50 protein-coding genes and 1 tRNA gene (2 of these 51 running past the window's edge) are annotated in these 57,671 nt (G+C 34.2%); 29 read left to right on the forward strand and 22 right to left on the reverse strand.

From position 1 onward, the window contains the following. The 6 genes from accC to pdxA all read right to left on the reverse strand — a co-directional run. Positions 1-793, reverse strand: the 5' portion of a protein-coding gene (gene accC / locus VOI54_RS04160) for an acetyl-CoA carboxylase biotin carboxylase subunit (RefSeq protein WP_326281460.1). It extends 560 nt beyond the left edge of the window; 793 of the gene's 1,353 nt are visible here — the first part of the coding sequence; it begins with the start codon at positions 791-793; its stop codon lies off the left edge, out of view. Between the two features lie 86 nt (positions 794-879). Continuing rightward, positions 880-1,368 (reverse strand): acetyl-CoA carboxylase biotin carboxyl carrier protein, encoded by a 489-nt coding sequence (accB, locus tag VOI54_RS04165; protein ID WP_326281461.1) that lies wholly within the window; start codon positions 1,366-1,368, stop codon positions 880-882. Between the two features lie 22 nt (positions 1,369-1,390). Continuing rightward, the gene (locus VOI54_RS04170; RefSeq protein ID WP_326281462.1) at positions 1,391-2,392 is read right to left on the reverse strand and encodes a beta-ketoacyl-ACP synthase III; all 1,002 of its coding nucleotides are present in this window, start codon (positions 2,390-2,392) and stop codon (positions 1,391-1,393) included. Between the two features lie 182 nt (positions 2,393-2,574). Further along, entirely contained in the window at positions 2,575-2,778 is a 204-nt protein-coding gene (gene rpmF, locus VOI54_RS04175; RefSeq protein ID WP_109352001.1) for a 50S ribosomal protein L32, read from the reverse strand. Between the two features lie 9 nt (positions 2,779-2,787). Continuing rightward, entirely contained in the window at positions 2,788-3,327 is a 540-nt protein-coding gene (locus tag VOI54_RS04180) for a YceD family protein (RefSeq protein ID WP_326281463.1), read from the reverse strand. 125 nt (positions 3,328-3,452) lie between these two features. Further along, positions 3,453-4,505, reverse strand: a complete 1,053-nt coding sequence (gene pdxA, locus VOI54_RS04185; protein ID WP_326281464.1) for a 4-hydroxythreonine-4-phosphate dehydrogenase PdxA — start codon at positions 4,503-4,505, stop codon at positions 3,453-3,455. 65 nt (positions 4,506-4,570) lie between these two features. Here pdxA and VOI54_RS04190 point away from each other — a divergent pair, with 65 nt between their 5' ends. Continuing rightward, complete coding sequence (locus VOI54_RS04190; RefSeq protein ID WP_326281465.1) at positions 4,571-5,167, forward strand: riboflavin synthase; 597 nt, start codon at positions 4,571-4,573, stop codon at positions 5,165-5,167. Here VOI54_RS04190 and VOI54_RS04195 read toward each other — a convergent pair. Then, a complete protein-coding gene (locus VOI54_RS04195) occupies positions 5,164-5,364 on the reverse strand; it encodes an Fjoh_0651 family PID-CTERM protein (protein ID WP_503619834.1) in 201 nt (66 codons plus the stop codon). The genes VOI54_RS04190 and VOI54_RS04195 overlap by 4 nt on opposite strands. A 286-nt stretch (positions 5,365-5,650) precedes the next feature. Between VOI54_RS04195 and VOI54_RS04200 the strand changes: the two genes are divergently transcribed. Then, entirely contained in the window at positions 5,651-5,872 is a 222-nt protein-coding gene (locus VOI54_RS04200; RefSeq protein WP_326281467.1) for a helix-turn-helix domain-containing protein, read from the forward strand. 106 nt (positions 5,873-5,978) lie between these two features. Beyond that, a complete protein-coding gene (locus VOI54_RS04205; RefSeq protein ID WP_326281468.1) occupies positions 5,979-6,350 on the forward strand; it encodes a hypothetical protein in 372 nt (123 codons plus the stop codon). Positions 6,351-6,386: 36 nt separating this feature from the next. On the opposite strand, the gene VOI54_RS04210 is transcribed toward VOI54_RS04205, so the two are convergent. Further along, positions 6,387-6,650 (reverse strand): tyrosine-type recombinase/integrase, encoded by a 264-nt coding sequence (locus VOI54_RS04210; protein ID WP_326281469.1) that lies wholly within the window; start codon positions 6,648-6,650, stop codon positions 6,387-6,389. Between the two features lie 96 nt (positions 6,651-6,746). Here VOI54_RS04210 and VOI54_RS04215 point away from each other — a divergent pair, with 96 nt between their 5' ends. Further along, the gene (locus VOI54_RS04215) at positions 6,747-7,472 is read left to right on the forward strand and encodes a hypothetical protein (protein ID WP_326281470.1); all 726 of its coding nucleotides are present in this window, start codon (positions 6,747-6,749) and stop codon (positions 7,470-7,472) included. Positions 7,473-7,489: 17 nt separating this feature from the next. Here the strand turns inward: VOI54_RS04215 and VOI54_RS04220 are convergent, their stop codons facing one another. The 4 genes from VOI54_RS04220 to mce all read right to left on the reverse strand — a co-directional run bounded on the left by VOI54_RS04220 (position 7,490) and on the right by mce (position 9,393). Then, the gene (locus tag VOI54_RS04220) at positions 7,490-8,023 is read right to left on the reverse strand and encodes a site-specific integrase (RefSeq protein WP_326283134.1); all 534 of its coding nucleotides are present in this window, start codon (positions 8,021-8,023) and stop codon (positions 7,490-7,492) included. After that, a complete protein-coding gene (locus VOI54_RS04225; protein ID WP_326281471.1) occupies positions 7,957-8,679 on the reverse strand; it encodes a phage integrase SAM-like domain and Arm DNA-binding domain-containing protein in 723 nt (240 codons plus the stop codon). Before VOI54_RS04225 ends, VOI54_RS04220 begins: the two co-directional genes overlap by 67 nt. A 186-nt stretch (positions 8,680-8,865) precedes the next feature. Next, positions 8,866-8,939: transfer RNA gene (locus tag VOI54_RS04230), tRNA-Ile, on the reverse strand. Between the two features lie 49 nt (positions 8,940-8,988). After that, positions 8,989-9,393, reverse strand: coding sequence for a methylmalonyl-CoA epimerase (gene mce / locus VOI54_RS04235; protein WP_326281472.1), 405 nt, complete (start codon positions 9,391-9,393; stop codon positions 8,989-8,991). A gap of 128 nt (positions 9,394-9,521) precedes the next feature. On the opposite strand from mce, the gene rbfA reads away from it, so the two are divergent. Together rbfA and VOI54_RS04245 are read left to right on the forward strand one after the other, a co-directional pair. After that, positions 9,522-9,917, forward strand: a complete 396-nt coding sequence (gene rbfA, locus VOI54_RS04240; protein ID WP_326281473.1) for a 30S ribosome-binding factor RbfA — start codon at positions 9,522-9,524, stop codon at positions 9,915-9,917. An 8-nt stretch (positions 9,918-9,925) separates the two neighbouring features. Then, positions 9,926-11,131, forward strand: coding sequence for an ABC transporter permease (locus tag VOI54_RS04245; RefSeq protein WP_326281474.1), 1,206 nt, complete (start codon positions 9,926-9,928; stop codon positions 11,129-11,131). A 197-nt stretch (positions 11,132-11,328) separates the two neighbouring features. On the opposite strand, the gene dusB is transcribed toward VOI54_RS04245, so the two are convergent. Further along, on the reverse strand, positions 11,329-12,324 hold the full coding sequence (gene dusB, locus VOI54_RS04250) for a tRNA dihydrouridine synthase DusB (RefSeq protein WP_326281475.1): 996 nt from the start codon (positions 12,322-12,324) through the stop codon (positions 11,329-11,331). Positions 12,325-12,449: 125 nt separating this feature from the next. On the opposite strand from dusB, the gene lepA reads away from it, so the two are divergent. Further along, complete coding sequence (lepA, locus tag VOI54_RS04255; RefSeq protein ID WP_326281476.1) at positions 12,450-14,246, forward strand: translation elongation factor 4; 1,797 nt, start codon at positions 12,450-12,452, stop codon at positions 14,244-14,246. A 120-nt stretch (positions 14,247-14,366) separates the two neighbouring features. Here lepA and VOI54_RS04260 read toward each other — a convergent pair whose 3' ends face one another. Then, entirely contained in the window at positions 14,367-15,032 is a 666-nt protein-coding gene (locus VOI54_RS04260; RefSeq protein ID WP_326281477.1) for a response regulator, read from the reverse strand. 3 nt (positions 15,033-15,035) lie between these two features. Continuing rightward, positions 15,036-17,087, reverse strand: coding sequence for a tetratricopeptide repeat-containing sensor histidine kinase (locus VOI54_RS04265; protein WP_326281478.1), 2,052 nt, complete (start codon positions 17,085-17,087; stop codon positions 15,036-15,038). Positions 17,088-17,689: 602 nt separating this feature from the next. Between VOI54_RS04265 and glgA the strand changes: the two genes are divergently transcribed. From glgA to VOI54_RS04315, 10 genes are all read left to right on the forward strand, one after another. Further along, the gene (gene glgA / locus VOI54_RS04270) at positions 17,690-18,892 is read left to right on the forward strand and encodes a glycogen synthase (protein WP_326281479.1); all 1,203 of its coding nucleotides are present in this window, start codon (positions 17,690-17,692) and stop codon (positions 18,890-18,892) included. Between the two features lie 26 nt (positions 18,893-18,918). Next, positions 18,919-20,184 carry a glucose-1-phosphate adenylyltransferase gene (locus VOI54_RS04275; RefSeq protein WP_326281480.1) on the forward strand — a complete coding sequence of 422 codons (1,266 nt, stop codon included), beginning with the start codon at positions 18,919-18,921 and terminating at the stop codon, positions 20,182-20,184. Between the two features lie 34 nt (positions 20,185-20,218). After that, positions 20,219-22,156 carry an alpha-1,4-glucan--maltose-1-phosphate maltosyltransferase gene (locus VOI54_RS04280; protein ID WP_326281481.1) on the forward strand — a complete coding sequence of 646 codons (1,938 nt, stop codon included), beginning with the start codon at positions 20,219-20,221 and terminating at the stop codon, positions 22,154-22,156. A gap of 4 nt (positions 22,157-22,160) precedes the next feature. Then, positions 22,161-23,792 (forward strand): trehalose synthase, encoded by a 1,632-nt coding sequence (locus tag VOI54_RS04285; protein WP_326281482.1) that lies wholly within the window; start codon positions 22,161-22,163, stop codon positions 23,790-23,792. Between the two features lie 3 nt (positions 23,793-23,795). Next, positions 23,796-25,703 (forward strand): 1,4-alpha-glucan branching protein GlgB, encoded by a 1,908-nt coding sequence (gene glgB / locus VOI54_RS04290; protein WP_326281483.1) that lies wholly within the window; start codon positions 23,796-23,798, stop codon positions 25,701-25,703. 440 nt (positions 25,704-26,143) lie between these two features. Continuing rightward, a complete protein-coding gene (locus VOI54_RS04295) occupies positions 26,144-28,549 on the forward strand; it encodes a glycoside hydrolase family 31 protein (RefSeq protein ID WP_326281484.1) in 2,406 nt (801 codons plus the stop codon). A 322-nt stretch (positions 28,550-28,871) separates the two neighbouring features. Next, positions 28,872-29,519, forward strand: a complete 648-nt coding sequence (locus tag VOI54_RS04300; protein WP_326281485.1) for a hypothetical protein — start codon at positions 28,872-28,874, stop codon at positions 29,517-29,519. 73 nt (positions 29,520-29,592) lie between these two features. Continuing rightward, complete coding sequence (locus VOI54_RS04305) at positions 29,593-30,045, forward strand: SRPBCC family protein (protein WP_326281486.1); 453 nt, start codon at positions 29,593-29,595, stop codon at positions 30,043-30,045. A 14-nt stretch (positions 30,046-30,059) separates the two neighbouring features. Continuing rightward, on the forward strand, positions 30,060-30,614 hold the full coding sequence (locus tag VOI54_RS04310) for a hypothetical protein (protein WP_326281487.1): 555 nt from the start codon (positions 30,060-30,062) through the stop codon (positions 30,612-30,614). A gap of 69 nt (positions 30,615-30,683) precedes the next feature. Next, positions 30,684-31,040 (forward strand): hypothetical protein, encoded by a 357-nt coding sequence (locus tag VOI54_RS04315; protein WP_326281488.1) that lies wholly within the window; start codon positions 30,684-30,686, stop codon positions 31,038-31,040. A 520-nt stretch (positions 31,041-31,560) separates the two neighbouring features. Here the strand turns inward: VOI54_RS04315 and VOI54_RS04320 are convergent. Further along, entirely contained in the window at positions 31,561-33,384 is a 1,824-nt protein-coding gene (locus tag VOI54_RS04320) for a cation:proton antiporter (RefSeq protein ID WP_326281489.1), read from the reverse strand. A 103-nt stretch (positions 33,385-33,487) separates the two neighbouring features. On the opposite strand from VOI54_RS04320, the gene VOI54_RS04325 reads away from it, so the two are divergent. Both VOI54_RS04325 and VOI54_RS04330 read left to right on the forward strand, forming a co-directional pair. Next, entirely contained in the window at positions 33,488-34,336 is an 849-nt protein-coding gene (locus VOI54_RS04325) for a universal stress protein (RefSeq protein ID WP_326281490.1), read from the forward strand. Then, the gene (locus VOI54_RS04330) at positions 34,333-36,558 is read left to right on the forward strand and encodes a SulP family inorganic anion transporter (RefSeq protein ID WP_326281491.1); all 2,226 of its coding nucleotides are present in this window, start codon (positions 34,333-34,335) and stop codon (positions 36,556-36,558) included. The genes VOI54_RS04325 and VOI54_RS04330 overlap by 4 nt, the downstream gene beginning before the upstream one ends. Positions 36,559-36,601: 43 nt before the next feature. On the opposite strand, the gene VOI54_RS04335 is transcribed toward VOI54_RS04330, so the two are convergent. The 3 genes from VOI54_RS04335 to VOI54_RS04345 form a co-directional block, all read right to left on the reverse strand. Continuing rightward, positions 36,602-37,849: a PepSY-associated TM helix domain-containing protein gene (locus VOI54_RS04335; protein WP_326281492.1), complete on the reverse strand. Its 1,248-nt coding sequence runs from the start codon at positions 37,847-37,849 to the stop codon at positions 36,602-36,604. Positions 37,850-37,904: 55 nt separating this feature from the next. Then, entirely contained in the window at positions 37,905-40,250 is a 2,346-nt protein-coding gene (locus tag VOI54_RS04340) for a TonB-dependent receptor (RefSeq protein WP_326281493.1), read from the reverse strand. A 176-nt stretch (positions 40,251-40,426) separates the two neighbouring features. Then, a complete protein-coding gene (locus tag VOI54_RS04345; RefSeq protein ID WP_326281494.1) occupies positions 40,427-40,831 on the reverse strand; it encodes a hypothetical protein in 405 nt (134 codons plus the stop codon). Between the two features lie 106 nt (positions 40,832-40,937). On the opposite strand from VOI54_RS04345, the gene VOI54_RS04350 reads away from it, so the two are divergent. The 7 genes from VOI54_RS04350 to VOI54_RS04380 all read left to right on the forward strand — a co-directional run bounded on the left by VOI54_RS04350 (position 40,938) and on the right by VOI54_RS04380 (position 49,917). Then, on the forward strand, positions 40,938-41,798 hold the full coding sequence (locus tag VOI54_RS04350; RefSeq protein WP_326281495.1) for an MBL fold metallo-hydrolase: 861 nt from the start codon (positions 40,938-40,940) through the stop codon (positions 41,796-41,798). A 23-nt stretch (positions 41,799-41,821) separates the two neighbouring features. Then, on the forward strand, positions 41,822-43,429 hold the full coding sequence (locus VOI54_RS04355) for a S8 family peptidase (RefSeq protein WP_326281496.1): 1,608 nt from the start codon (positions 41,822-41,824) through the stop codon (positions 43,427-43,429). A 73-nt stretch (positions 43,430-43,502) separates the two neighbouring features. Next, the gene (locus VOI54_RS04360) at positions 43,503-45,362 is read left to right on the forward strand and encodes a M1 family metallopeptidase (protein WP_326281497.1); all 1,860 of its coding nucleotides are present in this window, start codon (positions 43,503-43,505) and stop codon (positions 45,360-45,362) included. A 174-nt stretch (positions 45,363-45,536) separates the two neighbouring features. Next, entirely contained in the window at positions 45,537-45,914 is a 378-nt protein-coding gene (gene rnpA, locus VOI54_RS04365; RefSeq protein WP_326281498.1) for a ribonuclease P protein component, read from the forward strand. A gap of 9 nt (positions 45,915-45,923) precedes the next feature. Continuing rightward, entirely contained in the window at positions 45,924-47,561 is a 1,638-nt protein-coding gene (locus tag VOI54_RS04370; protein WP_326281499.1) for a S41 family peptidase, read from the forward strand. 143 nt (positions 47,562-47,704) lie between these two features. Beyond that, positions 47,705-48,565, forward strand: a complete 861-nt coding sequence (locus VOI54_RS04375; protein WP_326281500.1) for an OmpA family protein — start codon at positions 47,705-47,707, stop codon at positions 48,563-48,565. Between the two features lie 8 nt (positions 48,566-48,573). Further along, positions 48,574-49,917: a T9SS type B sorting domain-containing protein gene (locus VOI54_RS04380; protein WP_326281501.1), complete on the forward strand. Its 1,344-nt coding sequence runs from the start codon at positions 48,574-48,576 to the stop codon at positions 49,915-49,917. A gap of 22 nt (positions 49,918-49,939) precedes the next feature. Here VOI54_RS04380 and VOI54_RS04385 read toward each other — a convergent pair whose 3' ends face one another. From VOI54_RS04385 to rpiB, 3 genes are all read right to left on the reverse strand, one after another. Beyond that, positions 49,940-50,383, reverse strand: coding sequence for a GNAT family N-acetyltransferase (locus VOI54_RS04385; protein ID WP_326281502.1), 444 nt, complete (start codon positions 50,381-50,383; stop codon positions 49,940-49,942). Positions 50,384-50,503: 120 nt separating this feature from the next. After that, on the reverse strand, positions 50,504-51,421 hold the full coding sequence (locus tag VOI54_RS04390; protein WP_326281503.1) for a cation diffusion facilitator family transporter: 918 nt from the start codon (positions 51,419-51,421) through the stop codon (positions 50,504-50,506). Next, the gene (gene rpiB / locus VOI54_RS04395) at positions 51,422-51,856 is read right to left on the reverse strand and encodes a ribose 5-phosphate isomerase B (RefSeq protein WP_326283135.1); all 435 of its coding nucleotides are present in this window, start codon (positions 51,854-51,856) and stop codon (positions 51,422-51,424) included. Between the two features lie 628 nt (positions 51,857-52,484). Here rpiB and rnr point away from each other — a divergent pair. The 3 genes from rnr to VOI54_RS04410 form a co-directional block, all read left to right on the forward strand. Further along, the gene (gene rnr, locus VOI54_RS04400; protein WP_326281504.1) at positions 52,485-54,686 is read left to right on the forward strand and encodes a ribonuclease R; all 2,202 of its coding nucleotides are present in this window, start codon (positions 52,485-52,487) and stop codon (positions 54,684-54,686) included. Positions 54,687-54,746: 60 nt separating this feature from the next. Then, positions 54,747-55,424 carry a head GIN domain-containing protein gene (locus tag VOI54_RS04405; RefSeq protein WP_326281505.1) on the forward strand — a complete coding sequence of 226 codons (678 nt, stop codon included), beginning with the start codon at positions 54,747-54,749 and terminating at the stop codon, positions 55,422-55,424. Between the two features lie 141 nt (positions 55,425-55,565). Continuing rightward, positions 55,566-57,671: the 5' portion of a helix-turn-helix and ligand-binding sensor domain-containing protein gene (locus VOI54_RS04410; RefSeq protein ID WP_326281506.1), read on the forward strand. The gene runs 702 nt beyond the window's last position; only the first 2,106 of its 2,808 coding nucleotides appear in the window; the start codon lies at positions 55,566-55,568; the stop codon falls past the right edge of the window.

Genomic DNA, 57,671 nt, shown 5'->3' on the forward strand with positions numbered 1-57,671 from the left:
ATTCTGCTGCTTTAACAGCTGCCTGGCCCATTTTATCACGCAATTCTTTGGTCATAAATGGCGAAGGCACCTCTTCTGTTAATTTTTGATGGCGACGTTGAACGGAGCAGTCCCGCTCTGATAAATGACAAGCTTTTCCTGTAGAGTCTCCAACAATTTGAATTTCAATATGCCTTGGCTCTTCAATAAGCTTTTCCATGTACATATCGTCATTACCAAATGCGGCTTTAGATTCTGTTCTTGCGGATTCCCAGGCTGCTTGTAAGTCTTCGGGATTCCATACTGCACGCATGCCTTTTCCTCCACCGCCGGCAGACGCTTTTAGCATCACCGGGTATCCGGTTTCTTCGGCAAGCTTTTTACATTCTTCAAAATCTTCTATAACGCCCTCACTTCCTGGAACACAAGGTACTCCTGCTGCAATCATTGTGGCCTTTGCATTGGCCTTATCACCCATTCTGTCAATCATTTCTGGTGAAGCTCCAATGAATTTTATGCCATGCTCTTCACAGATCTTTGAAAATTTAGCATTTTCTGATAAAAATCCGTATCCGGGATGTATGGCATCTGCATTGGTAATCTCTGCGGCAGATATAATATTGGACATTTTTAAGTAAGACTCGCTACTTGAAGGAGGCCCTATACAAACGGCTTCATCTGCAAACTTAACATGCAGGCTCTCTTCATCAACTGTAGAGTAAACCGCAACGGTTTTAATGCCCATTTCTTTACAGGTTCTAATAACACGTAATGCTATTTCACCTCTATTGGCTACTAATATTTTTTTAAACATAACGTTTTGAATTAAAAATTTCAAATTCCAATCGCCAAATTCCAAATATTGGATTTTGAGATTTGTGTATCGGAATTTTTAATAGGTTATGACGGGTCTACTAAAAATAGTGGCTGATCAAATTCTACTGGTGAAGAATCGTCCACTAATATCTTAACTACCTTTCCTGAAACTTCTGATTCAATTTCATTGAAAAGTTTCATTGCTTCAATAATACAAAGCACATCACCTTCTGCTATTGTTTGTCCAACCTCAACAAATAAAGGCTTATCTGGTGCTGGTTTTCTATAGAACGTTCCTATTATTGGTGATTTGATAGTGATATATTTTGAATCTTCAGTAGCTGCTGCTGCCGGTGCTGCTGGTGCTGGTGTTGCCGGAGCACTTGCCTCAACAACAGGTGCTGGTACTATTTGCTGTGGTATCTGAGCTGCCGGAACCTGATGTACAATAGTTGTGTCTGAATCTGATCCGGTTCTAATAGTGATTTTTACATCATCCATTTCTAATTTAACCTCACTTGCACCAGATTTAGCAACAAACTTGATTAAGTTTTGAATCTCTTTTAAATCCATAATTTTACTAATTAGTTAGTGGTTAGTTTTTTGAATTATACGCCCATTTTAAATAAATAGACCCCCAATTGAATCCGCCACCAAATGCGGCAAATATAATATTATCCCCTTTTTTAAGTTGCGCTTCGTAATCGTTTAAAAGTAACGGTAATGTTGCTGAAGTAGTATTTCCATACTTATGAATATTGATCATGACCTTTTCTTCCTCCAGTTCTATACGCTGTGCTGTAGCATCTATAATACGCTTGTTTGCCTGATGGGCAGCAAGCCAATCTATACTGTCTTTTGTAAGGTTATTACGTTCCAGTATTTTTACGGTAGCATCAGCCATATTAAATACAGCATTTTTAAAAACCGTTCTACCTTCCTGAAAAGCATAATGCCCTCCGTTTTCTAATACTTCTGGTGTAATAGGGTGACTTGACCCTCCGTATGTAGCTTGTAAAAATTCACGCCCACTACCATCACTACGTAAGTATTCATCCTGTAACCCTAAATTTTCTTCATTGGGTTCAAATAGAACAGCCCCCGCACCATCTCCAAAAATAATACAGGTAGCTCTGTCTTTATAGTTGATAATAGAAGACATTTTATCTGCTCCAATCAGCATGACATTTTTATACCTTCCGGATTCAATATAACTGGCTGCAACAGACATGCCGTACAAAAAGCTGGAACACGCTGCGTCCATATCAAATGAGAATGCATTTGTTGCTCCAATTTCTGAAGCTGTGAAAGCTGCTGTAGAAGCGGCTTTCATATCCGGGGTGGCAGTTGCAACAATAATAAGTTCAATATCCTTTGGGTCTAGTCCCTTTTTATTGATCAGGTCTTTTGCTGCTTTTATGGCAAGATAGGAAGTCCCTTTGCCTTCATCTTTAAGAATTCGACGTTCTTTGATTCCCGTTCTTGTGGTAATCCACTCATCATTGGTATCAACCATAGTCTCAAGAATTTGATTGGTTAATACATATTCTGGCACATAAGCACCTACAGCTGTAATTGCCGCTGATATTTTACTCATAATTTTATAATTAATTTGACCAAAAAATCATTAAAAACTGGACAAAAACGTTCAAAATTTGGCGAAAACTACTAAATTTTGGCGTAATAATTCACAAATTACATGTTTTTGTTATTGAGAAAAAGTATTTCATAAAAAAAACGCTCATAAATGAGCGTTTTAACTTATGCATGCATAATTATTTATGCAACATTTTCTATCTCTTCAGAATTGTCAATTAACACTTGACCTCTGTAGTATAATTTTCCTTCGTGCCAATGTGCTCTATGGTATAAATGAGCTTCACCTGTAGTTGGGCATGTAGCAATCTGTGGCGCAGTTGCTTTGTAATGTGTTCTTCTCTTATCTCTTCTTGTTTTAGAGATTTTTCTTTTAGGATGTGCCATTTTATATGTTTATTTATCCGTTAATAATCTTTTTAATGTATTCCATCGAGGGTCAATATCCTCGTCTTTATTCTTATCTTTTTCAAGCTTAGGGCTTAATTCTTCTAATTTTTTAAGTATGTCTGAGTCTAATGTTCCATCTTCAACTCCCGGGTGGATTCGCTTTAAAGGAACTGCTAAAATAACCAACTCATAAATATACTGTTGAATATTGATTTCATAAGTTCCATGTGGTATAATTAATATATCAACATGCTCATCATTATATTCTTCTCCAAACTTTACAACCAAATTAAATTCATTTTCTATAGTTTGGTTGTATGGCTCGTTTGTCAAGTCACAATTCACTTTTACCCATCCGGAAATTTTAAAATGCAATTCAAGTAATGTAGTCTTTTTTTCCAGTTCAAGATCTACATGTATGTTTGCATCATTAAAATCCTCATACTCAAAATGTTCAAAGAACGTTGGCTCTACGTTATACTCAAAATGATGGGTTCCTATTTTTAATCCTACAAATGGAATTGTAAACTCCTTCAATGCCTTCATTATCACATCTATTTTGAGCCTGCAAATATATAAATTTTTATTTACTCAACATGACTTATAAACATTTTTTTGTTCATATCTTCAATAACACTGAAAACTAAGACTCTCATCTCATATTCAAGGACTTAACGGCGTTCATTTTTTGAAGCCTTTTTTAAGGGGTTAGCGGTAAGCTGCTCATAGTCAACCCTATTTCTAAAAATTTGCATAGCATTGTAAACGGCTTCTTTAAAAGAGTTCTCATCTGCTATGCCTTTACCTGCAATTTCGTAGGCTGTACCATGGTCTGGAGAGGTCCTTATCCTATTTAACCCTGCTGTAAAATTAACCCCCTGACCAAATGATAAGGTTTTAAAAGGGATCAACCCCTGATCGTGATATGAGGCTATTATAGCATCAAAATTTTTGTAGTTGTCTGATCCAAAAAAGCTATCAGCAGCATAGGGCCCGAAAACCAATGTTCCTGCTTCTCTAATGTTACGAAGTGTAGGTCTTAACACCTCGTCATCTTCTTTACCAATAACGCCGTTATCTCCCGTATGGGGATTAATTCCTAAAACAGCAATTTTTGGTTTTTGTATTCTAAAATCTCTTTTTAGTGACTTATAAACGGTGCTTATTTTTTGCTCTATTAACTCCGGGGTAATATGGGAAGCTATATCTTTAACCGGCACATGGTCTGTAAGCAAGCCCACTCTTAAGGTATTACTTATCATAAACATTAAACTATCGCCTTCCAGTTCCTGAGCTAAATAATCTGTGTGTCCCGGAAATTTAAATTCGTCAGATTGCACATTAAACTTATTTATAGGAGCTGTAATCAAAACGTCAACCTCGTTATTTTTTAAAGCCTTGGTTGCCATTTCAAGGGATTTTATAGCATATGCTCCTATTTTCAGGTTTTCTACACCAAATTCAATTTTTACAGGTTCATTCCAGCAATTAAATACATTCACTTTACCATGAACCAACTGATTCATAGTATTTATATTATGAAAATTGATCTGTGATTTGAAATGGGTTTTAAAGAATGTCATTGTTTTAGTTGAAGCAAAGACTACCGGAGTACAAAAATCTAATATTCTTGAATCTTCAAATGTCTTTAAAACTATTTCTCCTCCAATTCCATTTAAATCACCTATTGAAATTCCTACTACTATATTTTCTGTCTGCTTCATTAAAAATAACAACTTTTGTTCGTAATTTTGATCTTGCAAATTTAACCAAATAAACAGAGATAAGTATGTTTACGGGAATTATTGAAGATATTGGCATTGTTTCAAACTTAATATCAGAACTTGATAACCTTCATATATCAATTAAAAGTGATCTCGCATCTGAATTAAAAATTGATCAGAGTGTTGCTCATAATGGTGTTTGCCTGACTGTTGTCAATATAGACCATAATGAATATACGGTAACTGCCATAAAAGAAACCTTAAACAAAACGAACCTGAATACTTTAAAAATTAATGATAAGGTTAACCTTGAACGCGCCATGAAATTAGGTGATAGGTTAGATGGTCATATTGTTCAGGGCCATGTTGATCAAACTGCTGTATGTACAGATATTAAGGAAGAAAACGGAAGCTGGGTTTTTACATTTAACTATGATGCATCGTTAAATAATATTACCATTGAAAAAGGCTCGATAACCGTAAACGGAACAAGTTTAACTGTTGTTAATTCTAAAAAAGACAGCTTTAATGTTGCTATTATTCCATACACTTACGAGCATACAAATTTCAACACCTTTAAAATAGGTACGGTTGTAAATTTAGAATTTGATGTTCTGGGAAAATATGTTACCAGGCTTACTGCATTAAATAAGCTGGGTTAATCATTCTTTTTTGGAGATACTATGCTTTTAACACCATAAAACAGAGCAGCAATAGCACTAAACAAAACACCTCCGTCAATAGGGAATCCTGGAGGAGGAGTAGTGCTTGGCGGTGGCGGACTAGCTTGCGCCATACATACAAAACTTATTAATACAAATAAGATTGAGGCAAATATTCTTTTACTTTGTATCATCATGGGGTCACAAATGTATAAAAAAAAGTGAGGTCACAAAAATATTCACAAGTTAATCCTAACCAAAAACATCTATAAAGCGTTTTAAATATACGATAAAATACTTGTTTTGCGCTTAGATTTAAGTCAAAAAACTAAAAACTTTTTAGTATTGGCTATTCTGTTTTTCAAATCCATTCGCTTAAATATATTAATGCCTATTTTATCTTAGGAACAATTATAGATTCATTTGTTATGATATATCATAACCCTATAAGTGTGATTTATGTACACCTTGTTGTATCTTATTATGACGGATACAGAAAAGACATACTTATATTCAATTGGCAGAAATATTGCAAAATTGAGAAGGCAAAATAAATTCAGTCAGCTTGATGTTTGTGCTGAAATTAAAATGGAAAAATCTAATTTATCTGCAATTGAAAATGGGCGTCAAAATGCTTCTATTCTTACATTGAAAAGAATTGCAGATGCTATAGGTGTGGAAGTTCAAGTTTTTTTTGATTTATAAATCTCTTTAATTTTGATAAAAAGTTGACTTGTTGACTAATTATTTTTCCTTGCTTCTCCATATATTTAAGACATTATAAATCATCCATTTCATAATATTATAAAATATGAACATAAATACATTAGGCTTAATCTTAGATGTTGTCGGAATTTGGCTATTGGCTCTAGATTTAATTTGGGGCTTACCAGTAGAAAACAAACTGTATTATATTGACAAAAAATTAGCTAATGATGAAAGTCATTATGAATATATGAAGAACCTAATAAGCAACTACCCTACACCTCCCTATACTGACAAAGAAATTAATACCCTTCAGAAGGAAAATGATGATTATTATTTACTATCTAAAAATAAGATGAAGGAAGAAAAAATGATATTAGAAAAGACGCCTTTTAAAATAGCTACATGGGGATTGATAGGGCTTATCCTTGCTTCAATTGGATTTATTCTCCAAATAATTGGATCTTGGACTAGTTAAGGAATTTACATATTGAAATATTTTACAAAACACACATCAACTTCCCTTTAACCTCTCTATTTCCAAACTAACTCTTCTTTGAACAACCTTTCCATAACTATCCTGCGTAATCTTCATACTTGAATGACCTAGTAATCCACTAACTATTTCCAGAGGAACATCATTATAAAGTAAAACTGTACTAGCAAAAGTCCTTCTAACCATATGAGTAGTTAACTTCTTGTCTATACCCACAATAGCACCAATTTTCTTTAATTTGACAACAAAGTTGATGACCTCTTCTATAAAACAACTTAGCAAGTATTATTTTTTAAATTAATTGTCTTCAAACTTCTGAATTATATTACATTTATGCCTTAAATGATAATAAATCTGAATCAACAATTAAATTATAAAATGAAAAAACACCTTTTAATACTACTGTTAAGTTTAAGCTTCTTAGTTTCCAATAGTCAAAGTCAGGATAATGGCAAAAATGAGAGTTACATATTAACAACTAAAGGTAAAAAAATAAATATTATACCTAATGAAGACATTTATTACAATAGATTTTCTATTGATTATGTTAAAAAAGCAGGTTTTTATGGTAAAAAGAAAAAAGTAGATGGTATTGGCTATGTTCGTAAAAATTATAAAACGTTCAGCAGTATAAAAACTAAGAATATAGATAAAATAGTTGATGGAAATAGACTATATCTACCTTTTATAGATGATAAAAAAATTAAAGTGTTCCGCTACATTGCCAAAAACAAAGACTACATACTAGGTTCTTATATCTTAAACTTCTCAACCTCCACACCTTCTTCTATTAGTGCCAGTGGTGAAATATCTACTGCTGTACATAGTTGGCGCTATGTAATTCTAGACCATAGCTATAATTTGATAAAAGAAGGTGAAGTATATGGGGTTAATAATGAAGAAATAGAAAAGAGCTTGGCAGAAATCAAAAAAATATTTGGAGAATGTTTAGGTAGAAATGATAATTTGATGGATTTCATAGCATCAGATGCTATTGAACCAGATGAAAATTTCTCCATTGAAAAACTTCGTGAAAACAAAAAATATAGTAAATATATTTTGCCCAAATTTCTTTATTACCTAAACCAAATTGAATGTAATTAAATTCATAGAAAGGGAAATTAACCACTTACCTTTAACCTGTCTATCTCCAAACTAATTCTTTTCTGCACAACTTTACCATAACTATCCTGAGTTATCTTCATATTGGAATGCCCCAATAACTCACTAACAATTTCCATAGGCACATCATTATAAAGTAAAACTGTAGAAGCAAATGTCCTTCTAGCCATATGTGTTGTAAACTTTTTATCTATACCAACAATAGACCCTATCTCTTTTAAATAAGAGTTGTACTTCTGATTAGTTATTCTAGGAAAAACAAAACCTTCTTGATTAAACCGTTCAAGTATTTCCAATGCCTTTGGCAACAAAGGGATTGACAATGGTTTAGACGTTTTCATTCTGTCCATCTTTATCCATTTATTTCTATCAAAACCAATTACGATGTGCTTTGATTCCAGCCTCATCAATTCATTATAGGGCAAACCCGTGTAACAACAAAAAATGAATAAGTCCTTTACAAACTTTAATCTAGGTTGTGAAAACTCATGTTTTTCAAGCTTACTAAGCTCCTCAGGAGAAAGAAATACAATACTATTTTTAGTCCGTTTTGCTTTATATGCATAAAAGGGTCTTTATCTAAATAACCTTCTGCAACAGCTATCCTAATGGGCTTTCTAAAGCGTTGTATCATCTTATTTATAGTTGCTTGACCTAGACCCTTCTCAGTCTTTAAATAGTACTCAAAATCAGCTAAGAATTGAAGTTTCAACTTATTCAATGGGTAATCATTACGTTTATATTTATGCTTAATAAAACCCTTCATATGCTTATATGAATAATCAAATTTTATCCATGTAGCTCTTTGAATATCAATCCCAATAAGCTTCTCTAAAGATTCTAAATAACTTTTAAAAGATTCAAGAGTTCCTTGTTCTTTTTGAGTTTTTTCTCCTTTATACTGAAGATATATATCTTCTACAGTAAAGCTTTCTTCTTTAACTTGAAGCATTAAAAAAGCCTGACTAAGTTTTGTCTTAATCAGGCTTAATTGTGTATTGATGAGTTCTGTATCAGGTTCAGGTGGTTTTACCAATTGTTGCTTGCTATTCCAATTGCTAGGGTTTATGAACTGTCCCGTTGAGAATTGATGTCTTTGTTTATTATATGTTATCCTACATCTTATAGGACACATACCTTTTTTGTTAAGCTTAGTTTTTCTAACTAAGAACAGTATATTTAGTTTCATATGTTTAATATTTAAAATGGGGTACCTGAAAATTCTTTTGGGGTACCTAGTGGGGTACTTTTTATATAAAATAAGTTGGTAAGTTCACTTTTAGAAGTAAAATGCAACCAATGCATACAATGCAGTAATACTAAAAGATAAGGCACAAAAAAAGCCCAAACTAAATTATAGCTTAGACTTCTAAGGTGGTCCCACCTGGGCTCGAACCAGGGACTTTCTGATTATGAGTCAGATACTCTAACCAACTGAGTTATAGGACCGAAATTGGAGTGCAATATTACTATTTATTTTAATTGTTACCAAGAAAAATTATTCCTTTATCTCCTGGCATAACTCAATTAAAACACCATTTGATGATTTTGGGTGTAAAAAAGCTACAAGCTTATTGTCTGCTCCCTGTTTTGGTGTTTCATTTAATACTTTAAAACCTTCCTTTTTAAGGCGCTGAATTTCAGACCAAATATCATCTACATCAAAAGCCATATGATGAATACCTTCTCCTTTTTTAGCAATAAATTTAGCAATGGGACTATCTTTATGAGTGGCCTCTAACAGCTCAATCTTATTTTCGCCAACTTTAAAAAAAGAGGTCTTTACACCTTCGCTTTCTACAGTTTCCATCTTATAATGTGGTTTATTAAAAAGTTTTGAAAACAATTCATTTGAAGCGTCTAAGCTCTTTACCGCTATTCCAATATGTTCTATTTTATTCATCTAAAAGAATTCTTTTGCCATTTCTAAATACATAAAATAACTTACTAATATTTCAAAATTGTTATCAAGATAAGAAAATAGCCGTCTAAAAGTAATATAATCTTTAAATATCCTTTATTTTTGCACTTATGGAAGAAAGTCAGAGACAAAAAAAAATAGGTTCAGTTTTACAACAGGACTTGGTTGATGTGTTGCAAGGTGCCGCTACACAAGGTGGTATGCGTGGTATTTTAATCTCAGTTACTAAAGTAAAGGTAACTGTAGACCTCTCTGTAGCTAAAGTGTATTTGAGTATTTTTCCTAATAATAAGGGGAAAGCGCTTTTGGAGGGAATCAGATCCAACACGCCTTTAATTAGACATGAACTGGCACAACGCACAAAAAACCAACTAAGACGCATGCCTAATTTGGAATTTTTTATTGACGACTCTTTAGAGTATATTGATCAAATAGAAAAATCACTTAAAGGCAAAGAAAACCCTATAAAGGATCCTGATATTTTAGACAAAAGAAAAAAATCCTAATTTATTAATTGAGCTTCTCCCTATATATAGCAAAACGTTACCTACGCTCCAAGAGCACAAACAACGCTATTAATTTTATAACCTATATAGCCATTACAGGCATTATCCTGGGGGCAGCATCCCTGTTTATTGTCCTTTCCGGTTTTGCAGGTCTTAAAGATTTTACTTTACAGTTTTCAAGTGTTGTTGACCCCGACTTAAAAGCTGAAACCGCCACGGGAAAATCCTTTATTTTAACCGATGATGAAATTAATAAACTTGACGCCCTGGATGATATAGCTTATTATTCTAAAATCATTGAAGAACGGGTTATAATTACTTTGGATGACAAAAACGCCCTGGTAACCATTAAAGGGGTAGATGAACATTTTCAAAAGGTAGTCAATATAGATTCTGTGATAGATCATGGGAGTTGGCTGGATCAAAAATCTAATGAAATAGTAGTGGGGTGGGGTATTGCAAACAGCCTGTCTATTGGTATCTTAGATTTCAGCAAAGCAATAAACGTTTATGTTCCTAAACCGGGTAAAGGCCAGATAACATCGGCTAAAAATGCTTTTAATGCGGCTAAGGCTGTTAACGTAGGGGTGTTCTTTATTAATGAAAGCCTGAACGACCTTTATACTTTTGCGCCTATTGATATGGTAACAACGCTTTTAAACTATAAACCCAATCAAATTTCATCTATAGAATTTAAACTTAAGGACGGTATTGTTGAAACAGAAGCAAGAGCAAAAATTCAGGCCATTTTAGGCAATAAGGTTATCATAAAAAACAGAGCCCAGCTTAATGATGCGCTTTATAAAATGTTGAATACAGAAAATTTGGTGGTGTATTTAATTTTTACATTGGTTTTAATCATTGCTTTTTTTAACATTATTGGTTCTTTAATTATGATGATGCTGGATAAAAAATCAAGCTTGAGCACTTTATTTAACATAGGCGCTACTGTTCAGGACATCAGAAAGATTTTCTTTTTCCAGGGCAGTTTAATGAGCATTATTGGAGGTGTTATTGGTTTGGGCGTTGCATTAATAGTCACTATGTTACAAAAAACATTTAGTTTGGTCATGATTACTCCGTCATTGGCCTATCCTGTAAACATTAAGGTTGAAAACTTTTTTATCGTCTTTTTTACCATTTCCGTTCTGGGTATTATAGCCTCAAAAATAGCTTCGGTACGCATTACAAAATCGTTAGTACAAAATTATTGAGTGTGTTTGCAAACCGCAAAAGTGATAGGAACCCTTCAATTGTGTTTAGGATAAACTCTTCCTTTTTAAAACAAACGACACTAATTTAGTAGAGACTGAAATTCAGCAGATTGCCACGTCGCATACTCCTCGCAATGACATTTAAAAAAAATATAGTTATAGCACGGTGGCTTGCCATTTGCCAAAAATAAAAAAAGCTATTCTGTAAACTGATATCCGGCAAACTTCTCCAATACCTCATCAAAGGTTGCAAAAACATCCTTAGAGTGATCGCTGGTCACCATTTTCATACGGTATTCCTTGAAATGCGGGATTCCTTTAAAGTAATTAGTGTAATGCCTGCGGGTTTCAAAAACTCCAAGCGTTTCTCCCTTCCAGTCTATAGACATTTGCAAATGCCTGCGAGCAGCCTCAACACGTTCTGCCAAAGAAATTGGCAATAAGTGTTCTCCGGTTTCAAAATAGTGTTTTACCTGTTTAAAAAACCAGGGATTCCCAATACTGGCACGTCCAATCATAGCGCCGTCCAATCCATAACTGTCTCGCATTTCTGCAGCTCTTTCAGGAGTGTCCACATCTCCATTACCAAATACAGGAATATGCATTCTTGGGTTGTTTTTTACCTGGGCAATAGGTTTCCAATCGGCATTACCCTTATACATCTGTGCACGGGTGCGTCCGTGAATTGCTATGGCCTTACAGCCTACATCCTGCAAACGTTCTGCAACCTCAACAATTTTAATGGAGTCATGATCCCACCCTAAACGGGTTTTTACGGTAATCGGAATATTAGTGCGCTTAACCATTTCGGCAGTAAGCTTTTCCATAAGGCATATATCCTTTAAAATACCGGCTCCGGCACCTTTACTAACGACCTTTTTTACCGGGCAACCAAAATTAATATCTATAATATCCGGTTTTGATGCCGAAACAATATCTATTGTTTGCAGCATACTGTCCAGGTTAGCACCAAATATTTGAATACCTACAGGTCTTTCTTTTTCATAAATATCCAGTTTCATAACACTTTTTGCCGCATTTCGGATCAAGCCTTCACTAGACACAAACTCAGTATAGACCACATCCGCCCCCTGCTCTTTGCACAATGCTCTAAACGGTGGGTCGCTAACATCTTCCATAGGCGCTAAAAGCAATGGGAAATCTGAAAGTTCTATAGTATCTATTTTGACCAAGGTGATTTATTTTTGCGCAAAATTACTGTTTTTTTAAAGAATCTTACAAGTCCCACCCTTTTGTTCAAAGTTAGCAGGGGAAATTATCTATATTTGCAAATTATATCTATGTAGTAGATTCCCTTATGAAGCACATTAGAAATTTTTGCATTATTGCACATATAGATCACGGTAAAAGCACACTTGCAGACCGTTTATTGGATTATACAGGTTCTGTAACAGCCAGAGAAAAACAGGACCAGTTGCTTGATAATATGGACTTGGAACGTGAACGTGGTATTACAATCAAGTCGCACGCCATTCAAATGGATTATGAATATCAGGGTGAAAACTATGTTTTAAACCTTATTGACACTCCCGGGCATGTTGATTTTTCATATGAAGTCTCCCGTTCTATTGCCGCTTGTGAAGGGGCCTTATTAATTGTTGATGCGGCACAAAGTATCCAGGCGCAGACTATTTCTAATTTATATTTAGCTTTAGAAAACGACCTGGAGATCATTCCCGTTTTAAATAAAGTAGATTTACCAAGTGCCAATCCTGAAGAGGTTACCGATGATATTGTTGATTTATTGGGTTGTGATCCTGAAGAAGTGATACATGCCAGCGGAAAAACAGGTTTTGGTGTAGATAATATTTTGGCCGCTATTATAGATCGTATTCCGGCTCCTCAGGGCGACCCGAATGCACCATTGCAGGCCCTGATATTTGACTCAGTATACAACACTTTTAGAGGTATTGAAACCTACTTTAGAGTATTTAACGGAGAAATAAAAAAGGGACAACATATTAAGTTTGTTGCTACGGGTAAAGATTATTATGCAGACGAGGTTGGTACTTTAAAACTAACCCAGGTAGCTAAGCAAAATGTAAAAACAGGTGATGTAGGTTACCTGATCACCGGTATTAAAACGGCTAAAGAAGTAAAGGTTGGTGATACCATCACTGATTTTGCCAAGCCTACTTCCAATATTGTTGAAGGTTTTGAAGATGTTAAGCCCATGGTTTTTGCGGGTATATATCCTGTAGATACTGAGGATTATGAAGAGCTACGTGCCTCTATGGAAAAGCTGCAACTTAACGATGCGTCTTTGGTATTTCAACCGGAAAGTTCTGCGGCATTGGGCTTTGGTTTCCGCTGTGGGTTCTTAGGGATGCTCCATATGGAAATTATTCAGGAGCGTTTAGAACGCGAGTTTGATATGACTGTGATTACTACAGTTCCCAACGTATCCTATCATGCTTATACCAATAAAAACCCGGATGAGATTATTATTGTGAATAACCCATCCGATCTGCCTGAACCCTCTACCTTAAATCGAGTGGAAGAACCTTATATAAAAGCTACTATCATTACCAAGTCTGATTTTATAGGAAATGTTATGTCGCTTTGTATTGAAAAAAGAGGTATTATAACCAATCAAACCTATTTAACACCGGTACGTGTTGAACTCACTTTTGAAATGCCTTTGGCTGAGATTGTTTTTGATTTTTACGACCGGTTAAAAACGGTTTCTAAAGGGTATGCTTCTTTTGATTATCATCCTATAGGCATGAAGTCGTCTAAATTGGTGCGTTTGGACATTCTTTTAAATGCACAGCCTGTAGATGCACTTTCTGCTTTAATTCATGCTGATAACGCACAGACTATTGGGCGCAAAATGTGTGAAAAACTAAGAGAGCTTATTCCACGTCAGCAGTTTGATATACCTATTCAGGCTGCCATAGGTGCTAAAATTGTTTCTCGTGAAACCATTAAAGCTTTACGTAAAGATGTTACGGCTAAATGTTATGGTGGTGATATTTCACGTAAGCGTAAACTTCTGGAAAAGCAGAAAAAAGGTAAAAAACGTATGCGTCAGGTAGGTAACGTTGAAATTCCGCAACAAGCATTTATGGCCGTATTAAAGCTAAATGATTAAAAAGAGTAGCTTAACTACGATTTCAATGAAAATACATTTTCATTTTTTTGTAAGTTGTGAGAAGTTAAACCAGAAAGAGGTATTAGGTGTCTTGAGACTCAAAAAACATACTATTTTTGATTAAATAAACCCTTTTTCTTCAGCTAATTTAAGCAGTTTTCTATCGCTTTTACCCACAATGTTAAACGTTTGCTTTAAAACACGTTTTCTTTTTTCCAGAGCAGCTAGAGATAACGGTAACACTTCCGGTAACTCGCTCATTCTTGCTCCTCGAGACAGTTCAAACAACATTTTTCTGTCAATGGTATCTATAGAAAACCCATTAGCAACCTGTTTGCGCATCAATTGAACTACAGATTTACTATAATACGGTGTGCCTTTAATTACAGACTCTATAGCCTTTACAAGCTCTCTGGGGTTTAAGTCATTTTTTATTAAAAACCCATCCGGGTTCAGGCTTTTAAAAATGGAATTAACCCTATAATTGTCATTATAGGTTGTGGCTACTATTACTTTGGCATTTGGTAATATGTCTTTTATTTTAATCCCTAAATCCTCCCCGGAAATTAATCTTCCATCCTTAGAAGAAGGCAATTGAATATCCAGAAACACAATATCTATTAGCACCTCTTTTGAGGCCTCTTTAGCTTTTGCATAAGCGGTATCACAATCATTTGCAGTATCAATTTTAAATTTTAAGCCGCGCTTTTTAAAACTTATATGTCTAAGGGCATTTTCATAAGCATTAACGATCAATGGATGATCTTCTACTAGTAATACGTTCATATTCTATACACTTTTTAAGTTAGGGATTTTTATATATAATTCTGTGCCTTTATCAGGGGTTGAAGTAATTTTAAAATGACCTTCCAGCTTTGATACTCTAGATGCTATATTCTTCAAACCAATGCCTTTATAGTTTTTTTGAGCATCAAACCCTATGCCATTGTCCTTTATTTTAATCACTAAAACAGGCTTTTTTAATACCGAAAAAGTAATACTCACATTTTGTGCTTGTGCATGCTTCACTATGTTTTGTACCGCCTCTTGTATTATACGGTAAATTTCAACCCGAACTCCTTCATTTAAGGTCTCAAAATTTACAGTACTATCTTTTTTAATCCGATACTTAAAATTAGCTATAACGCTTTGAGATTCTAGATATTGCTCTATAAGGGCTTCAAAATTGGTTCTTGATAATGCGGTTTCTTTTTTAAGTGCATGAGACACTTCCCTAACTTCTTTTTCTATGGTTTGTAACTCCTCAATATAGACCTTATATTGTTTCATGGTTTGATCATCACCCCGAACCTCCAAAAATCCCATGCCCATTCTGGTACCAAATAACCTGCTCAATACCCCATCATGCAATTCTTCTGCTATTCTATGTCGTTCCTGTAACCGGCCTTCTTCCTGTTTGCTTTGCTGTTGTAACATGAGTTTATAGATCTCCTGATTGGCTTTTTCCTGTTCACTTGCAAATACAAGGGCTTTGTTTTTGGAACGCTGGGTTTTAATATAATATAACAACCCCAGGATCAGCAATAAAATACCGCCAATAGTCGAAATTAAAACGTTCTGGGTACTTAACCGTTGAGTTTCTTTTATATACTGATCCGTCTCAAATTGTATTCTGGCATACTTATTCCTATTGATCCGTTCATTATCAATCAAACTGTCGTTCAGCCTAATGTACTCAAATAAATAGGCCTTGCCTTTATTGCCTTCTTTAAGCTTTGAAAGCATTTTTAATGCTCTTAGGGTTTCCCCGTGCTCTCTGATTTCTTTAGCTTTTTTATATGAACGCTTAGCATAATATAATGCGCGGGCTTTTTGTTGAGTAGCATAATAATACTCCGCCATGTCATTACCAGATGCTGACAATTCATAAGACAAATTGAGGTATTCAAAAGTTTTATTAGCTCTGGTAAACAAAGAATCTATTGCTTTATAATTCTCCTTTTTTGCCAAAAACATGGTATAAGCCAAATTATTCAGTATAGCTCCATAAGAAATGGGGTCTTTCTCCTTTATTGTAGTATCTTCAAGTAACTTATTATATATTTTAAATACCCTATCATAATTTTCAGTTTCCCTGAATAGCTCAGCCAGATTGATCTTAATATATAATTCAACAACATGATTTGATAATTTTGTACTAATGTTCAAAGCTTTTTTATAATACTCAAAAGCATTATCATACTCTTTGAGATCAACCAAATTCAAACTTAAAGAATTATACAAGTAACATAGCATGTCCAAGCTTTCAGGGTCTGTAAATTGATGCAGTAGGTTAATGCCCTGCATAGTAGTAGATTGGCTTCCTATGTAATCCCGTTCGTCATTTTGTAAATACCCTATATTTAACAATATTTGCGCTCTTTCCAATAAAATGGATCGCGAATCACCTATATATTCCAGGATATCCAATGCCTTGTAATAATAGTAATATGAACTATCTTGGTTTATAGATCGGTGGTATGAATTTGCCAAAGATTGATATATAGAAGATTCAGATTTCAGATCTTTTAGTTTACGGGCACGTTTTAAATTTGAATAATTTAATTCCCTTAAGTCTTTATAATATTGCTCATCATACAAATAGCAATCTGAAAGGTTTATTTCAGATCTGAGAATCACAGAATCAATTGCTGTTTTATAGGATAATGCACGGGCCTTCTTGGCATATCTTATTCTGGTTTCTATATCAAAATTGGGGTTTCCAGAAAGCCACCTTAACCCCTGTATACTGTCCAATTGCACTTTAAAATCCCCGGATTGAGCACTTACCTTTAAACCCAAAAACAACAAGATAACAATATAGAAGTGGTTTCTTATCATATGTAGTAATTCTTCTGTAAGAAAGAATACAAATATAGAATTTATTCTATTTCATTAATTCTCAATGACATCTCTTGTCTTAATGGAATTCTGTTTTAATGTCGCATATATTGAAACGCCTAAGAGCCTCCCTTTTTTTGAATGCTATATGTATTGAATGTACAAAAACCCTAACAGCCCCTACCAGCTTTTATTTAAAGATTTTATGAATGATTAAGACTAAAACCCCTTTTTTATGCAATTTTATTATTGATATTTTCATGTTATCTTGTTTCTACTTTATTTTCTTCAAAAAAAGGAATACCCTCAAATTGTTAATAATTATTTTGTATGTTTATAACATAGTATGTTTAACAATTTGTTTAAATACCACAAGTCCTTGTTAATGCTATGTTTAACTAATTTTGTTCCGGATCGTTTTTTGCTCAAGTGTAAAAATTGTTATTAACAATTTTAAAAAATTTAATATGCTTTTTTACTTGATTTTCAGCAAAATACCGAACAAATAATTGTATTAATAATTTTTCAAATTAATCTAAAGAAAAGAGCATCGTAAGTATTTGATTTCTTTTTTTTGCATCAATTTTAGACATTACACCCATATGAAAGCACTTTTTTATACCAGAGAATTTCCACCATATGTTTATGGCGGCGCAGGAGTTCATGTTGAATATTTGGCCGGAGAATTAGCTAAATTAATGGATGTAGATGTAAGATCTTTTGGTGACCAAAACGACACATCTGCCAATCTAACGGTTAAGGGGTTCCCTTTTGAGAATACTATTTTTGATGGTGCCGATGATAAGTTAAAATCAGTATTTAAAACCTTAAGCACTTGCCTTCACATGAATGCTGAACCTATAGATGCTGATGTGGTGCATTGTCATACCTGGTATGCACATTTTGCCGGTATTGTTGCAAAACTGTGCTATGGGGTTCCCTTGGTTATAACAACGCATTCTTTAGAACCCCTAAGGCCCTGGAAAAGAGAACAACTAGGCAGAGGTTATGATGCGTCTTCCTGGGTGGAAAAAACAGCTATTGAAATGGCCGATGCTCTTATTGCAGTTTCAGAAGAAACCAAAGAAGATGTTTTAAAGCATTTTAACGTAAGTGAAGACAAAGTAAAGGTTATTTACAACGGCATTAATCTTCAGCAATATAATGTAACCTCAGAAACCTCAACATTAGATAACTATGGGGTAGATAAAACCAAACCTTATGTGCTTTTTGTTGGAAGGATTACCCGTCAAAAGGGAATCATCCATTTAGTAAATGCCATAAAATATATTGACCCGGATACTCAAATTGTACTCTGTGCCGGCGCTCCAGATACGCCGGAGATAGCCAAAGAAATGGAAGACAGCGTTAATGAGGTTAAAAAGACCCGTAATAATGTAATCTGGATTGATAAGATGGTTACAAAAGAAGAGATCATTCAGCTATATTCACATGCCGATGTATTTTGTTGTCCGTCTATCTACGAACCCTTTGGAATTATTAATATTGAAGCTATGGCTTGTAATACAGCAGTTGTAGCTAGTGCTGTTGGTGGCATAAAAGAAGTTGTTGTTGATGGAGAAACCGGAATTTTAGTACCTCTTGAACAACAACAAGAAGCTCCTTTTGAACCTATAGACCCTGATAAATTTTCCAGGGATTTAGCAGAAGGAGTCAATAAGGTTATCAATGATAAAAATTTAAGAGAAACTATGGCTATTAATGGTAGAAAACGTGTTGAAGACTACTTTGACTGGATAGCCATTGCAAAACAAGTTGAGGATTTGTATAAATCTTTGATATAGAGTTAAACTAATAAAAACCAAAACATATGATTAATAATAAGGTATTAGCCATAATTTTAGGCGGCGGACAGGGATCAAGATTATACCCATTAACCAAAGACAGGTCTAAACCAGCTGTTCCAATTGCGGGGAAATACAGGTTAGTAGACATTCCTATATCTAATTGTATCAATTCAGATATTAAAAGAATGTATGTTTTAACACAGTTTAATTCAGCCTCATTAAATCGTCATATAAAAAACACATACCATTTTAGCTTTTTTAGCAGCGCATTTGTTGATGTATTAGCAGCAGAGCAAACCCCTCAAAACAAAACATGGTTTCAGGGAACTGCTGATGCCGTACGTCAAAGTATGCATCACTTTTTAAGACATGAGTTTGATTATTTCCTGATATTATCAGGAGATCAATTATACCAAATGGATTATGAACAAATGATAAATGCTCATGAAGAAAGCGGTGCTGAAATTTCAATAGCTACCATTCCTGTTACGGCAAAAGAGGCTACTGAGTTTGGTATCCTAAAATCTGATGAAGCTAATATTATAACCTCATTCATTGAAAAACCAGATGAAAGCTTACTCCCTGACTGGTCTTCTGAGGTTAGTGACGACATGAAAGCTCAGGGCAGGAATTACTTAGCTTCCATGGGGATCTATATCTTTAACAGAAGCTTATTAACTGAGCTTATGGAAAACCCGGATACCAATGACTTTGGAAAGGAAATTATTCCAAATGCCATAGAAAGCCATAAAACCTTAAGTTATCAATATGAAGGGTATTGGACAGATATTGGAAACATTGATTCTTTCTTTGAAGCCAATATTGGATTAACCGATGATATTCCTCAATTTGATCTGTACGATAAGAAAAAGCGTATCTATACCAGAGCCCGAATGCTTCCAACAACAAAAGTAGCAGGAACTATGCTTGAAAAAGCAGTTATAGCCGAAGGCTGTATTATTAGTGCTGCTAAAATTGAAAAATCTGTTATTGGAATTCGTTCAAGAATAGGCGATGAAACCACAATAATAAATACCTATATGATGGGTTGTGATTATTACGAAACATTAGCCGAAATAGACAGTAAAAGAATCGATATCCTTTTAGGTATAGGTGAACGTTGTTTCATTAAAAATGCCATTATTGATAAAAATTGTAGAATCGGTGATGATGTACGCATAAACGGAGGTAGCCATTTAGAAAATACAGAAACCGACACGTATTTAGTAAAAGACGGTATTGTAGTTATCAAAAAAGGAGCAGTTATACCAAAAGGAACCGTAATTTAAAAACCATTTTTATTTTCTTTTTATTCCATTAAAAATGCAAGACCAAAAAAGAGTAGTGATAGATTATGTGTCGCCTGTAGTTAATGGTGGCCAATTTCATATTAAGCGTGTTGTTAATGAAATTGTTCATGTAGATGCACATATTATGGCAGACGGTCATGATGTTCTTGGGGCATCCATAGTATACAAACATGAAAAAGATAAAACCTGGCAAGAAACCAGGATGACATTACGCTCCAATGATGAATGGCAGGGAGCTTTCACCGTAGAGAAGCAAGGGTTTTATACATATAAAGTTCAGGCTTGGGTAGATTACGCACTTAATTGGCGCTATGGACTAATCAGAAAAATAAATGATGGGCAGCATGTGGTTTCAGAATTACTGGAAGGCGTTGAATACATTGATGCCATAATAGATAAAGTCAATGAACAGGATAAGCACTATCTGGAAAAGCTCAGGTATATCTTTAAAAATGAAGATGATTATGGAGAAGCCATTACCGAAGCTTGTACAGATAGATTGTATCAAATATTTTATGCTAACCCTTTAAAGATATTAGCCAATACTACCGACGAATACAAAGTCTATGTAGACAGAAAAAAAGCAAGATTTAGCACCTGGTATGAATTTTTCCCCAGATCGGCTTCAGAGCAGGAAGGTCTACACGGTACATTTAAAGACTGCGAACGCTTAATGCCGCGTATAAAAAGTATGGGGTTTGATGTGGTTTATTTACCGCCCATTCACCCTATAGGAGAAGTGAACCGAAAAGGAAAGAATAACACCACCGATGCCAAAGACGGTGATGTTGGGTCTACATGGGGTATAGGATCTCAATATGGAGGCCATAAAGATATTCACCCGCAATTAGGGTCACTTGATGATTTTAAATCATTAATTCAAAAAGCCAAGGATAACGACCTTGAAATTGCCATGGACTATGCTCTTCAGGCCGCACCAGACCACCCATGGGTAAAAGCACACCCAAAATGGTTTAAGTGGCGTCCGGATGGCACCGTGCAATATGCTGAAAACCCACCAAAAAAATATCAGGATATCCTCCCTATTTATTGGGAAAGTGAAGATTATAAAGCCCTTTGGGAAGAATGCCTGGACATTTTAATGTACTGGATTGATTGCGGAATAAAAATATTCAGAGTCGATAATCCGCATACTAAACCTTTTTATTTCTGGAACTGGATTATTACCAAAGTTAAGGCAAAACACCCGGATATTATCTTCTTAGCAGAAGCATTTACGGCACCTAAAGTTATGCAACAGCTAGCAAAACAAGGGTATACACAATCATACACCTATTTTACATGGCGTGAGAGTAAGCATGAACTTATAGAATATGTTGAGGAGTTAACAAGGTCTGAGCTTAAAGAATATATGCAGCCTAATTTCTGGCCTAATACCCCGGATATTAATCCATATCATTTGCAAGGCGCTAATGAATCTAAGCATATTCTACGATACGCTCTGGCAGCGACACTGAGTTCCAGCATTGGTATTTACGGGCCTGTGTTTGAGTATATGATTAGCAATCCACTACTTGGAAAAGAAGAATATTTAAATTCTGAAAAGTTTCAATTTACACATTATGATTGGAACATTACCAACAAACTCATAACAGTCATAGCAAAAGTTAATTATATCAGGCATCACAACCCGGCATTACAACAAACCAATAATATAAAATTCTGTTATATTGAAAATGACAATCTAATAGCCTTTTATAAATGGGACAATGACAGAACCAATGAAGTTTTAGTGGTGATTAGTTTAGATGCTCACCATTCACAACAGGGTACCGTTCAAATGCCGTTACAGGATATTGGTGTTCCTCACGGCCATAACCTTGAAATGCATGATCTCATTACTGATAGCCGATATAACTGGAATAATGAATGGTGCTATGTTGAACTACATCCAACCATGCCAATGCATATTTTTAAAATAAACAAATAGCAATATGTCAAACCAATCTCCGGCAACATCTAACCAACCCGTTTTTAAGTCTGAAAAGTCTTGGGAAACGTTGCTTGATAATAATGATTTTGTAAAAATCTTTTTATCAGATGTTCTGGAAGATTATATAGTAAAACAACGTTGGTATGGTGGTAAATCCAGCCACCTGAAATATATTGAGCTGGCTGAGTATTTTAGAATTCAACAGCACGGAGAGGTTTATTTTGGTTTAATTCTGGAAGTTAATTTTGTTGAAGCTTTTTACCAGCACTATTTTTTACCTATAGCCTTTGTAACCGATGAGAATTTTGCACAAAACGATAAAATTCTTCCCATAAGTATCAATAATCAAAACGGTTTTATCATTGATGCCGTAAACCTTGAAGCTTTCAGGAAATTGGTTTTTGAACGTATTGCCACGGCTTTACCTAAAGATACCACAAAAGTGCAGTATCACAAGAGTCATTTGCTTGGTAAAGAAACATACAAATCGTCACGCTTTATGGGCTTAGAGCAAAGCAATACCTCTATAGTTTATAACGAGAAATATGTTTTAAAGTTTTTTAGAAGAATTTTTGCCAATAAAAACCCGGACTATGAAATGAGTCGGTTTTTATCAGAAAAAAAAGAGTTTAAAAATACCCCGGCCTATCTTGGAAGTATTAATTTGGTGGACTCAGAAAACACCAATATCACTATAGGGTTAATGCAACAAATGATCCCTAATGAAGGAGATGCCTGGGATTATATGTTACGCGAGCTACACCAGGTGTTTTCAAATCTGGAATACAAAAACATTAATATAGCAGAGCTTCCCGGTACAGAACTCTATCAGCGTTTAAGCATTTCTGATATTCCGCCTCAAATTATTGATTGGGTAGGATTAAACCTGTTTTTAAAAATCAAAACCCTGGCAAAACGTACCGCCGAAATGCATATCGCATTGGGGTCTGAATTTGAAGAAACCGCCTTTACACCAACACATTACAATGGCGATTATACGGTTTGGTTAAAGAATAAAATGCTTTACCAGTTCCAAAACAGGCTTAATATAGTTGAAAACAATATCTATAAATTGGAGGGGCTAGCCTTAGACCTTGCCAATGCCTTTTTAGATAAAAAGAACATCATAAGAAAGCGTTTTGTTGATTTTGACTGGACCAAATTAAAAGGCGAAAGAATTCGAGTTCATGGAGATTACCACCTGGGTCAGGTTTTAGTTAAGGACAACGATTTTTTTATCCTTGATTTTGAAGGCGAACCGGAAAGCACTATTCGCGACAGAAAAGTAAAACAACCGCCATTAAAAGATGTGGCCGGTTTATTCAGGTCATTTCATTATGCTATATATGCCACAGTTTTCAACAACAGTGAAAAACATTATAAAGCACCACAAGACGATTTATTTCACGCTTCGGAAATTTTATACCGGTATATAACAGGGGTGTTTTTAGGAACTTATGTTACTGAAACCCAAAATGCGAACTTAAACTTAGGATACAACCAGGAGCGTATCTTTATATTAAAATATTGCCTCCTTGAAAAAGCAGTATACGAATTGGGCTATGAGCTCAATTCTCGACCCAAATGGGCCGTCATTCCTTTAAAAGGAATCTCTAATATTATAAATCATTAATTTATGGCACAAGTAAAACCTTATAGCTTATTTACAGAATTTGACATTAACCTTTTTAAAGCCGGAAAACATTTCAGATTATATGAAAAATTTGGATCGCACCTTGTTACCGTTGATGGCATTGATGGGGTATATTTTGCAGTTTGGGCACCTACGGCAAAACAAGTTTCTGTAATAGGCGACTTTAACCATTGGATGGAAGGAGAACACCAGCTTAATGTACGTTGGGATTCCAGTGGTATTTGGGAAGGCTTTATTCCACTTATAGGAAAGGGAACCGTTTATAAATATAAAATCCACAGTAATAATAACGACATAAAAACAGAGAAAGCAGACCCGTATGCCAGACGTTGTGAGCATCCGCCAAAAACCGCATCAATTGTTTGGAATGACGACTATAAGTGGAAAGACAAGGCCTGGATGAAAACCCGTAAAAAGCACAATGCTATAGATGCGCCGTTTTCAGTTTATGAGGTTCATTTAGGATCATGGAAAAAGCATGTTGAAGAAGACCGGTTTATGTCCTATTATGAATTAGCTGACGATCTGGTAAAATACGTAAAAGACATGAATTTCACCCATGTGGAGCTCATGCCTATTATGGAATATCCCTATGATCCGTCCTGGGGCTATCAGCTAACCGGTTATTTTGCGCCCACCTCACGTTTTGGTTATCCCGAAGAGTTTAAATACCTGATTGATAAATTACACGAAAATGAAATAGGTATAATTTTAGATTGGGTTCCGTCACATTTCCCTGAAGATGCTCATGGCTTAGGGTTCTTTGACGGCTCACATTTATACGAGCATCCAGACAGACGCAAAGGCTATCACCAGGATTGGAAAAGCTTGATATTTAATTATGAGCGTAATGAAGTACGTTCCTTTTTAATAAGTAATGCCGCATTCTGGATGGATCAATACCACGCGGACGGTTTACGTGTTGATGCCGTAGCTTCCATGCTGTTTTTAGATTATTCCAGAGAAGATGGAGAGTGGGAACCAAACATTTATGGCGGAAGAGAAAACCTTGCTGTTATTAGCTTCTTAAAAGAGCTCAATGAAGAGATATACGCCTCATTCCCGGATGTACAAACCATAGCAGAAGAATCTACAGCATTTCCTATGGTATCTAAGCCCACCTTTGTTGGCGGTTTAGGTTTTGGTATGAAATGGATGATGGGTTGGATGCATGATACCCTGGAGTATTTTGGTAAAGATCCTGTTTACAGGAAGCACCATCAAAACGATATCACATTTAGTTTGGCCTATGCCTTTACAGAGAATTTCATGCTACCGCTTTCTCATGACGAGGTGGTATATGGTAAAAATTCTATTTTAGGACGTATGCCGGGCGATGAATGGCAGCGTTTTGCTAATCTCAGACTATTATACGGTTATATGTTTACACACCCCGGTACAAAATTACTGTTTATGGGTAGTGAATTTGGCCAGTATAATGAGTGGAATTTCCAGGAAAGCCTGGATTGGAACCTGTTGGATTTTAAACCGCATAAAGACATTCAAAATTATTATAAAGCATTAAACACCATATATAAAAACACACCGGCACTTTATGAAAAAGGCTTTAGTAGTGATGGTTTTGAATGGATTAGTTATGATGATCATGAAAACTGTGTTATATCATACATAAGAAAAGGGTATAAAGAAGAAGAGAATGTTATAGTGGTTTGTAACATGACACCAACTGTTAGAGAAAACTATAAAATAGGCGTAAACAACAGTGGTAAGCTGATTGAAATATTGAACAGTGATGCCAAGGAATTTGGAGGAAGCGGTGTTAAAAACAAAAAGCAAATTACCATTAAAAAAGAGTCCTGGAACGGAAAAGCCTATTCGGCAGAAATTAATTTACCGCCTTTAGCTATAACTGTTTTTCAGTTAAAATAAACGGGCTTTGGTATAAGCACTCGTTATAAATGTCAGATCGCGTGTCATTAAAAAGTCTCAGTGAATTCAATGAGATCTATACAGCGTTCGGTCTGACATTTTATAGCTGTATAAAAATTGATCTTATACATTAACGCAGTATTCCAGGATTTAAAAAGAAAACATGTATTACTTTTCTTATAGTCTTTAAACTTTTATCAAAAAAGACTTTGAATTTGTATTTACCGAGGCAATTTTAATTCCTGTTTTATTCATTTTTGCACTTTTCTATTCAGATTTAACACAACAAAAGCATCGGTTTTTTGAGTTTTTAAGCATTTTACAATTAAGCTGCTCATTCTTTGGGTTTTACACAAATAATTTATCTATTTTTTAATAAAAAGCAGTATGAGAGCTCTGCTAAATTTAGTATTTTCGCTGGCTAATATTGATTCCTAATTATGATATTAAATACTGAATTAGAATACAAAGGAAATTTATTTCCTTCCAAAATAATTTCATACGAAAAGAACCTTAATGTCTTGTCTTTTACCGCAGAAAACGGTGTTATTTTACAAGTAACCGTGAGACGAGACAGTATACTGCGCTTTAGGTTTACAACAACAGGTATCTTTGAAAATGATTTTTCATATGCCATCACAAAATACGCCAGTAGAGGGTACAATCATTTAGAGGTTACCGAAGATGATAACAACTATATCATTACAACCTCAAAACTGATTTGCCACATTTCAAAATTAGATCTGAGGACTTCTATTTTTGATGCTAAGGATAATACCCTGATCTGTGAAGATGAGCTTGGATTCCATTGGGAAGAAAGCTACGAGTTTGGTGGAGATGTTGTAAAAATGTCTAAAACCGCTCAACCTGGTGAAAGTTATTACGGTTTAGGAGATAAGCCCGTTGACAATAACCTGAAAGGAAAGCGTTTTGAAAACTGGGTAACCGATTCTTATGCCTATGGCAGAGATACAGACCCTATTTATAAAGCCATTCCATTTTATACCGGATTACACAATAAAAAGTCTTACGGGATCTTTTTTGACAATACCTTTAAAACCTTTTTTGATTTCTGTAACGAACGCAGAAATATAACCAGTTTTTGGGCACATGGCGGAGAAATGAATTACTATTTCATTTACGGTCCGGATATGTCTGATGTCGTTGCCAATTACACCGATTTAACCGGTAAACCTCATGAAATGCCTGCACTTTGGACCCTGGGGTATCACCAGTGTAAATGGAGTTATTATCCGGAATCCAATGTAAAAGAGATCACGGCTAAGTTCAGAGAATTACAAATTCCATGTGATGCCATTTATTTAGATATTGACTATATGGAAGGCTTTAGGTGTTTTACCTGGAGTGAGGAGTATTTTCCCGATCCTAAAAGAATGGTAAAGGAACTTGCTGATGATGGGTTTAAAACCATAGTAATTATAGATCCGGGAATCAAAATAGATATGGATTATTCTGTATTTAAGGAGGGGCTTGAAAAAGATTACTTCTGTAAAAGAGCAGACGGGCCTTATATGAAAGGTAAAGTATGGCCGGGTGAGTGTTATTTCCCCGATTTTACAAATCCTGAAGTCCGTGAATGGTGGTCAAACCTGTTTAAGGAGCTTGTAGAAGATATAGGAGTTAAAGGGGTTTGGAATGATATGAATGAGCCGGCAGTAATGGACGTTCCCGGCAAAACATTCCCTAATGATGTAAGACATGATTATGATGGCAACCACTGTAGTCACCGGAAAGCACACAATGTTTACGGTATGCAAATGGCCCGCGCCACCTACCAGGGCTTGAAAAAATTCTCGTATCCAAAAAGACCATTTGTTATTACCAGAGCTGCTTATTCCGGTACACAACGTTATACCTCAAGCTGGACAGGCGATAATGTTGCCACCTGGGACCATTTAAATATTGCTAACCTTCAGGCACAACGTATGTGCATGTCCGGGTTTTCATTTGTAGGGTCTGATATTGGTGGATTTGCAGAACAACCAAACGGTGAGTTATATGCCAGATGGATACAGTTAGGGATATTCCATCCATTCTGTAGAACACACTCTTCAGGAGACCATGGCGACCAGGAACCCTGGGCGTTTGGAACAACCATAACCGATGTGGTTAGAAAATTTATTGAATTACGATATCAGTTACTACCTTATCTATACACGGCATTCTGGAGATATGCAGAAGAAGGTATTCCCATCTTAAAATCATTAGTGCTTTATGATCAGGAAGACCCGCAAACGCATTACAGAAATGACGAATTTATTTTTGGAGAGAAAATATTAGCATGTCCTATTACAGGTCCAAATCAAAAAGGAAGACGTATGTACATTCCTATTGGGAAATGGTATAATTTCTGGACGGATGAATTGGTAAATGGCGGACAGGAAATATGGGTAGATGCCGATTTAGACAGCATGCCGATTTTTGTAAAAGAAGGAGCTATTATACCTAAATACCCGATACAGCAATATGTGGGAGAAAAGACCATAGATGAACTGTTACTGGATGTTTATTACAAAGAAGGCAAAGAGACCTCAATGGTGTATGAAGATGCCACTGATGGTTATGACTATATCAAAGGCAGATACAGCCTAAGAGATTTTAGGTTATTAGGTAAGAAAAACGAGCTGATTATCCAACAGCATAAATCAGGTAAGTTTATAACCACTTATAAAACCTTTAAACTAAACTTACATGGTATACCATTTAAGATCTCTAAAGTTGAGATTGACAACGTTCAAATTCCGTTTAAGGATATCAAACTAAACGGAGATAACACTTTGGTACTTACTAAAGAGTTTACAGAACTACATATCATAGGAGAATAAACTCCTCCTATTTTTATAATTTAAAAAGCCTCAGTTAAAATTAAACTGAGGCTTTTTTGTTATAATACCGTTGATATCCAACCCAGCTGGTGCGCGATTGTATCACGTTCCAAAATAAAAACTAATAAACAAAAGCTACTTTGAGAAATCACGGTAGCTTTTGTATTTTGTACTATTATTAATTTAACCACCACGCTACAGCGTGGCGGTAGCTAGGAGCTAGGAGCTAGGAGCTAGGAGCTAGGAGCTAGGAGCTAGGAGCTAGCGAAAGTATTAAATAAAAAATATTAGGTTAGACTTGACAATCATTAACTCGAAACTTGTGAAAAAAATAACAATACTATTTTTGATAATATTTACCTTAAGCTGTAATGATAAGGAAAAATTAGATAAAGAGTTAGCAAGATTAAGATATAACTATGCTACAACTAATGATAAAACTTTTCTAGAAAAAGCATATAAATTATTGAACGATAATGAATATTTTGATAAAGAGATAGTTAATCAAAAAAATTTAGATTTTGTGTTTCCAATTTATTTTTACTTAGAAAAGTTTTCAGAATTAGAGGTTTTAATTGAAGAATCTAAAGGCTTAGATGATTTTACGAGAAAATATTCATTAAATCTCATAACAGCATATTCACATTATAAAGAAGGTGATTTGTCGAAAGCTGAAAAAAGAATCAAACAAAATATTGAGATACTTAGCAGCGAGAGCTCTCTCAACCCACAAGATTCAATCTTACTAGTTGATCTATATAAAATGAAAGTACATACAAATAATTATGAGGATTTGATCAACGAAGTCGATAGCCTAATTAGAGAAGACACTTTAAATTCAGAACTTTTTTATAGAAAAATTTTAATTCCTGAAATTAACGAATATAAAAACGCGTTGCCAGAATATATTTCAAATAGATTAACTAGTATTCCTCTTTATGAAACAAATAATAGTGGTGGCTCAAATTAATGGGTAGAGCCCACGCTGCAGCGTGGCGGTAGCGAAGTTCTTGCTCAATAATATAATTGACTATCTTTAATCTATGCCAGAAATAAAAACAGAAATAATTATTAATGCGCCTAGAGAAGTTGTTTTTGATTTAGCCAGGAGCATTGATTTTCATAAAGAATCCACCAAACATACTCAAGAAGAAGCTATTGCTGGTAAAACTTCCGGATTGTTAGAACTTGGAGAAAGTGTTACATGGAGAGCAAAGCACTTCGGCCTTTGGTTAGAATTGGAAAGTAAGATTACCGAACTTGATAGTCCAAATTATTTTATTGATGAAATGCAAAAAGGAAGTTTTAAATCTTTTCGGCATGAACATATCTTTGAAGACAAAGATGAGCAAACATTAATGATAGATAGATTTAATTATAAGTCACCTTATGGACTAATAGGTAAGTTAGTTGATGGGTTATTTCTCAAAAGGTATATGTCTAACTTTTTACTAAAAAGAAACCGTTTGATAAAAGAGCATTGTGAAAAAAAATAACCTGAATTGAGTAGATGACTACAACAAAACTTAAGCAAATTGCTGATAACGAAAATGGGGAGTACTCAATAAAAGAACATAAAAGAGTATTTACTGACGGTTCAAGATGCCCTGAAATTGAGCATAAGATTCAATTCTCTTATACTGAATGTAATATTGAAATTTTAATTAGTACTGGGTTTAAGGAAGCTGCCAATATAAATTGTACCTTATCATCATACATCCAATCACTTGACTTTGAGATAGAAAGCATTAGTCCATTTATAAATTTATTTCTTAGAAAAAAATCTAGATTTAAAGTTAAATGCAGACATAAGAACTTCAAATATTTTTTGGAAAATAAAGCTCTAATAATATTTGAAGAAACAATGAAAACTAAAAATTTTGCTCCTAATATTTTTTCGAAAAATAATGGTTTACATAATCGTATTGTAATGGAATTTCATCTTGCTTTTTCAGAATGGGTTGAAATATTTGAAAGTGTAATTCTATTTTTTAAAACTATTATAGATGAATTAAAATCTGATAATAGGTTTATTTCCAGTACTCATTATAAAGAAAATAACTAAAATTTTGAGTACAAAAATTAATACCACATAAAAGATTATAGTAGTAGCGGAGAAATTATAAATTTGAATATGGAATTCAAAATAGCAAAAATTGGAATATTAGCTTTTTTAATAGTTCTTCTATCCTGTAACTCTTCAGAAAATAAATATGAAGATTATAATGAAGGTGATTTTTATGAGGTACAGGGTATTATAACAAAAACTATAAACAGTCCAAAATTATTTGATTCTCCTAGAAGCAGAACTGTTTTTTATAATTATCATTTAGATTTAGGAGAACCATTAGTAGGTAAAGAAGAGAATATAGATTTAGTTTTGAATACTGGTGACCCTATTGTTGTTTTGGTTCACAAAGATAATATCAAAATAAGTTTTTTTGGCAGGCATGGAATTATAGACGACCGTTTAAAAATGGAAGTACGGTAGTGAGTTAAGTTAGCTATAAGATTTTTTTATATACCCCCGCTGTGTCATAGTATGCCGCTAGTTCGAGTTTGCAACTCGGACTTCCATAAGAGTCACGCTAAAGACGTGATAAATAAGAAAACGAGAAACCACCACGCTACAACGTGGTGAGAGTGAGGGTAGCTATAAACTTCTAAAGAAAGTAATGTTTCAAAGTTTATCTTGAGTGGAGAGATTTCTCGTCACTCATGCTTCGCTCTGTCGAAATGACATCCAACCCTGCTGGTGCGCGATTGTATCGCGTTCCAAAATAATAAACAAAGCCATTCTAATAAATTTAATCATAATTAAATATATGTTAACAATAATTAAACAATAATTTTGTTATTAAGATTGTGTCACGACATTAACAAAGCCAGTTTTGTCATTTCGACAAAGCAAAGCGACGAGAAATCTAATCCACCACGGAATACCTGTAATTCATACCCAGCTATCGTACACACTTCACTAGTCTTAACACTTTTAAAGCAGCAGGTAGGCTTTAAGTTATTTGTTTCCCCAAATACACCAACTTATACCCTTTCTCAACATGTTCTATAGCTTTATTATAAGAAGAAATGATCTCCAAAACCCCCTTTTTGTCTTTTACTAACAACGGGATCATATCATCATCATTATTGGTGACCTCTATAAGTTCTTCATAATGCGATCTGCTCTTTATATCAATTTCATGAATTTTCGGGTATTTACGAGACACTTCGGTTAGTAAATTAAAATCATCGGTATGTGAAAACAAACCTTCCTTAGGATTGTTAGTAGGGTCTTGCATTTCTTCGGCAGTAATCAGTCTAAAAGACCCGTTTTCCCCAAACTGCTCACTAAACTTATTGATAGCATATTGATTTATATCGGCACTCGCGGTCAGGGCCATTAAAAACCCAACATCATTTAATTCTATATTATCATCTAAATCCTGAGAATAAATATCGGTATTGATGGCTTCAAGATCCATTTCCTGGGCCAGATGGATATTGGTTTGGTTACTGTCTATCAGCACCACATGCCTGGCGTTATCTTCCAAATAGCGTCCAATAAGGCGTGATACCTGTGAGGCACCAACAATTAAAATACCCTCAGATTTCTTTAAAAACACACCCGCAAGTTTTGCAAATAATCGTGCTGTAGTGGCATTCAATAATACCGTACCTAATACGATCATAAATACTAAAGGGGTTATATATTCTGCTCCGGAAACACCTTGTTTTATAAGCTTGCTGCCAAAAAGAGAAGCAATACCGGCAGCAACAATACCCCTGGGGCCCACCCAACTTATAAATATCTTTTCATTGATCTTAAGCTTTGACCCCCAGGCACTGATAAATACAGCCAAAGGCCTGACCAAAAATACCACGGCCAAAAATAAAGTAGCTGTTTTCCAGGTGTAGAGTAGCATAAGGTCTTCCATATTAATATTAGCCGCTAAAAGGATAAATAAAATGGATATGAGCAAGACACTAAGCGATTCTTTAAAATACAGGATTTCCTTAATATTTTTAAGATTACCATTCCCTAAAACCATACCCATAACTACTACTGCCAGTAAACCCGACTCATGGGCAAAAATTTCTGATTCTACAAAAACCAACAATACCGTAGACAGGGATACCACATTCAATAAATAATGCGGAATCAGCTTTTTATTGATCACAAAAGCCAGAGCATGGGCAAAAGTAAACCCGAAAGTAAACCCAAATAAAAGGATCTTTCCAAACTCAATTAAAGCCGTTTTTGTAAAACCACCATCACCTTCAACACTTATAAACTCAAAAACCAGTACCGCTACTAAGGCTCCAATAGGATCTATTAAAATGCCTTCCCATTTTAATACGGTAGAGATATCTTTTTTAAGCGGAATATTTCTTAATATGGGGGTTATAACCGTTGGGCCGGTAACAATAATCAACCCTGAAAATAAAAAAGACAGCTCCCAGCTCAGTCCAAAAATAACATTGGCCAATATCCCGGCACCAAAAAATGTAATGGCAGATCCTAAGGTAATCAGTTTTGTAATCACCGGCCCCAATGATTTTATTTCAGAACGCTTAAGCGTTAAGCCACCTTCAAAAAGTATGATACTAATGGCTAGGGACACAAAATAATACAAGCCATCACCGGGAAACAGCCCTTTCTTTCCATTCCATATGGGCTCGATCCATTTGGCGCCGTCTTCGCTAAAAAACTCAGCCGCTATAGGCCCTACCAGTAAACCAATTAAAATTAGCGGTAATATGGCCGGAATTTTAAATTTCCAGGCAACCCACTGTGCTAATATTCCTAAAATAATTATTCCTGCTAATTCTAACATAGTATTTTTATTCAATAAAAACACTAATTTAAATAAAACAGATGATTTTAAGTTTTTAAAAAATACTATCTTTCAACTCTAACTAAAAAAACAACAACTATAAGTGTCATTAAAGCCTTTTAAAAGTATAGGAATTGGAGTAGCCTTCTCGCCTAACCTGAAAGCAAACTTGTTTGAAGCTGCCAGGTTATCCGTTTTTTTTGGAGCTAAGTTGTTTTTAATTCATGTGGGCGAAGCTTCAGACGATAAAACAGAAAAGCTAAGTGCCATTTTAAAAACCTTTGAAAAAGATCAGCTTGAATATGAAGTGGTTTTTAAAACCGGTGATCCCGTAAACGTTATTTTATCCACTACCGAAGAAAAGCACATAGATTTACTTATTTTGGGTGCCGTACAACGTGAACGTTTTGTAAAATATTATGTGGGATCAATTGCCAGAAAAATTACGCGACAGGCAAAATGCTCTGTGCTGCTGTTAATTAAACCTTCGGTAAAACGGGTGCCTTGTGAACATATTGTGGTAAATGGCTTAAAAGATCCCAAAACCGAACAGACCATTACCTCAGCCTTTTATGTGGCTAAGCAGTTAAATTCTAAAAAGGTCACTATTGTTGAAGAGATTAAACAAGATCAGATCTCTGTAAAAGTTGATGATGATAAATCCCTGAGACGGGCCACTATTATGAAGGAGCGTATCAAACTCAGGGAAAACTCCAGGATCAAAGAAATAATCAACCATATCCCGGAAGCCTATACCGAGTCAAAAACCATTAAGCTACAGCCTATTTTTGGAAAACAGGGCTATTCTATTGGCCATTATGCACAAATTTCACGTGCCGATTTACTGGTAATGAATGCCCCTGCAAAAATGACCTTTTGGGACAGATTGTTTCCTCATGATATTGAACATATTTTAACTGAATTACCAACCGATGTCCTAATACTTCAATGAGTCCAAAAAAAAATAACATAAAAGCCTTTTTTAAAGCACTGCCTAAAAATGTGTTTTCAGGTTTTGTGGTCAGCCTTATAGCCTTGCCTTTAGGTTTAGGACTGGCTATGGCCAGTGACGCCCCTCCTATTGCTGGAGTTATTGCCGCCATAGTTGGAGGTATTGTAGTTTCGTTTTTAGGTGGTAGCCATGTTACTATTGCAGGGCCCGGTAATGGTTTGGTAGGCGTATTACTTATTGCCATTTCCAGCTTAGGATTGGAAAATGCTTATATAGCCATTATATTTTCAGGTGCTTTGCTCATGGTATTAGGTTTTTTGAGAATGGGAACTATTGCCGATTTTTTTCCGTCTTCAGCCATACAAGGTATGCTTGCCGCTATTGGATTGATTATCCTTGGCAAGCAGTTTCATATCATGTTGGCTCATAAAATTAAAAGGGAAGACACTATAGACTATCTTATAGAGATCCCCTTTACCATTAATGATGCCCTTCATTATGGTAATAAAAGTTTGATCTATGCTGCTGCTGCAGGGATTATAAGCTTGATTATAATGCTGATCTATTCCAAGATCAGGAATAAGTATTTGCAGCTTATTCCGGCTCCTATGTGGATTGTTATTTTATCTATTGGATTTAGCTATTATTTTGAAATTGGGCTACACGAACCAAATCCTATAGCCAAAGAATATATGATCTCCGGGATTCCTGAGATTGGGGATATTATTGCCGATTTACCCATACCAAATTTTAGTGGTATTTGGAGTTTTTCGTTTTGGGGCAGTGTTTTGGCACTAACCTTAATTTCCAGTATAGAATCACTCTTAAGTATTAAAGCCGTTGATAAGTTAGATCCTGAAAAAAGACGCTCTAATGTTAACAGAGACCTTAAAGCCCTTGGTGTGGCTACTATGGGTAGCGGACTCTTAGGTGGTTTAAACGTAGTTACGGTTATTGCCAGGAGTTCAGTGAATGTAAATAACGGTGCCAGTAACAGATCTTCTAATTTTTTTCATGCACTGTTCTTAGTCATTTTCATTGTATTTTTTAGCACGCAACTCACTCGTATTCCGCTTCCGGCTTTAATGGCTATATTAGTGTATACGGGGTATAAGCTTGCCTCTCCAAAAATAATCACCAAAATATTTTCCATAGGCAAAGAGCAGCTTATCATCTTTTTTGTAACGCTCATTGTGACTCTACAAATAGGATTGATCTCAGGGATTCTGGCCGGTGTTTTAGCAACTTTGGTTATTCATATTATTATTAATAAAAGTGTTGGGCTGTTTGTGAGAAATGTATTGAAACCTAATGTTTTAATGTTTAAGGAAACTGAACAAAAAGATAACTTTTATGTGAGTGTAAAGCACTTTTGTAGTTTTTTAAACTATTTCAGGCTAAAACAACATTTGGATGCCATACCGGAAGATCAGGATGTTATTGTAGATTTTTCAATGTGTGAATTTGTTGATGATACCGTTATGGAAAACATTAGCAATTACCAGGAGTTATTTGCTAAACGAGGCGGGCATTTTGATGTGGTAGGCCTGGATATGCATGACACAGATTCAAAACACCCCTTTGCTTCAAGGCGCTTATTACCGGTGCCTAAGATTATAAAGAACAGTTTAACCAGGCGACAAACCAGTATGGAAGTCTTAGCCAAAGATTATCAATTACATTACAGCCCTAAAAAACAAAAAGACGTCTCGTTTTTAAACAATTTCTCATTTTTCAACACTAAACATATTGATCATATTTACAATGAACTGTCTCATGAAGACAGCGCTATAAAATTATTTGATATAGGCTTTTCTGAGGGTGAATTTATTGCTAAAGAAGATATTCGCTCTACTATGCTTTACCTTCAATTAAAGCACAACATCCCGGAGTTTACTCTGGATCGTGAAGGCTTTTTAGAAAGGGTTTCTGCTTTTGCTGGAGTTAAAGATATTGATATTGAAAACCATGATGATTTTTCTAAACGCTTCCATTTAGTGGGAGATAATAAAGCCGGAATTGCACAGCTTTTTAACGATGAGGTTACTCATTTCTTTGAAAGCAATCCGTATTATCATGTAGAATCCAGCGGTGATGCCATTTTAATTTTTGAAAAAGAACGTTTGGCCAGCATTAAAGAAATTAAAGCGCTGTTTGATTTTGGTAAACGTTTAAAACTAGTTATTGAGTCCCAGAATGAATCAGTAAGAAAATTTTATTAAAAACCTACAAGCTTATAAAGCTATAACCCTGTAGGTTAATATGCTAAGCCAATTGCTGTTTCGTTTTTTTTCTGCCTCTTAAAAGCTCTACCAACGTAATAAGTATGGCACTAAATCCAAACAAAGGAAAAATAATACCTAATAAAATAATGATAGCAATAATACCATAGCCTGCTTTAAACTTAGCCGGTACTTTTGGTGTTCCCCATGTTCCGGCTTCTTTTCGTTTTAAATAAGATACCAAACCTATTATGGCCACAAAAACTAATAGAACGGCAACACCCAACATTAAAACAAAATTCCAGGTTCCAAATTGCCCCTGGTGAAACGCCATAAACCACATACGCCCCCGCATTAAAATACCCACATCTTCCCAGTGATGCTGAAAAATTTGTTTCCCGGAATACTGATCTATATAAAATCGTTTTTGCTGATCCAGATCAAAGGTTTCATTATAAATAATATAAACGCTTTTGGGGTTTTGGGGCAAACCAATACTCAATTTTCCTTCCAGATTTTTAGTCTTTGCTAAAGCAACTATAGCATCTAAAGGCAAAGGAGTTCCTGTCACATCTGAATTTAACCCACGCCCTTCCCAGGTTTTAGGAAAGCCCGTATTGGTATACTTCTGAAGTGTTTTAAAATTCCCTCCAAAAACATCGGTCCATGGCATCCCTCCGGCTAAGGTCATAAGCAATAACACGGAGATCCAAAACCCAAAAACTGTATGTAAGTCTCTAAAAAGGATCCGTTTTCCCTGCTTAAACCTAATGGTAAAAAAAGCTTTTATGCCTTGTTTTTTATCTGGCCAAAACACATAAACCCCGGTAATGATCAAAATAAACATCCAGCTGGCAATGAGTTCTATGAGTTTGGTTCCAAATTTGCCCATTAGTAATTCACCATGCAGTTTTCTAACGGTATGCATTCCGGAGTCTTTCGGACTGATATACCCGGATACCTCAGCGGAATAAGGGTTTATAAACACACTGTTCTTGTGGCTGAACCTACCCGAAACAAATTCTGTTGCCTGATCCGTTTCAGTAGGGACTATAATAGCATTGGGTGCTTTTTTTAATGCCGATTTAGCCAACTCCCACTGACCCTGATATGATATGGCTTCTCCTGTGGCCTTTACAGTTTTTATATGGGTTTGTTTTGGCGCTTCATAGCTGTCTTTAAACAAATAAATACCTCCCGTAATAGCCAATAATAGTACAAACGGCAAGGAAATAAGGCCTGCAATGAAATGCCATTTCCAAAGCCATTGATTTAATTTTTTATTTTTCATCTTTATGTCTCTTTTATGTGCTCCTTAAATGATGGTTTCCTAAAGGGGCTTTGTATTAAAAATGATACTTTACTCCAAAATGAAAGGCTCTTGGATTTCCTATGGTATAACTATTCTCGTCTCTAAACCTGTTGTAACTAGCTCTTGCTGAATAGAGCTCATTAAAAAGGTTCAAGGCATGAAGCCAAACTTCAACATGCTTAAATTCATATGATACCAAGGCGTTGAATATATTATGTCCGCCATAAGTTGCTGTTCCAAATGTACCGTCATCATGCTCTACCTGGCCTTCAAAACTGGTATTGTATTTACCCACCAGTTCATGGGTAATGTTGCATGCTAAATTTTTAATACCATGCGGTCTATACGTGATTTTTGATGTTCCTAAAAGTTTGGGTGCTGTTTCTCTGTCGGTATTAGAGTAGTCCTCTCCCCTGTCAAAAAACCTTATGTATTTGTGCCTTGCATAGCTTCCGTTATGGCTAATGGTGAATTCATCCGTTGGAGAGTATTTTATACCATACTCTATACCATAAGATCTTGTTTTTCCGGCATTGGCATTAAAAAATTCGTCATTTTCATCTCTTAAGGTGATCAACGTGTTTTTTCCATCCAGCAAATACAGTGCGGCATCAACCCTTAATCCGTTATTTATATTTAAATAGGTTCCTAATTCATAATTGTTATATGAGCTGGGTTTTAAATCAAATACATCATCACCTACACCAACAAAACTATTTCTGTATAAGGTTGATGTTTGAGGAGGTGTAAATCCGTTAGAATAATTAGCATATACCCCGGTATTAGGACTAAAATTATAATTGACTCCTACCTTAGGGGATATATTGTTATAGTTGTTTTTTGAATCTTTGGGACCAGCTACCCCATTAACCACATTGTTATAATCATACTCAAAACCATCATAACGCAATGCAGCCGTAAGTTTTAAAGCTTCTACAGGGTTGATCTCGTACTGAAAATAACCGGCATAGTTTAGAATATATGCCTTATAATTTAAAATAAAATCGCCGGAATTAATGATAAACCCTGTATTTTGTCCGGTTTCAGTATCAACAGTAACATCAATGGTTTCCGCTAAATAGCGCTGTGGGGAAAAATCGGCTGAAGCTCCAATTATTAATGACGAGTTAGCAAAATCAAAATCCATTTTATGTTGAATCAATCCCACATAACTGGTAAATGCATTACTGTTAATCTCACCACTACCAAAACCTGTAAGCGCTCTGGTGGTTCTGTCTCTAAACTGTCTTACACGATATGATGGGTTTTGATCCATAGCATTCTTTCTGAAAATAATGTTGAATACCGTTTTGTGTTTACTATTCCAGCTTTTGTCAACTGTTGTTCTGAATCTAAACGCAAAAGCATCCCGTTCTGTAAACGTTTGATCGCTTTCATAGTGTCCACCTGAATAATCAGATTCACTTAATGATCCGGCCATATCTGACCTGTAATCAATAATATCAAAAACATTTGTCCAGTTTAATGATGATGATAAATGATTTACGTTTTTAAACGTAAGTGCAAATTTTTCATAATCGCTATGCTCAATAGGACCGTCTTTACGCTGTACATAATGTGTTCCTAAATAAAACCCTGTTTTTTCATTAGCATATTGAGATACTTCAAGCTGATAGCGCGTTAACCCCAGATCATTGATTTGAAATCCCATGTGGCCCGAAAAATCCCGAGTTGGGTTTTTAGTTAAAAAGTTAAAGCTTCCGCCTATAGCTTCACTACCATAAATACTGGATGCGGGGCCCTTTAAAACTTCCACCCTATTAAAAGCCACATCATTCATTTCTAAAAGGGCATTGTGATTAAATACTGCTGTTGGACGTATGGGCAAACCGTTTTCAACATACAAAAACAACGATTTGGTTGATATTGGAGAACGTACAGACATAAAATGTTGCTCGTTACTGGCAGCTCTTGATGTTGACATATTCACTCCGGGAACATCATTAACCAGCTGATCAATTCCAAAGGCTTTTACCGCCTTTATTTCTTCTGAAGTAATTACAGAAATTGATGCCGGTACTTCTTTTCTTGTTTGCAGTTCTCTACTTGCTGAAATAACAACCTCTTCCAAAACCTCATCATTTTCAGATAATACAATCATATGGTTTGAGTTAGTAAGCAATTGTTCTACAGTAGTAAAACCAATATACTTTACTATAACCGTTTGATTGTTTGTAAGTGTTATGCTAAAGTTTCCATCAAACCCGGAAACTGTAGCATTATTGGCATCTGTTTTAGATTGAATTGTTGCTCCTGCTAAAGGTTGATTGTTTTGATCAACAACTTTTCCTTTATAAATATTTTGCGCATATCCGCACAGACTTACTATACTCATAGTAAGCATTAATAGTTTTTTCATTTATGTATGTTAGTTGTACTTAGAAATACCCTTTATGAGATCAAACAATACATACCTGTTTATTGAGGTTATTTGCTTGAAATACACCAAGATTTTCTAATAAAATTTAATGTAATAGTAATACAGGCAAGGTTTGGAAAGAACACAAACAAGCCTGTTTAAAATTATAAGCAACATTAAACTTGAGGTGGCCGATCCAAGCTGTCTTTAAAAACAGTAGTAGAGATGTGTTTGTAGTTCCAATTATTCTTAATTGTTTTTGACGGATCAAATACAACAGAAGAGAGTTTATAATACTGAAAATAGACCGGCATAAAAGCTTCAAAAAACGCTCCAAAATATGAGGAATCCGTAGAATTATCAGGAAGATTGGAAGCCAATTGTGTTGCTAAATGACATTTTCCATTACACTGAATCTCTGGTTTTTCTTTATTCTTACAGTAGGTTTCAATGATATAGTCAATATTTAATTCAAAATAAGCTACATAGCCCACATTATACAAAGGCCTTAGAGCTAATGAGAAAAATAAAATGTATGAAAAAAAAGTTTTCAGTTGTGGTGTATTAACTAGCAGCGGCAAAACTAAACTAAAAATTTTTAAACAAAATGAGTTTTTACACATTTCTTCTTAATATATTCATAACATTTTTATCGATTATCAATAGATTTCTTAATTTTACGCCTCTATGAATTTATACCCAATACATGCCGGTAATTTAAAGCTTGATGGAGGTGCTATGTTTGGTGTAGTTCCAAAATCCTTATGGCAGCGAACTAACCCGGCAGATAATAATAACATGATTGATATTTCTACACGATGTTTACTTATTGAGCGTGGAAATAAGCTTATACTAATTGATAACGGTATGGGTAACAAACAATCTGAAAAGTTTTTTGGATATTACCACCTTTGGGGTGATTATAATCTGGATACCTCATTAAAGGCTTATGGTTTTCACAGAGATGATATTACCGATGTTTTTTTAACGCATTTACATTTTGATCATTGTGGAGGTAGTATCCAGTGGAATAAGGATAAAACCGGTTTTGAACCTGCTTTTAAAAACGCTCATTTTTGGACCAATAAAGATCATTGGATTTGGGCTACCCAACCTAACCGGCGTGAAAAAGCGTCATTTTTAAAAGAAAATATAATGCCTATGCAAGAAAGCGGGCAGTTAAAATTTACAGCACTTCCTGAAAATGATATCCTCAAAAATTCTGAATTAGGTTTTAGCATTTTTTTTGCTGATGGCCACACAGATAAACAAATGATTCCTTTGATTCAATATAAAGATAAAACCATAGCATTTATGGCTGATTTATTACCAACAGTTGGTCATTTACCATTGCCTTATGTTATGGGGTATGATACCAGGCCGCTGCTAACTCTTAATGAAAAGGAAAAATTTCTTAATATGGCTGCTGAAAATAATTTCTATTTGTTCTTGGAACATGATGCACACCATGAAATTATCACAGTACAAAACACAGAAAAAGGAGTTCGACTAAAAAATACTTACACTACTCAAGATATATTTAATTAAAAAACGACAAATTTAAGTAACATATGAAAACATTTAAAACAATAACCACATCAGCTTTATTAGCTGTTTTAGTTTCCGGCTGCGGAGGAACAGCAAATATTATATCAACTCCCGTTGAAAATATTGATAATACACCATTAAAAGTTTCTGAGCTTACAGAGGCCGAAAAACACAATTGGGGCCATCTGGATCTAATAAAAGATACTATTCCCGGAATGAGTGTTGATAAAGCATATACTGAGCTTATTAAAAAGAAAAAAGGGAAAAAAGTAATTGTTGCGGTTATAGATTCTGGTATTGATATAGATCATGAAGATTTAAATGCTATTATCTGGACTAACAAAGGTGAAATTCCCAACAATGGAAAAGATGATGACAAAAACGGTTATGTTGATGATGTTCATGGATGGAACTTTTTAGGTGAAGGCTATGATGAGCAGCTGGAAATGGTAAGAATTATTGCTAGCGGAGATACCAGTAGTCCTGATTATGCCAGAGCTAAAGCTGAATATGATAAAGAATATGAAAAATGGGTAGGAAGAAAAACACAATATGATCAAATTTTTCAGCAAGTTAAAAATGCTGACGAAACACTAGCTAAGCATTTTGGTAAAAAAGACTATACCGAAAAAGAGGTTAATGCAATTAAAACTGAAGACCAGGCTTTAGGCCAGGCCGTGCAAATTGCAAAATACATGTATAGCAACGACCTGGAGTCATTAGCAGATGCTAAAAAAGAAATTGAAGATGCTCTGGAAAGCATTAACGACCGCTTAAACTATAACCTAAACAAAACGTTTAATGGACGTGTAAATGGTGATGACCCAGACAATATGTCCACAAAATATTATGGTGATGGTAATGTAAAGCCTGTTAAAAAGAGTGAAAGCCATGGTACACACGTAGCCGGAATAATTGCTGCTGTACGTAACAACGGAAAAGGCGCTAATGGTGTAGCTAATAATGTTGAAATTATGAGCATAAGAGCTGTGCCAAATGGTGATGAATATGACAAAGATGTAGCACTAGCCATTCGATATGCTGTAGATAATGGTGCTTCTATTATAAACGGAAGTTTTGGTAAGAGTTATTCCCCTCATAGTGATTGGGTACGCGATGCCATTACTTACGCCTCAGAAAAAGATGTTGTTTTTGTGCACGCTGCAGGTAATGACAGTAAAGATGTTGATACAGAACCAAACTTTCCGGATGATAATATAAACGGTCAGGAAATTTCCAACACGTACATAAGAGTAGGTGCTCTGGCTCCTAAATACGGATCTAATATGGTAGCCGGTTTTTCTAACTACGGCAAGAAAAACGTAGATGTTTTTGCACCGGGAGCCAGTGTGTATTCTACCACACCGGAAAACGAATATGACACTAAAGGAGGAACCTCTATGGCAGCTCCTGCTGTGGCTGGTATTGCGGCATTAATCCGTTCATATTACCCAAAATTAACGGCAGCTCAGGTTAAACAAATTATCATGGATTCTGGTTTAGCTGTTAACAGAAAAGTTATTGTTGGAGGGGATTCAGAAGATGTCAGGCCTTTTGCTGATCTATCAAAATCTTCAAAAAAGGTAAATGCCTATAATGCATTGATTATGGCAGCTAAAATGTCAAAATAATATTATAATAAAAGTAAAGAGGTTGCTTGATTATTACCTTAATCAAATAACCTCTTTTTTAATTTAAATTTCTATGGCCCGTTTTTTTATTTCATTTTTTTGTGTCGCCCTATTATTGTCCTGTAATAGTACTAAAGATGTTTTGGTTTCAACTTCATCTAGTGAAGCAAGTCCGTTAAAAGCCTCAACATTTTCCGCTTCAAACCCTACCTATTGGCAACAACATGTTGACTATAAAATGGATATTGATATGGACGTTAATACCTATCAATACAAAGGAAAACAGCAATTGATATATACAAATAACTCTCCTGATGTTTTAAACCGTGTCTTTTATCATTTATACTTTAATGCCTTCCAACCCGGAAGTGAAATGGATGTACGTTCCCGTACTATTTCAGACCCCGATTCAAGGGTGAAAGACAGAATAAGTAAGCTTAAGCCTGATGAAATAGGATACATTAAAGTACATTCATTAAAACAAAATGGAACGGTTTTAAAACATGAAACGGTAGGTACGGTTTTAGAAGTAGATTTGGCAAAACCTATACAACCCGGAGAATCGGTTACTTTTGATATGGTTTTTGATGCCCAGGTTCCGGTACAAATTAGACGTTCCGGAAGAAACAACAAAGAAGGCGTGGCGCTATCTATGGCACAATGGTATCCTAAATTAGCCGAATATGATTTTGAAGGCTGGCATACAGATCCTTATATAGGAAGAGAGTTCCATGGGGTTTGGGGAGATTTTGACGTTAAATTAACCATTGATAAAAATTATGTAGTTGGAGGTACCGGCTATTTGCAAAACCCTAACAATATTGGTCATGGCTATGAAACAGGTCCCGTTAAACCTACAAACAAGTCCAAAGTAACCTGGCATTTTATAGCTCCTAATGTTCATGACTTTACCTGGGCTGCAGATCCGGACTATATTCATGATACATTGCAGGTACCTAACGGCCCTTTATTACACTTTTTATATAAAAGTACCATGCCAAAAGAAAAGCTGAATAACTGGAAAAAACTGCAACCTAAGGCTCAGGAATTAATGGAATTTTATAGTGCCAATATTGGCCAATACCCTTATAAGCAATACTCCATTATTCAAGGTGGTGATGGTGGTATGGAATACGGTATGTGCACCCTAATTGTTGGCGAAGGTGAATTTAACGGGCTTTTTGGTGTCACAGCTCATGAGATGGCACATTCCTGGTTTCAGTTTTTATTGGCAACAAACGAATTAACCAATTATTGGATGGACGAAGGTTTTACGGAGTATTTTGGGAATTTAGCTGAATCCGAAATATTTAACAGGCCATTTGAGAATCCAACCAAACAGGTTTACGATACTTACTTTTACTATGCAAAATCAGGAACAGAGCAACCACAAACCACGCATGCAGACCGCTTTCATTTTAATCGTTCGTCATCTATATCAGCTTATTATAAAGGTTATGTTTTCTTAAACCAATTAGCCTATGTTATTGGTCAGGAAAACCAAAAAGAGACCATAAAAGCCTATTTTAAAAAGTGGGGCTTTAAACACCCAACACCCAATGATTTTATACGGGTAGCTGAAAAAGTATCCGGTTTAGAACTGGATTGGTATTTGAATGATTGGACCCGAACAACCAATACCATTGATTATGGGGTTAAATCCATTGACGATAACACTATTACTCTGGAGCGCATTGGTTTAATGCCTATGCCTATTGATATTAAGGTAACCTATTCTGATGGAAGTTCTGAAGATTATTATATTCCATTACGAATGATGCGAGGCGAAAAACCAACCTCGGCTACCATTATTAAAGATTGGGCCTGGGCCTATCCAACATACACTTTTGAAGCCGCTAAAGCTGTAAAATCAGTAGAAATTGATCCTAAAGGTATGATGGCAGATATCAATAAAGACAACAATAAGAAGTGATACTTTTTCAATAATTTAAAAAGCCTTTTTGCATATGTAAAAAGGCTTTTTTTGTGTCCTATAAAAAGTTAAAACTACAGGAAATGAGATGTTTAACCCTGACTTTTTATTATAACCAGGTGTGATATTATCAGTGTTAATTGTTTTACTATTTTTGTAGTATTATAACCGCTTATGCCTGCAACCTACCCTAAAAAAGAAAAACTTAAAAGTAAAAAGCTCATTGATCAGTTATTTACTGAGGGACAGTCCGTTTCTGCGTTTCCGCTAAGATTGGTTTTTCTGCCTACCACTTTTGAAGATAACCTAATAGCTAAAACCGGTGTTTCGGTAAGTAAACGCAATTTTAAAACAGCTGTAAGCAGAAATCGTATAAAACGCTTAATGAGAGAAGCTTACAGGTTAAATAAAGCCGTATATTTTAACAACTTAGAAACGCAGTATGCGTTTATGATTTTGTACATTGGCAAAGACAAGCCAACATTTACCCAAATTGAAACCAAAATGAACATTTTGTTTAAAAAATTTCTAAGCAAAGTTTCTGAAACATAAAAAGATCCTATGAAAACATTATTAAAAAAGCGACTTATAATTCCTGTTTTAGCTTGTATTTTATTTTTAACAACTTCTGCGTTTAAAAATGATTTTTTTGAAATTGCTAAACAAATAGAAATTTTTACCACGTTGTTCAAGGAGCTTAATATGAATTATGTGGACGAAACTAATCCTGGGGACTTGATGGATACCGCTATTAAAAGCATGTTATCAGACCTTGACCCTTACACCAATTTTATGAATGAGCAGGATGTTGAAGCTGCCAGAATAAACAATACTGGTGATTATACAGGTATTGGTGCTAAAATAAAAACCTTAAAAGATAAGCTCGTTGTTATTGAACCATATAAAGACTATCCGGCTGATAAAGCGGGGCTAAAAGCCGGAGATGAGATTATTAAGGTTGGAAATACTTTAGTTTCTGACTATAAAGACAATGCTGCCGGCGATTTGCTAAAAGGCGCTTCAAACACTTCTGTTGAAATTACTTTTAACCGTCAGGGAAAAACACAAACAGCTACAATAAACAGAGCTGAAGTTGAGATTAAAGCGGTGCCTCATTTTTCTTTGATCAATGAAAAAACAGGATATATAGTCTTAAGCAAGTTTAACAGAAAAGCTCTTGCCGAAACAAATTATGCCTTACGGGATTTAAAGGCTCAGGGCGCCGAAAAAATCATCCTGGATTTAAGAGGCAACCCTGGTGGTTTACTTAATGAAGCTATTAAAATAGTCAACCTTTTTGTTCCTCAGGGGCAATTGGTAGTTACAACAAAATCTAAGGTAAAAAAATATAACCGCACTTATATTACGCAAAACGAACCGATTGATACCGAAATTCCATTAGTTGTTTTAATTGATGGCCACAGTGCTTCTGCAAGTGAAATAGTTTCAGGAGCTCTTCAGGACTTAGATCGTGCGGTTATTGTAGGGTCCAGAAGCTTTGGTAAAGGATTGGTTCAACGCCCTAAATTGCTTACTTATGGAACGCAGGTAAAAATTACCATTTCAAGATATTATACACCTTCCGGAAGATGTATTCAATCTTTAGATTACTGGAACAGAAACGAAAAAGGTGAAGCTGTAAGGGTAAAACAAGAGCATTACAATGCTTTTAAAACAAAAAATGGCAGACAGGTGTTTGACGGTGGTGGTGTATTTCCAGATGAAGTTGTTGGTGCCTCAAAAAACTCAACCATTACAAATGCAATTATTAGCAGTGATTTGATTTTTGATTATGCTACCGCATACTATTACAAACATACCTTTGATGATATTAATAGCTTAAAACTTTCTGATAGCGATTTTTCAGACTTTAAAACCTTTTTAAAGTCCAACAACTTTTCTTTTGAAACAGATACAGAAAAGGCACTTAAAAAGGCATATGAAACGTCAAAAGAAGAAGAGTTAAATGATAATATAGAAAAAGACTATAACACTCTAATTTCGAATTTAAACCGATCAAAAACTACTGTAATAGATGAGAATAAAGCTTTTTTATTAAAACTATTAACAGAAGATATAGTAAAACGATATGTTTACAGAGAAGGTTTATATGACTATTATAAAATTCATGATTCTGAGATAAAAAAAGCGACCAACATACTTAATACCCCTTCTGTCTATCAAGGGTACTTAAGATAATTGTTATTTGCATTTCATCGAAAAAAAAGCTTTCACCTGTTATATCATAGTCAATTCATCTATGAAAACCCCAGATACATAGGGTTCTGGCATGATTTTAGATTAAAAATATTATATTTATAACCAGTTCTACAATCCCTACTATGATTAAATTATTGGTATCAATATTACTAACGCTTAACTGTGTATTTCTTTTTGCTCAAAAAGAACTCACACATGAGGTTTATTTTGAAACTGATAAATACGATGTACCAAGCACTGAAGAAAATCGTTTGCTTTTATTTATTTCTAATTTAGCTGATGTTGAAATTGAATCTATTTCAATTTTTGGCTTTTGTGATGATAGAGGTGCGGATAGTTACAATCTGATACTTTCACAACAACGGGCAGATGCTATCAAAGCTATTTTTTCTAATAATGAAATTAGCGAGAGTTTAATCTCAAACGTAGATGGCAAAGGCAAAATACTTCTAAAAATTGTTGAAGAAAAAAACATTTTAAAAATTAGAGGATTAAACCGAAAGGTAGAAATTATAGTAAAACCTAAACTCCCTGAACCTGAGCCCGTAGTTAAAGTTAAAACACCGCCTGTAAAAAAAGAAAAAAGCGCCGTAGATCTCATAAAAGAAAGTACTAAAGGAGACAAAATAGTCTTTAAAAACATCCTGTTTAAAACGGGGTACGCTACGGTTACGCCATCATCAAAAAAAACCTTAGCTGATATAGCCAATGCATTAGCAGAACGAAAAGACATTTACTTTACTATACAAGGTCATGTGTGCTGTACGCAATTTACCCGGGATGCCGTAGACAGAAAAACAAAAAAGCGTAATTTATCTGAAGCCAGAGCAAAATATGTATATGATTATTTTGCAAAAAAAGGCGTAAATAAAAAGCGAATGAGGCATTTAGGGATGCGACGAAAATTTCCGCTTGGAGGCGATCCAAAATTTGACAGGCGTGTTGAAATAGTTATTACCTACGTAGATGACAAAGTGAAATAGAAAACCTTATGAATAACAAAACCGGGTTTCTTTTATTTAGTTTTTGTTTATTAGGTTTAAATAGCTTTAGTCAAAATACCTCTATTCCAGACATTAATTTTGAACAAGCCTTAATTGATCTGGGCCTGGATAATCCACCAATAAATAACCAGGTACCAACAAGTAATATAATAGGTGTAACAGACTTAGATATAAAGAGTAAAAGCATTCAGGATCTTACCGGTATAGAAGATTTTGCAGCATTAGAAAACCTGGATTGTTCTGATAATCTGTTAACTACCATTAATGTAACACAACTTTCAAACTTAAAGATCTTTTGGTGTTATGGAAATCAATTAACTTCTTTAAATGTAGATCAAAACTTAGCCTTAACAGCTTTACGTTGTGAAAATAATGAGCTTACAACTTTAAATCTTTTAAACAATGTAAACCTGGTTGACCTGGCTTGTGAAAATAATCAAATACCAAATCTTGATGTCTCTGAAAATATTGCTTTAAGCAGGTTTCAATGTGGTGACAACAGGCTTTTAAACTTAGATATAAGCAATAACCCAAATCTCTCATATTTATCCTGTGAACAAAATAGGCTTAGCGCCTTAAATGTGTCTAATAATAATAATTTAAGAGTGTTACTCTGTAACAATAATCTTATAGAGGAACTGGATCTTACACAAAACATCAGCCTGGCAAATTTAGACTGTAGTAATAACCAATTGTGCAGGTTAAATGTCAAAAACGGAAATAATACCAATGTAACTTCATTAAACTTTTCAAATAATTCAGAATTAAATTGTGTTGTGGTTGATAATTCTAATGACAATCACAATAGTTGGTTACCAAATTCTTTTTCAAACTATGTAGAATCAGATGATGCTTGCGGTGATTTTATTCCTGTAGATTCGTTAAATGATTTTATAGGGATGAGTTACATTTTACCTCCTCTTATTCATGGAAACTACTTTACACAGCCTAATGGAAGTGGTACTATGTTAATAACAGGTGATAGTATCAACACTTCACAAATCATTTATGTTTATAATGAGGTTAATTGTTACAGCAATGAGTCCAATTTTAATGTGATTATCACTGATAGCGATTATTTTATTCCTAAATTTTTCACACCTAATAATGACGGGTATAATGATACATGGAAAGTTCTGGACAATGCCAATGTAATTAACAATATTACAATTTATAACAGATATGGAAAGCTTATAAAGTTTTTACCACCTAATTCTTCTGGCTGGGATGGTACTTATAATAAAGAACTATTAATTAGTGATAGCTACTGGTATGAAATAGTATTGAATACCGGCGAAGTTTTAAGAGGTTTTTTTGCTTTAAAACGCTAATACATACATTATTATAAACCTCTCATTTTCTTATCATCGTTATATGAGGTATACCATCTTCTAAATACTCCTCACCTAGGGCTTCAAAACCTAAATTCATGTAAAATTGTTTTAAATAACACTGGGCAGAAATCTTTATTTCGGTCTGATTAAAATGTGTTTTTACAGCTTCAATAGAGGCTTTCATAATGTCATAACCATATTTATATTGCCGTTCTTTTTTAGCAACTACTACCCTACCAATGCTAGACTTATTAAAATAGAGACCAGCTTGAAATATACGGGTGTAAGCAACTACCTTTTTATTTTTAAACCCTAAAACATGTAACGCTTTTTGGTCTTTACCATCAATATCCTGATAAACACAATCTTGTTCAACTACAAAAACTTCACTGCGTAACTGAAGTATGCTATATAGCTCCTGTGTTGTAAGCTCTTCAAAATATTTAACTTTAATTTCTAACATAAATATCTCATTGCGAGACTTAAAGTCGAAGCAACCTTTTAATTAAACTTAAAAAAATCTTTTATAAATATTAAAACAGATTCCTGTGTCATTCTTCCTAGGAATGACATGTCTTTTATATTAATCCTGTACAATAACATCTTTGGCATCATCTTTACCAAATTCAGGTTGAATATTAACATGATTGATATCGTATTTATGATATACTAAGTCTTCTATTTCATGTAAAATATCATTAAACTGAGATAAAGTTATATCTTCACTAAAATCTATATGGGCTTCCAAGTGAATCTCATCTTCATTTAATTGCCAAACATGAACATGGTGTACATTTTTAATACGCTTAAAAGCGTTAATTTCATCAACTATTTTTTTAATAGGGATGGTATCCGGTGTAAAAAGCATAAGTACTTTAGTAGAATCTTTTAATAAATCAAATCCCATCCAAATTAAATATACTGCTATAGCAAAAGTAAGTACACTATCAACCCAATACATTAGAAAATACTTCATTACAAGTCCGCCAACCAACACTGCAACACTTGCCATCATATCTGTTAATAAGTGTATATAAGCACTTTTCATATTCATATTAGCTTTAGCATCTTTCTTTAATAAAAGTACACTAAAACCATTACCTAAAATAGCAACTATAGATAGCCAAATCACTAAATTAGATTCTATTTCTTCAGGGTTTTCAAACCGTTTAAATGCCTCAATAATTAGTAATACTGCAACTACAATTAAGGTTGCTGCATTAATAAATGCAGCTAAAATTTCGGCGCGTTTGTAACCAAATGTTTTTTGGAATGAGGCTTTTTTCTTGGTTAATTTATTAGCAACATAGCTGATTATTAGTGAAATAACATCACTAAAATTATGAAGTGCATCACTTAGTAAAGCTAAACTCCCGGATACTAACCCGCCTATAACCTGAGCGGTTGTAATAAGAATATTTAATAAGATTGAAATAACAAGATTCCTGCCTTTTAAATCAGGATGATCATGTGAATGTTTATGCCCATGATGATGACCCATTTAGCAAGATAACGGTATTTTATCAATACGGTTTTGATGCCTTCCACCTTCAAATTCGGTATTTAAAAATGTTTCTACCATTTGTAAAGCCTGTGGAATAGCTGTATATCGTGCAGGAATACACAATATGTTGGCATTATTATGTTGTCTTATAAGCTCTACAATTTCTTTGGTCCAACATAATCCGGCACGTACTTGCTGATACTTATTAGCCGTCATTGCCACACCATTAGCACTACCACAAATCAAAATACCAAAATCTACTTTTTTATTTTCTACGTCTTGTGCTACCGGATGTACAAAATCCGGATAATCTACACTATCACTGGCATCAGTACCATAATTATTAACGGTATACCCTTTAGACTCAAGGAGTTCTTTTATTGCAAATTTATAATCCGTTCCGGCGTGATCATTACCTATAGAAATTGTCATAGCTTTATTCATAAATTTTAAACTTGTACAAAGGTAGTAATTATAAACATTGTGAATGAAGCTATTGATTACTTGTTAATAACTGTTCATTATTTTCTGAAATTAAAATTAGGAGAATCCAACTATTTTTTCAATCGATAACATTTAGGTAATACACAAATTAGTTAATGTTTTTTTTTGGTTAAGTTATCAGCACTAAAAAGTTTAGTTGTTAGCTATGTTAACTAAACTAATTATTAAGGATAAGTTGTTAGTATAGGTTTTAAACAATTGTTAATAGCTTTTTTTAAGGTCTTAGATTTTAATCAATTAACATTATAATAGATGTTAATTGATTATCAACAACATTCAATAAAATACATTTCAAAATAAAACTTAAAAAAGTTATCCTACATATTAACACACTATAATAACCATCATTTATTTTTTAAAATTTTTAAAAGAAAATAGTATTATACTATATACTGTGGATAACTTCAATTTTACTTAAGATAATATTAAATAAATACTGATTTAATTTATAAACCGTAGATTTGTGCTAAATAAATAGCAATTCTTCTCCTAAAACATAGCTATTTTATAAAACAATTTCCTGTATCTTAGGAAATATAAAGATTACAAAAATTAAATGAGTAAAAAGAAAAAAAGGAAATCAAGAAAAGGAATTTCCAATCTTACAAATACTATTCTTAGTATTTTAAAAAAAGAAAGAAACCAAGCTTTTAACTATAAACAAATAGCGGCTAAACTTGGTGTTAATGATGCAAGCAGCAGAAATCAAATTATAAAAACTTTAGCTAAACTTACTGCCAAGGAAGAAATACAACAAGTAGACAGAGGTAAGTTTAAAGCTGTTATAAATACCGAATATTATACAGGAATTTTAGATTTATCAGCAAAAGGATCTGGTTATATTATATGTGATGATTTTGATGAGGATGTATTTATTGCTTCAAACAATATCAATAAAGCTTTAAATGGTGATGAAGTGGAATTCTATGTATATAAACGTAGAAAACGTGGTAAAGTAGAAGGTGAAATTACAAGCATTATTAAACGTGCTAAAAGTGAATATGTAGGTGTTATTCAAATTCAAGAGAAAAATAATTATGCTTTTGTTGTTCCTGACAGTAATAAAATGTATAAAGATATTTTTGTACCTATAAACAAGGTCTTTAAAGCTGAGGATGGTGATAAAGTTTTAGTTAAACTTGAAGATTGGCCAGAAAAAGCAGATTCACCTTATGGTAAAGTAGTGCAGGTTTTAGGTAAACCAGGAGATCATAATACAGAGATTCATGCCATTTTAGCTGAATATGGTTTACCTTATGAATTTCATTATGAAGTTGAACAATATGCTAATCAATTAGATACAAGTATTACCAAGGAAGAAATAGCAAAACGTAGAGATATGCGTAAAGATTTAACCTTTACCATAGATCCAAAAGATGCTAAAGATTTTGATGATGCTTTATCTTTTGAAATTTTAGATAACGGTTTGTATGAAATAGGTATTCATATAGCCGATGTCTCACATTATTTACAAGAAGGCACTATTTTAGATGATGAAGCTTATGAACGTGCAACTTCAGTTTATTTAGTAGATAGAGTGGTACCAATGCTTCCAGAAGTGTTGTCTAATAACGCTTGCTCACTACGTCCTCATGAAGAGAAGTATACCTTTTCGGCGGTATTTCAAATCAATGATAAATCTGAAATAAAAAATCAATGGTTTGGTAGAACAGTAATTTATAGTGATGCACGTTATGCTTATGAAGAAGCACAAGCCATTATAGAATCTAAAACTAATGAGATACCTAAAGAAGTTTCATTAACAGGAAAGTCTTATAAAACAGATCAAAAACTAGCCGATGCTATTTTAAAAATGGATGAATTGGCTAAAATTATGCGGAAAAAACGTATGAGTTCAGGAGCTATTTCATTTGATAAAGTTGAGGTGAAATTTAACTTAGATGAAAATAATAATCCGGAAGGCGTATTTTTTAAAACCAGTAAAGATGCTAATAAACTCATAGAAGAATTTATGTTACTGGCTAACAGAAAAGTATCAGAGTTTATAGGAAAACAATCTCCTAAAAAAACATTTGTATACCGTGTGCATGACGAACCAGATGATAGTAAACTGGCTGCATTGCAAAATGTTGTGGGACGCTTTGGTTACAAGCTTAATTTTAAAGATAAAAAAACAACTTCTGCATCTCTTAATAATTTATTGAAAGAGGTTGTTGGTAAAAAAGAACAAAACCTGGTAGACACTTTAGCTATTAGAAGTATGAGTAAGGCTGAATATACAACCCATAATATTGGGCATTATGGTTTAGCTTTTGATTATTACAGCCACTTTACGTCACCTATAAGGCGTTATCCTGATGTTATGGCGCATCGTTTGTTGCAACATTACTTAGACGGCGGTAAACCTGTAAGTTCAGATGTATATGAAGAAAAATGTAAGCATTCAAGTAGCATGGAAAACTTAGCAACAAAAGCTGAACGTGATTCCATAAAATACATGCAAATTCGTTTTATGGAAGACCATAAAGATCAAGAGTTTTTAGGTGTTATTTCTGGTGTTACAGACTGGGGGATTTATGTTGAAATCATTGCTAATAAATGTGAAGGTATGGTAAGTGTGAGAGATATGAAAGACGATCATTATGCCTTTGACCAGGATCAATACGCTATAGTAGGCAGAAATACAAAAATAATGTACCAATTAGGAGATGAAGTATTGGTAAAAGTTAAAAATACAGATCTGGTAAAAAAACATCTCGATTTTAATTTAATTGGAAAACCGGAAGGTAATTTGTAAATTTTCCCTAAACGGAACAATTATTGATAATTTTGTATAAGAACACATAAACATTCAGATATGAAACGTATAATCACCATTCTAACTATATTAATGTCTGCTGTTGTATTTGCACAAGATACCACTGAAAAGACTATTGGAGAGTTCTCTGAATTAAAAGTATATGACTTAATTCAGGTTGAATTAGTAAAATCTGATATAGATAAAGTTGTTATAACCGGAGACCATAGAAATAATGTTTTAGTAAACAATAAAAGTGGAAAACTCAAAATAAAAATGAATTTTGAAAAATCTTTCAACGGAGCTAAAACAAAAGTAGTATTATATTATACAAAGATTGATGTTATTGATGTTAATGAAGGTGCTCAGGTAAAATCTGATGACCTTATTAAACAATTTGAGGTTGATTTAAGAGCACAAGAAGGCGGATCAATTGATGTTCCGGTAGATGTTACTTATACAAATATAAAAGCGGTAACAGGAGGAATTGTTGAAACCTCGGGAATTTCTAAAAATCAGAAAGTGTCACTATTAACAGGAGGTATTTATAAAGGGGAAGCACTTAAAACCGAAGTAACCGAAGTAACAATCAATGCCGCAGGAGAGGCTTATATTCATGCATCTAAATTGGCCGATGTTAAAGTTAGAGCAGGAGGAGATGTTTATATTTACGGTAACCCTGAAACTATAAATGAAAGTAAAGTTTTTGGAGGTAGAATAAAACGAATGGATATATAATATAAGGATCAAATAATATAGAAAAGCCATCAATTTTGATGGCTTTTTGTTTACGCTTTAACCCATACAAAAACCATACAACAACGCTTAAAACACTTATTTTTATTATATTAGTAATACTACAACTAATATATACTACCCTTGAAACTATTAAACTATATAAGTTTTCTAATTTTTATTAGTCTTTCCTGTAATTTTTATGGACAATCAAGGCCACCAATAGAAGTGTTTACCACCAAAGATTATGGTGCTGAAACACAAAACTGGTCCATATCCCAATCTAAAGATAATTATATTTATGTAGCCAATAATAAAGGTTTACTTGAGTATAATGGCGCTAATTGGCAGTTATATCCATCTCCTAATGAAACCATAATAAGATCAGTAAGTGTAATTGATAACCTGATTTATACAGGTTGTAATAGTGAATTTGGATATTGGGAAAAAAATGAATTTGGTCAGCTGCATTACACATCCTTATCAAATAAACTAAATATAGAGTTTTTAGAAGATGAAGAATTCTGGAATATTATTGACATTGATGATTACATCTTATTTCAATCGCTTCAAAGGATTTATATATATAGCAAGTCAGGTAACAGCTATTCTATAATAGATTCAGACACCATTATTTATAAAGTCTTTAAAATAGACGATAGTATATTTTTTCAAAAAACTAAAGACGGACTGTATAAAATTGAAAATGGTACTGCTAAACTAATATCTAATGACCCCATAATAAGAGATAATAGGTTAGTTAATATTTTCAATAAAGATGGTGGTATCTTAATTGAAACTGAAAATGAAGGTTTTTTTATTTTAAATAACAATACCTTATCTAAATGGAATATTTCGGCTAATAAAGTACTCTCTGAAGTTAGTGTATTTAGGAGTATTCAATTAAAAGATAAAAGTTATATACTGGGAACACGATCTGATGGTATTTTACATTTAACCGCAACAGGAGATATTGATTATAACATAGATGTTATTCACGGTTTAAGCAATAATACAGTTCACTCGGTTTATGAGGATAATGAAAATAATATATGGCTAGCTTTAGAGAATGGCATTAATTGTATAAATATAAAATCGCCATTCAGCATCTTTACAGATGATGCAGGGAAAATAGGAACTGTTTATACCTCAGCAGTACACAATGATTACCTTTATTTAGGAACCAATCAAGGTTTGTTTTATAAGCAAAAAGATAGTAATGAAAAATTCAAACTCATTGAGGAAATTCAGGAAGCCGTATGGAAATTAGTTGAACTTGATAATATGTTGTTTTGCGGACATGATTCCGGTACTTCTATAATTAAAAATAATACAGCTCAAAAATTAGAAGGTATACAACAAGGTACATGGGATATTAAACCCATAAAGAATGATACAGAATTTTTACTTCAGGGAAATTACAATGGATTATATGTACTTCAGAAAGTCAATAATAAATGGTTGGTAAGAAACAAAATACAGGGGTTTGATCTGTCAAGCAGGTATTTTGAAATTCATGAGAAACACATATTTGTAAACCATGAATACAAAGGTGTTTTTAAAATACAGGTTGATTCAGATTTTACCGAAGTCCTGAATGTGGAGAAAATCCCGGAGATTGGTAAAGAGATAAATTCCAGTTTGATAAAATATAGGAACGATTTACTCTTTTCTTATAAAAATGGGATATTGAAATATAATTCAACCAGGAATAATTTTATAAAGGATACTGTATTAAGTGCATTGTATAAAGAAGAAGATTATACCTCCGGTAAGCTAATACTTAATAAAGAATCCCAAAAACTGTGGGCATTCTCTAAAAATAGTTTAAACTACTTATCACCTGGAAAGCTAAGCGGAATGCCAAAAATTAATACAATTCCGTTTTCCAAATTATTACCAAAAGGATTAACAGGATATGAGAATATTTCATATTTAAACCATCAGAAATATTTGATAGGAACATCAACAGGCTATATTATAATTGATTTAAATAAACTTCCCAGCAGAACCTATAATATATCTATTAATTCCATAACAAAACAGGCTATAGATTCTAATCCAGAAATTGTAAACACAACAGTTGATGGTTTTTTTGAAAACAAAGAAAATGATATTGCATTTAGTTATAGTGTTGCCGAATTTGATAAATATATAGATACGGAATATCAATACCAGTTAGAAGGGATGTATCCAAAATGGAGTAAATGGTCAACACAAGGATCCGTATTGTTTAAAAATTTATCATTT

Origin of the sequence: Alterotamlana spongicola (genome assembly GCF_035818475.1) — a bacterium.
In the GTDB taxonomy this organism is placed as follows: Bacteria; Bacteroidota; Bacteroidia; order Flavobacteriales; family Flavobacteriaceae; genus Cognatitamlana.

Excerpts from the sequence above, each read along its gene's own strand:
- accB (WP_326281461.1), bottom strand. The coding sequence starts at position 1,368 with ATGGATTTAAAAGAGATTCAAAACTTAATCAAGTTTGTTGCTAAATCT.
- VOI54_RS04170 (WP_326281462.1), bottom strand. The coding sequence starts at position 2,392 with ATGAGTAAAATATCAGCGGCAATTACAGCTGTAGGTGCTTATGTGCCA.
- rpmF (WP_109352001.1), bottom strand. The coding sequence starts at position 2,778 with ATGGCACATCCTAAAAGAAAAATCTCTAAAACAAGAAGAGATAAGAGA.
- VOI54_RS04180 (WP_326281463.1), bottom strand. The coding sequence starts at position 3,327 with ATGAAGGCATTGAAGGAGTTTACAATTCCATTTGTAGGATTAAAAATA.
- pdxA (WP_326281464.1), bottom strand. The coding sequence starts at position 4,505 with ATGAAGCAGACAGAAAATATAGTAGTAGGAATTTCAATAGGTGATTTA.
- VOI54_RS04190 (WP_326281465.1), top strand. The coding sequence starts at position 4,571 with ATGTTTACGGGAATTATTGAAGATATTGGCATTGTTTCAAACTTAATA.
- VOI54_RS04195 (WP_503619834.1), bottom strand. The coding sequence starts at position 5,364 with ATGATGATACAAAGTAAAAGAATATTTGCCTCAATCTTATTTGTATTA.
- VOI54_RS04200 (WP_326281467.1), top strand. The coding sequence starts at position 5,651 with ATGACGGATACAGAAAAGACATACTTATATTCAATTGGCAGAAATATT.
- VOI54_RS04205 (WP_326281468.1), top strand. The coding sequence starts at position 5,979 with ATGAACATAAATACATTAGGCTTAATCTTAGATGTTGTCGGAATTTGG.
- VOI54_RS04215 (WP_326281470.1), top strand. The coding sequence starts at position 6,747 with ATGAAAAAACACCTTTTAATACTACTGTTAAGTTTAAGCTTCTTAGTT.
- VOI54_RS04225 (WP_326281471.1), bottom strand. The coding sequence starts at position 8,679 with ATGAAACTAAATATACTGTTCTTAGTTAGAAAAACTAAGCTTAACAAA.
- mce (WP_326281472.1), bottom strand. The coding sequence starts at position 9,393 with ATGAATAAAATAGAACATATTGGAATAGCGGTAAAGAGCTTAGACGCT.
- rbfA (WP_326281473.1), top strand. The coding sequence starts at position 9,522 with ATGGAAGAAAGTCAGAGACAAAAAAAAATAGGTTCAGTTTTACAACAG.
- lepA (WP_326281476.1), top strand. The coding sequence starts at position 12,450 with ATGAAGCACATTAGAAATTTTTGCATTATTGCACATATAGATCACGGT.
- VOI54_RS04260 (WP_326281477.1), bottom strand. The coding sequence starts at position 15,032 with ATGAACGTATTACTAGTAGAAGATCATCCATTGATCGTTAATGCTTAT.
- VOI54_RS04265 (WP_326281478.1), bottom strand. The coding sequence starts at position 17,087 with ATGATAAGAAACCACTTCTATATTGTTATCTTGTTGTTTTTGGGTTTA.
- glgA (WP_326281479.1), top strand. The coding sequence starts at position 17,690 with ATGAAAGCACTTTTTTATACCAGAGAATTTCCACCATATGTTTATGGC.
- VOI54_RS04275 (WP_326281480.1), top strand. The coding sequence starts at position 18,919 with ATGATTAATAATAAGGTATTAGCCATAATTTTAGGCGGCGGACAGGGA.
- VOI54_RS04280 (WP_326281481.1), top strand. The coding sequence starts at position 20,219 with ATGCAAGACCAAAAAAGAGTAGTGATAGATTATGTGTCGCCTGTAGTT.
- VOI54_RS04285 (WP_326281482.1), top strand. The coding sequence starts at position 22,161 with ATGTCAAACCAATCTCCGGCAACATCTAACCAACCCGTTTTTAAGTCT.
- glgB (WP_326281483.1), top strand. The coding sequence starts at position 23,796 with ATGGCACAAGTAAAACCTTATAGCTTATTTACAGAATTTGACATTAAC.
- VOI54_RS04295 (WP_326281484.1), top strand. The coding sequence starts at position 26,144 with ATGATATTAAATACTGAATTAGAATACAAAGGAAATTTATTTCCTTCC.
- VOI54_RS04305 (WP_326281486.1), top strand. The coding sequence starts at position 29,593 with ATGCCAGAAATAAAAACAGAAATAATTATTAATGCGCCTAGAGAAGTT.
- VOI54_RS04310 (WP_326281487.1), top strand. The coding sequence starts at position 30,060 with ATGACTACAACAAAACTTAAGCAAATTGCTGATAACGAAAATGGGGAG.
- VOI54_RS04315 (WP_326281488.1), top strand. The coding sequence starts at position 30,684 with ATGGAATTCAAAATAGCAAAAATTGGAATATTAGCTTTTTTAATAGTT.
- VOI54_RS04320 (WP_326281489.1), bottom strand. The coding sequence starts at position 33,384 with ATGTTAGAATTAGCAGGAATAATTATTTTAGGAATATTAGCACAGTGG.
- VOI54_RS04330 (WP_326281491.1), top strand. The coding sequence starts at position 34,333 with ATGAGTCCAAAAAAAAATAACATAAAAGCCTTTTTTAAAGCACTGCCT.
- VOI54_RS04335 (WP_326281492.1), bottom strand. The coding sequence starts at position 37,849 with ATGAAAAATAAAAAATTAAATCAATGGCTTTGGAAATGGCATTTCATT.
- VOI54_RS04340 (WP_326281493.1), bottom strand. The coding sequence starts at position 40,250 with ATGAAAAAACTATTAATGCTTACTATGAGTATAGTAAGTCTGTGCGGA.
- VOI54_RS04350 (WP_326281495.1), top strand. The coding sequence starts at position 40,938 with ATGAATTTATACCCAATACATGCCGGTAATTTAAAGCTTGATGGAGGT.
- VOI54_RS04355 (WP_326281496.1), top strand. The coding sequence starts at position 41,822 with ATGAAAACATTTAAAACAATAACCACATCAGCTTTATTAGCTGTTTTA.
- VOI54_RS04360 (WP_326281497.1), top strand. The coding sequence starts at position 43,503 with ATGGCCCGTTTTTTTATTTCATTTTTTTGTGTCGCCCTATTATTGTCC.
- rnpA (WP_326281498.1), top strand. The coding sequence starts at position 45,537 with ATGCCTGCAACCTACCCTAAAAAAGAAAAACTTAAAAGTAAAAAGCTC.
- VOI54_RS04370 (WP_326281499.1), top strand. The coding sequence starts at position 45,924 with ATGAAAACATTATTAAAAAAGCGACTTATAATTCCTGTTTTAGCTTGT.
- VOI54_RS04375 (WP_326281500.1), top strand. The coding sequence starts at position 47,705 with ATGATTAAATTATTGGTATCAATATTACTAACGCTTAACTGTGTATTT.
- VOI54_RS04380 (WP_326281501.1), top strand. The coding sequence starts at position 48,574 with ATGAATAACAAAACCGGGTTTCTTTTATTTAGTTTTTGTTTATTAGGT.
- VOI54_RS04385 (WP_326281502.1), bottom strand. The coding sequence starts at position 50,383 with ATGTTAGAAATTAAAGTTAAATATTTTGAAGAGCTTACAACACAGGAG.
- VOI54_RS04390 (WP_326281503.1), bottom strand. The coding sequence starts at position 51,421 with ATGGGTCATCATCATGGGCATAAACATTCACATGATCATCCTGATTTA.
- rpiB (WP_326283135.1), bottom strand. The coding sequence starts at position 51,856 with ATGACAATTTCTATAGGTAATGATCACGCCGGAACGGATTATAAATTT.
- rnr (WP_326281504.1), top strand. The coding sequence starts at position 52,485 with ATGAGTAAAAAGAAAAAAAGGAAATCAAGAAAAGGAATTTCCAATCTT.
- VOI54_RS04405 (WP_326281505.1), top strand. The coding sequence starts at position 54,747 with ATGAAACGTATAATCACCATTCTAACTATATTAATGTCTGCTGTTGTA.